Genomic DNA, 56,502 nt, shown 5'->3' with positions numbered 1-56,502 from the left:
CGGCGCGGGTCATCCGGGTGTAGGCGGTCTTGACCGCGTAAACGATGAGTCCCTCCAGCAGGGCCGTGGCCACACCGGTCAGCACGGTCGCCAGGAAGTTCGACATGATGAGCGCTTTCTGCCGTCGTAGCGTTCTCGTGCGGTTCGGCCCGATCGTGTCGTCCCGGGGTGAGTGCGAAGTGGGGCTCGAGTGACCAGCAGGTAACGGTACCGGGAACATGTCCCGTCAGGGCGCCGCCGCGCGGTCGCCGGTCAGCTCCGCGCCGGCGCGTGCTCGACGGTACCCGGCACGACAGCAGGCGCGCTCGGCCCGGAAAGCTCATCGCGCGGACCGGGAAGCGCCTTGTGCTCGGGCGCGCCGTGGTTCTGCAGCAGCAGCACGACCACAGTGGTGGCCACCGCCGAGCCCAGTGCGATCCCCCACTGGTGCGGCAGCAGCGGACTGCTGCCGAAGAAGTGACTGAGACCGGGGATCTGCACGACGCCGAACAGCATCGCGAACGACACGGCTCCCGAGGCCAGCACGAGCGGCGTGCGTCCGCGCACCGCGAGGGTCTGCACGAGCTGGGCCGAGACGAGGGCCACCAGCCCGGTCGTCCGCGCCTGTCCCGCCAGGGACACCGGGCGTGCCAGTGCCCAGGCCAAGCCGGCGGCGCTGGCCGTCGCCCCGGCGCGCACGTACACGCTCCGGGTCAGCGCCGCCCCCAGCGACGCTTCCGGACCTTCCGTCAACAGCTTCTCCGGTGTCGCCCGGGCCGGTGGGCGCACCGCGATCGCGATCGCCGGCAGCACGTCGGTGAGCATGTTGACCACGAGCAGCTGGCGCGCGTTGAGGGCGGCGCCGCTGCTGAAGACTCCGGCACCGACCGCGTAGCCGATCTCACCCAGGTTGCCGCCGAGCAGCATCGACAGCGCGTCGTGCACCGAGGCCCACATCCCGCGGCCCTCCACGATGCCGTGCGTGATCGTCTCGATGCGGTCGTCGATGACGACGAGGTCGGCGGATTCCCGGGCGGCCGGGGTGGCGCGCGAGCCGAGCGCGATGCCGACGTGGGCGAGCGTGATCGCCGGAACGTCGTTGGCCCCGTCGCCGGTCATCGCCACGGTGCGGCCCGCAGCACGCAACAACCGCACGATGCGGGCCTTCTGCGTCGGACTGACGCGGGCGAACACCGAGACCTTCGGCATTTCCGCGGCGAGCTGCTCGTCGTCGAGCTCCTCGAGCTCTCCGCCGTGCAACACGCGGCGGCCGCCGAGCATCCCGAGTTCGGCGGCGATGGCCTGGGCGGTGCTGGGGTGATCGCCGGTGATCATGACCACGTCCACGCCGGCCCGCTGCAGCTTGCCCACCGCGTCGGCCGCCGTCGGCTGGACCGGATCGCTCAGACCGATCAGGCCCACCAGCGCCATGTCGTCCACATCGGAATCATCCAGATCGGACCCCGTCGCGTCCGGTGTGGACTTCTCGGCCACTGCGAGCAACCGGTAACCGCGCAGGGCCATGCGCTCGATCTCGGCCTCGATCTCGGCCCGCGCGTCCCCGTCGAACGGGCGATCGCCGTCGGGGTGGCGCCACAGCGCGCAGCGGTCCAACACGACTTCGGGGGAACCCTTGACATGCAAGGAAATTCCGCGCGGACCGCGAGTGCGCGTCGCGTGGAAGCTGCGTGCGGGCTCGAAGGGCAGGTCGGCGAGCACCTCCTGGGAGTTCGGGTCGGCACCCGCGCGCAGCGCCCCGTCCAGCACCGCGCGGTCGGTCGGATGCGGCAACGGCTGCTCCTCATCGGCCTGCGGATTGGCGCGGGCAGCGACCTCGACCACCCGCCGCTGGGTGTCCTCGAGCACGTCCGGCCCGGCGCTGCGGCGGCCGTCGGAGACCTGGCCGAGCGTGAGACGCCCCCGGGTGAGCGTGCCCGTCTTGTCGAAGCACAGCACGTCCACGCGCCCCAGCGCCTCCACCGTCTCCGGGCTGCGGACGAGCACTCCGCGCCGCGACAGCCGGCGTGCGGAGGCGAGTTCCGCCAACGTCGCCACGAACGGCAGCCCCTCGGGCACGGCGGCCACGGCCAGCCCGACCGCACGCCCCACGGTCTGCCCGAGCGGGACTCCCCGCAGCAGGTCCACCAAGAACAAAGCCCCGCCCGCACCGACCGACAGCGGAAGGATCTGCCGTGTCAGCTCGGTCAATCGGGCCTGCACACCTCCCGATGCGCCACCACCGCCCTCGTGCTCGTGGGTGGTGCGCCCGAGCTCGGTGGCAGTTCCGGTCGCGACGACGACGGTCGCGGCCGTGCCGGTGGCGACCGTCGTGCCCTGGTACACCATGCTCGTGCGGTCGCCCAGGGCGCTGGCGGCGGTCGGTTCCGGCGTTTTGACGACCAGATCGGATTCCCCCGTCAGGCTGGACTCGTCGACCTCCAGGAACTCGGACGTCAGCACGCGGCAGTCGGCGGGAACGCCGTCACCCGAACGCAGCTCGACCACGTCGCCGGCGACGAGTTCATCGGCGGGCACGGTCGTGCCCTCGCCGTCGCGGCGCACGTGCGCCGGCAGCTTCCCGGCGTCCAGCAGCTGCGCGAGTTCCCGGTCGGTGGCCGCGCGCTGCACACCGTCGATCGCCGCGCTGATGCCGAGGGCACCCACGATCAGCAGGGCATCGACCACCGAACCGAGTCCGGCCGAGAGCACCGCCCCCGTGACCAGCACCGGCGACATCGGATTGACGAGCCCCTCCAGAGTCGCTGCCAGTGCTCCGGAACCGTCCGAGCGGGTCTGGTCCGGTTGGATGCGCTGGAGACGCCGCGCCGTTGCCGCGCTGAGCCCGTCCATCGAACTGGACAGCATCCTCAGCACGGCCCTGCCGGGCAGTGCGTGCCACGGTGTGTGCTCGCGCGGAGCGGGAGGGGGCCGGTTCCCGGCCTGCAATCCGGCGAGCGTGCCGGTGCCGAGCGCGAACAGCGTGGCCGCCTGCATCGGCATCGCCGCACGCGCCGGTGCACCGAACGACGGGCCGAGGGCGCTGAACAGGACACCGAGGCACGATCCGCCGATGGAGAGTGCGGCCGCCTGCCGACTGGCCGTGCGGGCCGGCGGCACCGCCGAGAGCAGCGTGTGCGCCTCCGCCTGGTTCGGGCACAGCACGTCGGCGCCCCACGGCACCGCCTGCTCGGCCTCGGTGATGCCGAGCCCGACGTCGGCTGCGGCCAGAGCCGCGGAAGCGCGGTGCGAGACCACCGCCACCACGCGGCCGTCCTGCTGCAACCGGTGCACCGACTCCACCAACCGGTCCCCGCCGGGCACCGCTTCGCCGATCGGGAGTCGCCGATCGAGCCCGCTACCGTCGTCGGCGAGCACCAGTGATCCCACCCCGCCGGCGGCGCCCACGAGGGCCTCGGCGAGCGGATCGAGCTCGGGCACGATCACGGCGATCCCCACGGGTTCGGCGTCGCGGCTGAGCACGAGCAGCTCCGCACCGCGTTCCCGCTGGGCGCGCGCCGCGTCGCGAAGGCTCTCGGGCAGATTCGCGTCGTGCTCGTGCGGCGCGAGAGACCACCGCCCGCGCGTGCGGGGTGTTCGTGGCGCGTCCGGATCGACCAGTTCCCCGGCGTGCGCGAACAGCCGCGCCGGGTCGAAGCCGGTGTCCAGGACGAGCATGTCCTCGACGATGTGCCGGCCGCTCAGCAGTGCCGCGGCGTCGAGCACCACGGTGCCGATCCGGTCGAGGCGGCGCAGCGCGCGGGGTTCGAGCACGAGCCCGCCGCGGGCGCAGGCGGATGCGGTGAGTTGGGTGGCGAACGCTTCGCGGCCGCTCTTGGCCGGACGCGGCACTCCGGCCTGCATCGTCGCGAGCGCCCGCCGCGGGTCCCGGGTCGCGGCGAGTACGGTGCCGTAGCCGCTGAGCGCGAAGGTGCCGGAGACGTTCGCGACGCGTTCGACGATCCCGTCGGGCAGTGCCGCCGGGCGGGGACCGATGGCCAGCGGCGGCGCCTCGTGCACGCCGGGAACTTCGGCGTGTTCCCGCTCCCAGCGGTGCCACGCCTGGTGGCGGGCGATCGCGTCACGGGAGGTGTTGGTCCGGCCGACGAGGTCGGTGAACAGCGACAGCGGGTTCTGCGAGAGCCCCTGGGCGACCGCGCCGCCGAGGCTGAGCGTGAACTCGGTGCGGGTCCGGCCGAGGGCGGACTCGGTGCGCGAACGCAGCCAGGGCACGGAATCGGTCAGCGCCACGGCAACGGTCACCAGCGGGGTCAGCGGGCGCACCGGCAGCAGCGGAGCCACCGCGGCATAACCGAATCCCAGAACGCTGATGCCCAGCGCCCCCACGTCGCGCAGCAGCGCGTCGGGGTTGCCGGGGTGCACCGCGTCTCCCGGCGCCTGCCCGCGCGCGGCGAGGCCGTGCTCGGCTTCGACCCGCGAGACCACGTCGGCCAGCTCACCGCGGTCCGCACCGCCCGGCGCGTGCCGCGCGGCCACGCGCCCGAGCACCGCGTTCACCTCGACGTCGGAAACTCCGTTCACCGCGGACAGACGTGTGCGCAGGTCCTCGCCGGCCTGTTCGGCACCGGGAAGGTGCAGGCCACGCACCTGCAGATGGATCCGGTCGGGCCCGGAGTGGCTCCGTCGGGTGACCGGCGCACCGCCGAGGGCGCGAACGGCGTCGACGACGTCGGTGGCGACGTTCGAAACCCGCGACAACAGCGTGCCCAACGGCATGGGTCCTTCCGCACACGAGGCATCGGGGGCAGGCGCGCGGCGTTGACGCGACGGGGCGCCCGAGGGGAGGAGACCAGCGCGGGGTGCGAACTGCCATCGCACCCCGCGCGGAGTCAGCGGTGCATCAGGCCTGCTGCTCGCCGCGCTCGCTGCTCACGACAGCCGTGCCCACGCCGATGGCGAGCGCGACCGGCCATTCGATGAGGCTCAGCGCGGTGCCGGCGGCCAGACCGCCGTAGAACAGGGTCTGCTTGGTCGAGGGCAACTGCGCGCGGACCGTCTCGGCGGCGGAGGTGAAATCCTGGCGATCGGGCAGGCGCATCTCGGGCCGGTGGAACTCGGCGGTGACGAACGGCAGGTGCACGGTCGTGCCGTACGACGTGTCGGTGCGCCCCACGTCGCCGCCGGTAGCGGTCTGCGTCCCCGTGGAGGAGTCGCGGGAGCCGCTGCTGCGGCCCGACGAACCGGAACGCTGTCCCTGCGCGCTCTCGCGGGAGCTGCCACCACGGGACGTGGAACGTCCTCCGGAACTGCTTTCCCTGGCCATGAGACCTCCCGAGCGCAGATGCCGACAGCGGAACGTAGTGCAAAGATACGACGAACTCCGGGTGAACCGAAAGCTGAGCGGGGAGGAACCCGGCGGGCTTCCCCGTACCGGGGCAATCCCACCGGCAACGGACCGCCCCTTCCACCGCGTGTTCGGCGACCGGGTGAGGCGCGCTGCGCTTCCGTGGCATCGTGGCCGTGTGGCCCGGCCGGGCGCACGCGGCGCCCGGCGCAGTACACCGACCTGCGGGAGGAACGGCCAGTGAGCAGCCAATCGCCGGAGCGGGACCCGGAGCAGGACACCGCGCAGTGGCAGCGGGCCCGCGAGGTGTTCGCCGGGGCGCGGCGCGTGACCGCGCTGACCGGAGCCGGTCTGTCCACCGCCTCCGGCATCCCCGACTTCCGCGGCCCCAACGGCGTGTGGACGCAGAACCCGGCGGCTCAGCGGCTCACCGACATCGACAGCTACGTCGCCGACCCCCAGGTGCGCAAGGAAGCGTGGCTCGCCCGCGCGGAAAACCCCGCGTGGCAGGCCGAACCCAACGCGGCCCACGGCGCGTTCGTCGACCTCGACCGCACCGGACGGCTGCAGGCGGTGCTGACGCAGAACATCGACGAACTGCACCAGCGCGCCGGGCTCTCCCGCGACCGCGTGCTGGAACTGCACGGCACGATGTTCCGCGTGACATGCCTCGACTGCGGCGGCACCGGGCGCATGCGGGACACGCTGCGCCGCGTCGAAGGTGGTGAGGAGGACCCGGCCTGCGCCGACTGCGGCGGCATCCTCAAGTCCGCGACGATCTCCTTCGGCCAGGCCCTGGACCAGGACGTCATCCGGCGCGCCGAGCAGGCCACCGCCGACTGCGACGTGTTCCTCGCCGCGGGCACCTCGTTGACGGTGCACCCGGCGGCCGGGTTCGCGCAGCTGGCCTCCTACGCCGGGGCCGAACTGGTCATTTGCAACGCCGAACCGACGCCGTACGACGACCTCGCAGCGGCGGTGCTGCGTGCACCGCTGGTCGAGGTCCTGCCCGCGCTGGCCGCGGCCGTGCCCGCCGCCGAGACCGACGACCGCTGACCTGCCCGGGACCGGACGCCGGGGCAGGGCAGCGGTTGCACTCCGGTCGGTTCAGCTGGGCAGGGCGCACTGCCCGCGGTCGACCGCCGTCGGCCCGGCTGCCCCCGGCCGGATGTCGAAGTCGAAGATCTCCGTCGGCAGGTACAGCGAGCAGCAGGCGTTGGGGATGTCCACGATCCCGCTGACCCGGCCTTCGATCGGCGCGGCGCACAGGATCAGGTAGGCCTGCTCACCGGTGTATCCGAACTGGCGCAGGTACTCGATCGCCTGCAGGCACGCCCGCCGGTAAGCGATCGTCGCGTCCATGTAGTGCTGCCCGCCGGACTCGTCGACGGAGATGCCGACGAAGGAGACGAACTCGGTGTACTGCGGCTGCTGCCGCCCGGGTTGGAAGATCGGCGTCGTCGCCTGGTACCGGTTCATCCCGCCCTTGATGAGGTCCACGCCGACGTCGATGTAGCCGCCCATCTCCACCGCGCCGCAGAAGCTGATCTCGCCGTCGCCCTGGGCGAAGTGCAGATCGCCGATGGAGAACAGCGCCCCCGGCACGTACACCGGGTAGTACACGCGGGCGCCGATGCCCATGTTCTTGATGTCCATGTTGCCGCCGTGCTCGCGCGGCGGCACGGTCCGCGCACCCTCGGCCGCCGCCCGGTCGCGCGCCGCGCCGGTGAGCGAACCGAGCAGGGCGTGCGGTTCGTGCGGCGGCAGCGCCAGCGGCGGCACCCGGTCCGGTGCGGTGTCGATGAGCGCCCGCTCCCGCCGGTTCCACTCCGCCAGCAGCTCGTGCGACGGGGCGCAGCCGGCCAGTCCCGGGTGCACGTTGGACGCGATGCGCACCCCGGGAAGGTGCCGCGAGGTGGCGAAGCGGCCGTGGAAGTCCCACACGGCCTTGCCGGCCCGCGGGAAGTGCTCGGTGAGGAATCCGCCGCCGTTGGTCCGGTCGAAGATGCCGGTGTAGCCCCAGCCCTGGCCGGGCTCGCCGCCCGGGCCGTGTTCGACGGTGTGCGCCGGGCCGATGTCGAGGTAGTCGACGACGAGCAGGTCCCCCGGTTCCGCCCCGGCCACGGCGATCGGACCGCTGAGCATGTGGTTGTGGTCGAGCAGCACGTCGCGCACGTCGTTGGCCGAGTCTGTGTTGCGGATCTGGCCGTCGGTCCAGTCCTTGCACTCGATGCGGAACTCGCTGCCCGGCCGCACCTCCGCCGCGGGCGGGATGTCCGGGTGCCAGCGGTTGTGGCCCGGCACCGCGTGCTCGTGCATCGAGGTGTCCTGGTCCACGTGGAAGGCGGTCTCTGGCATGGTGTGCTCCTCACTTCTCCGCGGCACTCGTCGGCGCCCGTGCTCTCACTCGCAGTCCGGTTGTCAGCTCACGTTCGGGCGTGTCGGGACGCCGGGAACGGAGCTCCGCACGGCACGTGCCTTTCTTGTTACCGTGTGAACACGATCTGCGCACGGCGGGAGCCCGCCGTGCGCGGAAGCCGCCGGTCCCGATCGGCGGACAGCGGCGGTGAGCTGGGAACATGGGGTGATGGACGGGCAGTCGGCGATGGCCGCGATCGTGCTGGCGGGCGGGCAGGCGCGCCGCTTCGGCGGTTCCGACAAGTTGTCGTTGCCCGTCGCAGGTCGGCCGCTGCTGGACCGCGTGCTCGAGGCCGTGGCCGAGGCGGAGCCGCGCGTGGTCGTCGGCCCGGCCCGCGCGACGCGGCTGTCGGTGCGCTGGACCCGTGAGCAGCCGCCCGGTGGGGGACCGGTGGCGGCGATCGAGGCGGGGTTGCGGCTCGTTCCCGGACCGGTACCGCTGGTCGCGGTGCTCGCCGGGGATCACGCGCACCTTCGCCCGCGCACGCTCGCGCACCTGCGCGCGGTGCTGACGCGGCGGCCGGACGCGGCGGGTGCGGTGCTGACCGATCCGGGCGGGCGGGCGCAGTGGCTGCTGGGGCTCTGGCGCGTCGAGCGGCTGCGTGCGGCGATGCCGGTGGAGGGCGCCGGCGTGGCGGTGCGGTCGGTGCTGGGGGAGTTGGACCCGCTGCTCGTGCCGGCGGCGGAGCGCGAGGCCGCCGATGTGGACACCCCGGAGGATCTGCGGCGGGCGCGGGGCTGAGCTGACGCGTGCTCCGCTGCCGGTTCGCGAGCGCATCTGCTGAGGAGCCGGCGCAGCGGCAGGCAGCGGCAGCCCGAGTGGTGTGGGGCCTCGAGCGGCCGACGAGCCTTCTGTTAGTTAATTGAATTTGTGGTTTCAGTGTTAGATGAAATTAAACCCCACGTGAAACCTCACGACCGCCGTGCCACGATCAAAGCAGCGATCGCACGAGCGGAATCCGCTCATCGAACAGCAGGGAGGCGCGCGGATCGTGACGCAGCCGGACACGGGAGATCGTGACGACACCGCCCACCAGGGCACGACGTCGCAGGAGGCGTCCGCCGCGCCGCCCGCTGCGGACGCGCGGGCGTTGGAACGCGCCGTTTTCGAGGTCAAGAGGGTGATCGTCGGCCAGGACCGCCTCGTCGAACGCGTGCTGGTGGGGCTGCTCGCGCAGGGGCACATCCTGCTGGAAGGCGTGCCCGGCGTCGCCAAGACCCTCGCGGTGGAGACCTTCGCCCGCGTGGTCGGCGGCTCGTTCGCCCGTTTGCAGTTCACCCCGGACCTCGTGCCCTCGGACATCCTGGGCACGCGGATCTACCGGCAGGGCAGCGAACGCTTCGACGTGGAGCTCGGCCCGGTGGTGGCCAACTTCGTGCTCGCCGACGAGATCAATCGCGCGCCCGCCAAGGTGCAGTCGGCGCTGCTGGAGGTCATGGCCGAGCACCACCTGTCCATCGGCGGCGAGAGCTTCCCGATGCCCACCCCGTTCCTCGTGCTGGCCACGCAGAACCCCATCGAGAACGAAGGGGTGTATCCGCTGCCGGAAGCCCAGCGCGACCGGTTCCTGTTCAAACTTCCCGTGGAGTACCCCACCGCGGAGGAGGAGCGGGAGATCGTCTACCGCATGGGCGTGCAACCACCGGAACCGGCAGGGCTGCTGACCCCGGAGGAACTCGTGCGGCTGCAGCAGTCCGCCTCCCGCGTGTTCGTCCACCACGCTCTGGTCGACTACGTCGTGCGGCTCGTCGTGGCCACGCGCACTCCCAACGAGCACGGCCTGTCCGACATCGCAGGATGGGTCTCCTACGGTGCCTCCCCGCGCGCGAGCCTGGGCACCGTCGCCGCGGCGCGCGCGCTGGCGCTGGTGCGCGGGCGCGACTACGTGGTGCCGCAGGACGTCGTCGACGTCGTGCCGGACGTCTTCCGGCACCGGCTCGTGCTCTCCTACGACGCGCTGGCCGACGGCATCTCCCCGGAGCACGTCGTCAACCGGGTGCTGCAGACCGTGCCGCTGCCGCAGGTGGCCGCCCGGCCGCAAACCCCGGCGCAGCCGCCGCAGTCCGGACCACCGCCCACCCCCGGGCAGGCCCCGTTCGTCGGCCCCGCCCAGTAGCGCCGGTACCGGAGGAACGGTGTCAACACCCAGCAGCGCAGCCCGCCCCTCCTGGGCGCCGCCCCCGCTGGACGAGGGGCGGCTGACCGAATCGCTGCGGCAGCTCGAATGGACCGTGCGCATCCGGCTCGACGGATTGCTCCAGGGCAACCACCTCGGAATCATCCCCGGGCCGGGCACCGAGCCGGGGGAGGCACGTGCTTACGAACCCGGTGACGACGTCCGCCGGATGGACTGGGCGGTCACAGCCCGCACCGGTGAGCCGCACATCCGCCAGAGCGTGGCCGACCGCGAGCTCGAGACGTGGGTGGCCGTGGACCTGTCGGCCAGCCTCGACTTCGGGTCGGCGGCCTGCGACAAGCGGGAACTCGCCGTGGCCGCGCTCGCCGCGGTCACCCATCTGACCGCCGGCGGAGGCAACCGCATCGGTGCGGTCGCTGACACCGGCACTGGCGAGGTCCGCCTGCCCGCTCGCTCCGGTGGCCAGTACGCGCGGAGCCTGCTCAAAAGGGTCGCGATGCTGCCGCGCGCACCGGAGGGCACCCGCGGTGATCTGAACGCGCTCGTCACGTCCCTGCGCAGGCCGCCGCGGCGCCGCGGATTGGTCGTGGTCGTCTCCGACTTCCTCGGGGCGACCGACTGGCAGCGCGCGCTGCGCGCTCTCGGGCAGCGGCACTCGCTGCTGGCGGTCGAAGTGCTCGATCCGCGGGACGTGGAACTGCCCGACGTGGGCACCGTGGTGCTGTCCGATCCGGAAACGGGCAAGCAGCGCGAAGTGGAGACGACGCCGGTGCTGCGCCGCGAGTACGCGGCCGCCGCGGCGGCGCACCGCGACGAGGTGGCCACGGCGCTGCGGCGCGCGGGCTGCGCGCATCTGACCCTGCGCACCGACTCCGACTGGATCGCCGACCTCGTGCGGTTCGTCGTCGCGCGCAAACGCGGATGGTCCGGAGGGGGAGCGGGATGAGCCTGTCCGGGTTCGCCAACCCGTGGTGGTTTCTGCTGCTGCTCGTCGTGGGCGCGCTCGTCGCCGGTTACGTGTGGGCGCAGCGGCGGCGCCGCAGCGACAGCTTGCGGTTCGCCAACTTCGCCGCGCTCGAGCGTGCCGGTTCGGGACGGCGTGCCTGGCTGAAGCACGTGCCGCCGGCGCTGGTGGGGGTGGCGCTGATCCTGCTGACGGTGGCGCTGGCGGGGCCGACCGCGGAGCAGCGCATCCCGCGCAATCGGGCGACGGTGATGCTGGCCGTGGACGTGTCGTTGTCGATGAAGTCGGAGGACGTGGCGCCGAACCGGTTGCAGGCGGCGAAGCAGGCGGCCAAGGAGTTCGCCGATGAACTCACTCCGGGGGTGAACCTGGGGCTGGTGTCGTTCGCCGGTACCGCCACGGTGATGAGCATGCCGACGACGGACCGCGCGGCGGTGAAGCAGGCGATCGACTCGCTGCAGTTGTCCGAGGCCACGGCCACTGGTGACGGGATCAACGCGTCCATGTCGGCGATCGAGTCGTTCGGCAGGATGGTCAGCGGCCCGGCCGGGCCGCCGCCCGCGCGCATCGTGCTCATGGCTGACGGCGGGCAGACGATTCCCCGCGATCTCAACGCTCCGCGCGGGGCGTACACCAAGGCGCGCGAGGCGCAGCAGAAGGGTGTGCCGATCTCGTCGATCTCGTTCGGCACGCACCACGGCAGCGTCGAGATCGAGGGCCAGCGCGAGTGGGTCGAGGTCGACGACGCCGCCATGGCCGAGATCGCCCGGCTGTCCGGTGGCGAGTTCCACAAGGCGGCCAGCGCGCAGGAGTTGCGGCAGGTCTACGAAACGCTGGGCGAGCAGATCGGCTACGAAACCGAGCACACCGATGCCAGCCGTTCGTGGCTGGTGCTCGGCACGCTGGCGCTGATCGTCTCCGTCGGGGCGGCGCTGTGGCTCGGCCGGCGCGTGCCGTAGGCGGCTCGGGCTGGCCAGCGTGTGCTGGGCGGTGCGTGCTGGGGGCCGTGCCGGGCGGTGCGGCGACCGCGCGGCACCAGACCACCACAGGCGTGGTGGTCTGGTGCCGCCGCATCCTCCGAGTGGCTGCACGCCGTGTCCGATCTTTGGCATCGCCCTAGCTTTTCCATCATCGCAGCGCACGCCGCGTGCTTGGTCGCGTGCCGGCGACCCGCGAACTACCACATCTGTGATGGTGTTCTTGTTGTACCCAGCCACTACAGGTGTGGTGGTCGCTCCTATGGTCCCGTCCGTGCCATTCCCTGCCCGTGTCATTCCCCGCCCGGGCAAGTTCATGACCGCGCAGCTCCGTGCTCGCGCAGGCCCGTGCTCGTGCGATGTGGAGATACCACGATCCCGCCGGCGAAATTCTGTGCGGAGGCGACCACGGTCCACTCCGGACGGGTCGATAGTGTCCCGGCGGGCCTTGCAGCCCGGCAGTGACGACAGCGCGAAGGGAGAGCGACGTGGCACGGTCCGTCTTGGTGACCGGTGGGAACCGCGGGATCGGATTGGCCATCGCGCGGGCGTTCCAGGCCGCGGGCGACGCGGTCGCGGTGACCCACCGCGGTTCGGGAGTCCCCGAGGACCTGTTCGGCGTGCAGTGCGATGTCGGCGACCCCGACCAGGTGACCGCCGCCTTCGACGAGGTCGAAGCGCACCAGGGACGGGTCGAGGTGCTCGTCGCCAACGCGGGCACGAACGAGGACGGGTTGCTGCTGCGCATGGGTGAGGACCAGTTCAACCGCGTGCTCGACACCAACCTCAGCGGGGCCTACCGGGTGGCCAAGCGCGCAGCCAGCAGCATGCTGCGCAACCGCCGCGGACGCATGGTCTTCGTCTCCTCGGTGGTCGGGCTCTCCGGCGGGGCGGGGCAGGTCAACTACGCCGCCAGCAAGGCCGGGCTCGTGGGGGTCGCCCGTTCGATCGCCCGCGAACTCGGGTCCCGCTCGATCACCGCGAACGTCGTGGCGCCCGGCTTCGTCACCACCGACATGACCGACGAGCTGTCCGAGGAGCGCAAACAGCAAATCCTGGGGGAGATCCCGCTGGGGCGGTTCGCCGCCGCCGAGGAGGTCGCCGGCACCGTGCGGTGGCTGGCCTCCGAAGAAGCCGGCTACATCACCGGCGCGGTCGTCCCGGTCGACGGCGGCCTGGGCATGGGCCACTGAGCCGGCCAGCGCGCCGGAACGCCGAAGTTCGGCGTTGTCGCTGGTCAACGCGGCCTACGCGGCACAAGTATCCAGTCAACGACGCACACACGTGCACAGGAAAAAGGAAGCAGGACAGACGTGAGCGGACTGCTCGACGGCAAACGCATCCTGATCACCGGTGTGATCACCGAGACATCGATCGCCTTCCACACCGCGAAGGTCGCCCAGGAGCAGGGCGCCGACGTGGTGCTCACCGGGTTCGGGCGGATGCGGCTGGTGGAGCGCATCGCCGGCCGGCTGCCGAAACCCGCGCCCGTGGTGGAACTGGACGTCACCGACGACGAACACCTCGACACCCTCGCCAGCCGGGTCGGCGAGCACTGGGACTCCGTCGACGGGGTGCTGCACTCGATCGCGTTCGCGCCCCCGTCCTGCCTGGGCGGGGACTTCCTCGCCGCGCCGTGGGAGGACGTCTCCCAGGCTTTGCAAGTCTCGGCGTACTCGCTGAAATCGCTGACCACGGCGCTCATGCCGATGCTCAACGAGGGCGGATCGATCGTCGGGATGGACTTCGACGCGCGCGTGGCCTGGCCCGCCTACGACTGGATGGGCGTGTCCAAGGCCGCGTTGGAGTCGACCTCGCGCTACCTGGCCCGCGAGATGGGCTCGCGGCAGGTGCGGGTCAACCTCGTCTCGGCCGGCCCGGTCCGCACCATGGCCGCCAAGTCCATCCCCGGCTTCAGCGAGCTCGAGGAGAACTGGGGCGACCGCGCCCCGCTCGGCTGGGACGTCAACGATCCGACCCCGGTGGCCCGCACCGTGTGCGCAGCGCTGTCCGACTGGATGCCGAAGACCACCGGTTCGATGATCATGGCCGACGGCGGGGTGCACGCGCTGGGCAGCTGAGCCGGCAGCACCCGCAGCCGCGTGGCGGGGCGCCGCGGCGCCCCGCCACGCGGCGTGTCCGAGCTCATCCGCCCACCACCCCTCACACCCGGTGCGCGGGCACACCGGGCATCATGGTGGCGTGAGCTTCGACGCGCTGCTTTTCCTGTCGTTCGGCGGGCCGGAGGGCCCGGAGGATGTCCGCCCGTTCCTGGAGAACGTCACCCGCGGGCGAGGCGTGCCCCCGGAGCGGTTGGACGAGGTCGCGGAGCACTACCACCACTTCGGCGGCGTGTCGCCGATCAACCGGCTCAACCGCGATCTCATCGACAGGCTCGGCAAGGAGTTCGAACGGCAGGGGCGTGACCTGCCGATCTACTTCGGCAACCGCAACTGGCACCCGCTCGTCGAGGACTCGGTCGCGCGGCTGGCCGACGACGGGGTGCGCAGCGCACTCGTGTTCGCCACGTCCGCATGGGGCGGCTACTCCGGATGCCGCCAGTACCACGAGGACATCGCCCGGGCGCGCGCCGCGGTCGGCGACCGCGCGCCCGACCTGGTGAAACTGCGCCAGTTCTACGACCACCCGCTGTTCGTGGAAGCCAACGCCGACGCGGTCCGCCGCGCCTACGCTCAGCTGGACAGCGAGCGGCGCGCGGCCGCGCGGCTGGTGTTCACCGCGCACTCCATCCCCATCGCGGCCGACGAGAAGGTCGGTCCGGACGGCCAGTCGCACTGGTACTCGCGGCAGGTCGCCGAGTCCGCGCGGCTCGTGGCCGAGGCCTGCGGCGTCGCCGACTACGACGTCGTCTGGCAGTCCCGCTCGGGTCCGGAGCACGTGCCCTGGCTGGAACCCGACATCTGCGATCACCTCGCGGCGCTGCACCAGCAGGGCGTGCCCGCCGCGGTCACCAGCCCGATCGGGTTCGTCTCCGACCACCTCGAAGTGATCTGGGACCTGGACAACGAAGCCGCGGACAAGGCTGCCGAGCTCGGCATGGGCTACGTCCGCGCCGGCACGGCCGGTACCGACGCTCGCTTCCCGCAGCTGATCGCCGAGCTCGTCGCCGAGCAGCTCGACGCCGCCCCGGCGCGGAAACTGTCCGCACTGCCCGCGGCCGGTGCCACGCGCAACGGCGAGCCTTGCTCGCCGGAGTGCTGTTGAGGGGCCACCGCTGAGCGCGCGAGGAGGTCGGAACGTGTCCGTGGGCAACCGGCACACCTGGCTCGGCTTCGCCTCGGCGGCCCGTCGACGCAGCTGATCCGGCCGCGACGCGGCTTCAGCCGATGTGGCGTTCGATCAGGTCCGCGCCGCGGGTGGTGCCGCCGGCTTCGCGGATGGCTTGCTGCATCCGCGTCAGGTTGGCCCGCACGTGCGGATCGGAGGCGACGCGTGCGACCGCCGCGCGCAGGTCTTGCGGCCCGGCCGATTCCATGTCGAGCCGTTCGCCCAGACCGAGCTGCTGCAGCCGGTCGGCGTTGGCGACCTGTTCGGGCATCTGCGGCGCGGTCACCAGCGGGACACCGCGCTGCAGCGCCTCCATGACCGAGTTCATCCCCGCGTGCGAGAGGAACACCGCGGCGTGCCGCAGCACGGCCAGCTGGGGAAACCGCGAGCGGACCTCGACGTGGGGCGGCAGCGGTCCCAGGGTTTCCGCGGGCACGTCGCCGGTGCTCATCGCCACCTGCCAGGAACCATCGCCGAACGCCTCCAGGCAGCAGGTGTAGAACTCGGGGTGTTCGGTGAAGATCGTGCCCAGGGCGACGTAGAGCACCGGTGGGGTGGATGCCGGCGGTTGCCACGTCTCGGTGCGCTCCCGCGCGCCGGTCAGCGGTCCGAGGAAGCAGAACCGTTCGTCGAAGCTGTCCCCGGCGGGTTGGAAGGCGCGCGGCACGAAGACGAGGTTCAACGCTTCCGGCGCGTCCATGGTGGTGACGTCGAGCTGCACCCCGTGTTCGGCGGAGAAGGCGGCGCAGTCCTCGGCCAGCGCGAGCAGGACCGGGTCGTCGTCATCGATCCCGGCGGTGAGCTGCTCGTCCAGTGAGAACTGCTCGTTCGACGCGAGGTTCGGCACCAGCCGCACCGCCGGCGCGGCGAACTGCTCGGCTGCGAGCCGGGCCGGCCAGTTCGTCGCGTCGTAGCAGACCGCGTCCGGTGGGTTCGCGCGGCAGTGCTCGAGCAGCACCGGATAGGTCGCCCGCATCGCGGCGAAGAGATGCCGCAACCACAGGCCCACCATCTCCGGGCCCGCATCGTCCGGGGGTGCGAACGGCGGTAGCGGCGGCAGTGGAACCCACTGCGCGCCCGCAGCCGCAACCGCCTCGGAATGCGTCCGCTCGGTGGCGTAGTCGACGCGGTGGCCGCGGCGGACGAGTTCTTCCACCAGCGGCAGCGTCGGGTCCACGTGGCCGTGGCCGGCCAGTGCGACGAACAGCACGTGCTTGCCCACGCGTCGGATCCTACACAGCCTCACCCGCGGAGGGTGCGCCGCGAGCTGTGAGTCCGCGGCGGGTCGTCAGGACTGCGAGGCGCGTTGGGCCAGGGCGCGCACCATCGCCGCCACGGCCGCGCAGCGCGCGTCGCGCACCCGGTCGGACAGCGGCCGCAGCGCTTCGGCGCGTGCGTGCATCGCCGAGGAGGACAGCGCCCCGCCGGGGGTGTCGTCGCGGGCCGCGTGCAGGATCGCCTCCAGTTCGGCGGCGCGCTGCAGCACCCGCAGTGGCCGGGAGGGGATCCCGTCCGGCCACGGCGGTTCGGGCTGTTCGGCCACGCTGCGGGTGATCTCCTCGCGCACTCCGGGGCGCTGCCGGGCCACGTCGAGTTCGGCGAGCGCGGAGGCCGCCTCGCGCATCGCCGCGGTCATCCCGTGTTCGGCCTCGCCCAGCGGCAGGTCGGCCGGTGGTGGCAGCTCGCCGACGCGGTGCACGCTCCAACGCAGGATGCCTTCGGCGATCGGGTGGGGCACCAGGCCGAGGCCGGCCTCGCGCAGCACCACGCCTTGCTGCGCCTGCATCGCCGCGCGTGCGAACGCGCTGGCGCCGTCGAGTCCGCGCGCATCGCCCGGCACCGGCAGGACGAGGTCTGCGTTGCCGCCGCCGGCGCGGCGCAGCGCGGCGAGCAGCAGCGCGGGCCCCGCCGGGGTGTCCTCCGGTCCGGGCAGGTCGAGTTCGCGGGCCAGCTCGTCGTCACCGGCGCGGACTTCTTGCAGCTCGCCCCAGGTGGCGAGCGCGTCCAGCAGGTCGTCGGCCGCGGCCGCGCCGTGCAGCCACGCCGAAGTCCAGACCACCATCGTCGCACTCGTGCATGCCACGGGCGTCGAGGATACGCCGCGCACGCGTGAGAGCGGTCGAGTGCCGGTGTGGCGGGCGGCCGGCACCGGTGGCGGCGCGCTAGGCTCCGATCATGCGTTCGGTCGACTACGGCGAGGATGTGCTGGCGCCCGGGCGGCGGCGCCGACCGGTTCCCGAGGTGCCCGCGGAGCGCGGGCTGGTCGTGGAGACGGCCAAGGGCGATTTCTGCGGCGCGGTCGTCAGCGTGGAGGGCGACGCGGTCGAGTTGGCCGACCGGCACGGCGCTCGGCGCGTGTTCCGGATGCGGCCGGCCGCGTTCCTGCGCGACGGCGAGCCGGTGACGCTCGTGCCGTCGCGTGCCGCGCCGGAGCGGCCCGCGCGCTCGGCGTCCGGTTCGGTGCAGGTGAAGGGGCTCCGCGCCCGGCAGGCGCGGGCGAGCAGGATCTGGGTGGAGGGCGTGCACGACGCCGAGCTGCTCGAGCGGGTCTGGGGTCACGACCTGCGGGTGGAGGGGATCGTGGTGGAACCGCTGCACGGTCTGGACCACGTGGTCGAGGCCGTGGCCGACTTCGAACCCGGGCCGGCGCGGCGCCTCGGGGTGCTCGTGGACCACCTGGTGGCCGGCAGCAAGGAGTCCCGCCTGGTCGGCCGGCTCCACAGCCCGCACGTGACCGTCACCGGCCATCCCTTCGTGGACGTGTGGGCCGCGGTGCGACCCGAAGCGGTGGGCATCACCGCGTGGCCCGAGGTGCCGCGGGATCACGAGTGGAAGCAGGGCGTGTGCGCCGAGCTCGGATGGGGTGGTGTCGAGGACGGTTGGCGCCGCGTGCTCGCGTCCGTGGCCTCCTACCGCGACCTGAGCACACCGCTCATCTCCGCGGTGGAGCAGCTTATCGATTTCGTCTCCGATCCCGGCGGGTCCTGAACCCGGAACCGGCGGCGTGGCCGCGCCGTGACGCGCGGTGGATGCGCTGGCCCGATGGAGGAATCACGGCTTGATCACGGCGGTGCACCGCTGGCCCTGCGTGCGGTGGTGTCTGTCACCATGAAGACATGGGTGCCGCGCTGTTGTGGCTGATCGCCGGGGTGCTCCTGATCGGAGCGGAGGTGCTCTCCGGCGAGTTCGTCCTGGTGATGCTGGGGGTTGCTGCGCTGGGTGCGGCCGGTTCGGCGGCGCTGGGAGCGCCGTTGATCGTCGACGCCGTGATCTTCGCCGGCTTGTCGGTCGGCTTGTTGCTGGCCGCCCGTCCCGCGTTGAAGCGCCGGTTCCAGGTCTCCCGGGAGTTGCCGACGAACGTGGATGCGCTCGTGGGGCAGCGTGCGCTGGTGCAGGCGCGGGTGGACGCGCACGGCGGGCAGGTCAGCATCAACGGTGATGTGTGGTCGGCGCGGGCTTTCGACGAAACCCAGGTGTACGAGGCGGGGCAGACCGTGACGGTGATGGAGATTTCCGGCGCGAGCGCCGTCGTGTGGGACGGACCTTAAGGAGGCTGGTATGGGCCCGACCAGTGTCATTGTCGCCGCGGTCATCGTGTTGCTGGTGATCGTGGTGCTCGTGAAATCGGTGCTCGTGGTGCCGCAGGCGAAAGCCGCGGTCATCGAGCGGTTGGGACGGTTCAAAAGCGTGGCGCGACCGGGCTTGAACTTCCTGGTGCCGTTCCTGGACAGCGTGCGGGCGCGCATCGACCTGCGCGAGCAGGTGGTGTCGTTCCCACCGCAGTCGGTGATCACCCAGGACAACCTGACCGTGTCCATCGACACGGTGGTGTATTTCCAGGTCACCGAGCCGAAGTCGGCCGTCTACGAGATCGACAACTACATCGTCGGCGTGGAGCAGCTGACCACCACGACGCTGCGCAACGTGGTCGGCGGGATGAGCCTGGAGCAGACGCTCACCTCGCGGGACCAGATCAATTCGACGCTGCGGGGCGTGCTCGACACGGAGACCGGCCGGTGGGGCATCCGGGTCGCGCGCGTGGAGCTCAAGGCGATCGACCCGCCGCCGTCGGTGCAGGACTCGATGGAAAAGCAGATGCGCGCCGACCGGGAGAAGCGCGCGATGATCCTCAACGCCGAAGGCGAGCGGGAATCGGCGATCAAGACCGCGGAGGGGCAGAAGCAGTCGCAGATCCTTTCCGCCGAGGGCTCGAAGCAGGCGGCGATCCTCAACGCCGAGGCGGAACGGCAGTCCAGCATCCTGCGCGGCCAGGGCGAGCGGGCCAACCAGTACCTGCAGTCGCAGGGGCAGGCCAAGGCGATCGAGAAGGTCTTCGCCGCGGTCAAGCAGGGCAAGCCGACGCCGGAGTTGTTGGCCTACCAGTACCTGCAGACGTTGCCGCAGATGGCGCAGGGCGATGCCAACAAGGTGTGGGTCGTGCCAAGCGATTTCAACAAGGCGTTGGAGGGCTTCGCCAAGCAGTTCGGCGAGCAGGGCGCCGACGGCGCGTTCCGGTACGAGCCTCCGGAAGAGGAAGCGCCGAGCATGGCTCCCGAAGAGGAGGAGGAGTCGGTGCAGCCCTGGTTCGACGTGTCCACCAATCCGCAGGTGGCCGAAGCGGTTGCCGCTGCGGAAGCGGTGGCGCGCAAGGAAGTGCCGAAGCCGAACGAGCCGAGCAGCGGTGGGCAGGCGGCTCCGGCCGGCCAGGGCGAGCCCGGGGCGTTGGCGGCGCCGCCAGCGAGCGCCCCGCAGACGGCGCCTCCTGCCTCGCAGCAGCAGCCGGAGCAGCAGGACCAGGGCTGATCCTCCGGCCGGATCGAACCTCGGGCCGTCACCGATCCCTCGGTGACGGCCCTTTTGTCTTCCTGCGCGCGGGTGGGCGCCCGGTCGATCCGGGGCTGCAGCATGCTGCCCGGACCCGCGCCGACCGGACCGTCAGCGGTCCATCAGTGCAAAGACCCGGTCTGGGGCGTGTCCGCGTGGTGCTGGTGCGCTTGTGAGGGGCTTTCTTCTCGGCGGGCCTGATCGGCCAGGCTCGGGTAGTCGGTGGCGATTCCTTGCAGAAGCGTTTCCACCGCGGATTCGACCTCGGCGCGTGGGGACCAATAGGCGGAAATCCGGCGCTAAGGTCGGGTGCTCACGGGGACGTTGCCGGGTGCGCTCATGGTGCGGGTTCTTGCGGGGCAGCGCTGGCGGCGCGGAGATGGCTGTTTTCACGTCTGTTGTGTTGCTCGAGTGCGCATGGCGCGGGTGCTCCGTTCGATGGCCAGGTAGGTCAGGAAGGATGCGCCGAGCACGGGCAGCAGCACCATGAGGACCGCGAAGCTCAGCAGCAGTGGTAGCGGCACGGTGCGCAGCAACGGGCCCGCACGCGGGGGTGCGCCGAGGCCACCGGCGGGGCGGCGCAGCCACCACGTGCGGCACCCGGCGAGGACCAGCGCGATCACTCCGAGGGCCAGCAGGGTCAGTCCGACCTGGTTGGCCAGTCCGAACAGCTGGGCCTGGTGGAAGGCGATGCCCAGCGTGGTGGCCTGGGCCAGCAGCGGGTAGTCGCTCCACTCGACGCGGTCGACGATGCTTCCGGTGGCGGGATCGACGGCCACGCTGGTGGCGGTGATCGGCCAGCGGTTGTCCTCGACGGTGGCCGTCCACGCCTGCCCGGGCTCCTGCGCCGGTTCGAGCTGCACCGCCCCGTCCACCCCGGCGTTCTGCACCGCGGCCGCGACCCGGTCGATGTCCGCGGGGGACTGCTCTGGCGCTGTCGCACCGCCGGCGTGTTCGTGGTGCCAGTTCGCACTCCTCCCGCCGCCTGCGAGCTGGGTGGATACCGCGGGTTCCGTTGAGTTCAGCTGCGAGCGGGCGAGGTCGATCCACCCGCCGGCGTAGTTCGTCCAGGTCAACCCGGTGCCGACGAGCACCAGCAGCCCGACGAGGAGTCCCACCCCGAGCGTGCTGTGGACCGAGCGCCAGCGCACCCGACCTGGTCGGGAGAACCGGAACGCCCGCCGCAGCGCGCGGCGATTGCGCGGCCACCACAAGTACAACCCCGTCAGCACGGAAACGAGCACCCAGCTGGCGGCCAGCTCGGTCAACGGCTCGGCCACCGGGCCCAGCCGCCAGCTCGAGTGCAGGTTGCGCAGCCACTCGTCCGGACGCTGCGCTTCGACGATCTGGCCCGTGACCGTCGCCGAGGCCGGATCGACGTAGACCGTCGTGGCGCCGGCGGGCTGACCGAACCGGTCGGACTCGGCCCGGGGCGGAGTGAGCGTGACCCCGGTGGTCTCCTCCCCGTCCGGGACGCCCGGTGCAGGTGGGGTCACCGTGGACAGCTGCCAATCCGGGTGCTGCTCGCGCGCGGCTTGCACCTGCTCGCCCAGCGGACGCGGCGACCCGTCGACGACCGCGGTGAGCGCATCGCGGTGCAGCAGCTGCTCGATCTGCGGATTCCAAGCGTAGGCGATCCCGGTCACCGCCAACGACAGCACGATCGGCGCGGCCAGCAGCCCACCGAAGAAGTGCAACCGCCACAGCAGCGGCCGCAGCGCGGCACGCTTGTTCCGTTGCTGCGCACTCCGGTGTTCGCCATGTGCCGAGGTGATTTCGGCATGCGAACCGCGCTGCCAGACCGTCACGGGATTTCCTCCGGGGTCAGCGGTGATCCTGCTGACCACCAAGTCGTCCGGACGCCCCAGCAAGTTCCGCCACCGCGGGAGCAGTGAGGCACGGCATAAGAGCTTTGTTGCCGTTCGAGTTCCGCCCCGATGCGGAGACGACGAAGTAGAGGGTTTGGTAGCAGCGGTACAAGTACGCATGGTCGGCCGACTGCTCCAGCCGGAGCCGACCGTCTCAGAAACTTAGATCTGAGACGCCCGGATCTGGGCGGGAGCTGGGACAGCATGGGGAGCGTTGATCACGCTCAGTGGAGGGGCCTGGATCGCTGCTTCTCAACCCCCTTTTCGGGGGCTTCGGACATGAGGCCGGTGCGGTGGGGAGCTCGTCGTGGGCGCTCTTCTGCCCCTTTCCGTGCGGCAGTTTGCCGCTATGGTCGGTGCCATCGCCTCTGCGCGGTGTAGGGCGGTGTCGACCAGGATGGTGGCCGCCCGGCCGCGGGCCTTGGCTGGCATACCGCGCCGCGGGCCGGGCGCACTCCCTGTCAGAAGGAGCGAGTCCGATCGTACGCGTCAAGATCACGTTGTTGTCTCAGTCGTGGGCATGCTGGATCTGCTCCGGTTGTGGGCAGGAAAGTTCCCCACTGATCGACGGGCTGTGTGCCGACTGTCGACGCTCTCCCTTCGCGGCAGCATGCGAGTGCCTACCGCGGGATTGTCCTGCTGCCTTCAGCTGAGGGTGAGTGACCTCCCTCGAGGGTGTGGCTGCTATCTCGTGCCGTCGGACGCAGGGTTGCTGGGCCTTTCGGAGCGGCGCCCGATGCCTGCGTGTGCTTCGTGGCGCATGCGTTCGGTCATGTGCGGGTAGTGCAGTTCGAATGCGGGGCGTTCGGAGCGGATGCGGGGTAGTTCGGTGAAGTTGTGCCGGGGTGGGGGGCAGGTGGTGGCCCATTCCAGCGAGTTGCCGTGGCCCCGCGGGTCGTCGACCGAGGCCATCCATGCCTCCTTCGGCGCGAGCGCACGAACACGCGCGCGAGAACGATCCAAGGCCAAGGCACAACGCGTGAGCTGGTTACGAACCGCCTGTGCAGTCAGCTCACGCTCTCGGGGTGTGCGGGTACTGCTCGGGGCAGTTGAGCCGCAGCTGGGCCGGAGCTAAATCCGTGCCCAGCAGTGAGCAATGATGCTCACCCTGCGCGGTGCGCTGGTGGAAGTGGCAGGTCAGGCACGTCCGCGCCGTGGTGATGACACCGGCCTGCACAAAGCGTGCGACGATGCTCAGCAGCGCCTGCAGCGTGGCCGTCTGCTGCGTGCCCTCCAGGCCGGTGAGGGCCTCGCGCGCGGCGTCGTCACCGCGCTCGGCCTCGGCGACCACATGTGCCCCTTCAGGGGTCAGCCGCACCCGGTGGCCATGCCGGCCCGCCGCGGCCGGCTCGTACCGGACCAGGCCCTTGCGGTGCAGCGTCTGCAGCGAGTCGGTGGCCGTGGGCTGGGCCACGCCCACCTCGCGCGCGAGCGCGCTCACCGAGGGGTCAGCCGGCAGCCCGCTGGCCAGCGTGCTCAACAACTCGAGCTGCAGCGTGCTCAGGCCCTGCGCAGCGGCCACGGCCTGACGGTGCAGGCGGCGGGCTCGGCTGAGCCGGTCGAGCGCGGCCAGGATCGTGCCGGCCACGTCCGTGGCGGACTCGTCTCCTGCTGCCACGCCGCCCGGCGCGTTCTCCACGGTGGGGCTGCTCTGCCCGCTCACGGGCTGCTGACCGCGTCCGGGGGTCTCGGTGCTCACCACAGATCCGCCGCGTAGGGCCGCGTCCACAGCACCAGCGACACGGTCACGGCCTTGAACCACGCCTGCTGCATGGCGTCCACTGCGGCCGCATCCGACTCGCCCTGGGCGAGGAAGTCACGCACGGTCTGCGTGACCGGCACGAGCAGCGCCAGCATGTCGCTCATCGGCACGTGCGCAGCGGGAGAGTCCACCGCGTCGGTCTGGTTCTTCTTCGCGCTGTGGTGCCGCAGGGCGATCTCCTCCTGATAGGCCAACCACTGGGCATCGAACTCCCGGGTGCACAGGTCTGCAACCCACTGCTCGAACCGCTCGCGCACCCGGGCGAGGTAGTCCTGGTCGGGCTCGCCGTCCGGGCCCCGAAAGACCGTGACGAGATGCGGCGTGGAACCGATGAAGTCGTACCACACATCGAGGATCTCCGAGGCCCGCGGCGCCAGGATCTCCCCGGCACGGCGCAGCGCCGCCGCATCCTGCTCGGTCCACATCACATCCGTCAGCAGGCGGTTCAGGTCCTGCTCCGTCACCGGCGAGCGCACCGGAGGATCCTCGTAGCTGTAGCCAACCGGCGTCGTTGCCACCACGCACCCCTCTCATGGTCGAGATCTCCGTCACGCTCGGACCATAGGACTCCGATACACCCCCAGCAACCGGAGTGACGGCTGCTCTGGCGACTGGCCGAAACCGCGCTGTGCACGGGGTGCTTCGGGGTGTTCTCACCTATCCGAGCGGCGGTTGCCCGTGTTGCGGCCAGTAGTGGCTGTCCGGAACGCTGCGGGCACCGAAGAGGGCCTGCCCGACGCGGACGACGGTGGCGCCCTCCTCGATGGCCGTCTCGTAGTCGCCGGACATGCCCATCGACAGCTCCCCCGCCCCGACGAGGTCGGGATCGACCTCGCGGGCGCGATCCCGCAGCGTGCGCAGCAGCGTGAAACAGGGCCGCACCCGAGCGGCATCCGACGTGAACAACGCCAGCGTCATCAACCCCCGCACCCGCAGCGCGGTGTAGCGGGACAGCTGCGACAAGAACGGGACCAGGTCCGCAGGCGGCAGCCCGTACTTGGACTCCTCCGCCGAGGTGTTGACCTGCACGAACACATCCAGACTCCGGCCCGCGGCCTGCAGCCGGCGATCGAGCGCCTCGGCGACGCGCAGCCGGTCCAGTGCCTGGAACTCGTCGGCGAAAGCGGCGACGTCCTTCGCCTTGTTGGTCTGCAAGGGCCCGATCACGGACCAGGACACGTCCAGGTCGGCAAGATCGTGGTACTTGCGCCTGGCCTCCTGCACCTTGTTCTCACCGAGCACATCGCAACCGGCCTGCACTGCCAGGCGCAGACGCTCTCCCGGAACGGTCTTGCTGACCGGTAGCAACCGCACCTCCGCCCCGGACCGCCCGACCCGTGCAGCCGCACGCTCCATCCGCTTCCGGACCGAAGCAATGTTGCCGACGAACCCCTCGACGCTCTCCGCCACCGGATAGCCCGCCGGGCCGGCACCCCCAATTTCTTCCTCTTCCGACACGAAGCAACCCTAGCGCGCGAACGCGGCACACCCGGTAACCGAGCGCGCGTTCCCGCAACCGGTCGGCCGAGACTGGATTCCTGAGTGGTGCTGTCAGCGCCTCGCGCGATCACCCGCGACGGATGGGCCGAAGGGTCGAACATCGCCACAATGACCCCTGATGTCGCCACACGCGCGAACATGCAGGTCACATGACTAACGCGTGCGGTGTTCCCATCCGGCCGAGGCCCTGTTCGATTCCTGCCTGCACCCCGAGCGCGGTGAGCAGATCCATCACGGCGTCTTGGCGCGTGCGTGCCACCCGGCCGCGGCCGACGTGCCGCACCGGGGGCATGCCGGTGGTGGTGTAGGCCTGCCAGCCGCGCGGGCGCACGCTCCGGCGGACATAGCCGAGGACGTCGCCGCCGATCCACACGTCGTAGCGCACCGTCGTCTCCGACGGTGACAGGGCCAGTCTGGTGGCCAGCGATCACGGTCCATCCTTCCCGGTTCTTCAGGCTCCGGTCGCTTGGCCATCGCACATCTTCTGTGTAACTGTCCGTAGCGAGCGGAGAGTTTCGGACGCCGCCCGCTGCGGACACCACGGTACGATCTTTTCCTGGTAATAGATGTTCTATGCCGTACTGTGGAAGCCCCGGACATTGGTGAATCAACAGGGCAGGGATCAATACGCACCGTGTGCGCTGTGTTGGTGCCCCGACCTTCACGTGTGGCTTGCGGAGTCGGCCCGCGTCACCCGCGGGAGGCGGAGCGCGGTGGATCCGCACGGGCACGGCCAGGCACCATTTCCGATAGACTGGCAGGGGTTATGACGCAGGAGGAGCGTTCCGCGGCTGTTGACGGACTGTCGCGGTGGTAGGCGGCGTTACGGCGCTCTGGTGAGCACACGGTGGCCGTGTTCACCCTCGACGCCGACGGGAGGGTGGCCAGCTGGAATCCGGACGCCGAGCGGGTGAAGGGCTACCGACATCCGCGGGCGGCACTTCTCGGTGTTCTACCCGCCCGAGGACGTGGCCGCGGGCTATCCGGAGGCGGAGCTGGCCCGTGCGGCCGAGGTCGGGGTGCATCTCGACGAGGGTTGGCGCGTACGCCAGGACGGACACTGGATTTGGGCCTACATCGTCATCGCGGCCCGACGTTCCGAACATGGCCACGTTCAGGGCTTTACCAAAGTCGTCCGCGACGACACGGAGAACCATCTGCGTCACCAGCGCTCGGATCAGCGGTTTTCCGATCTGCTCACCCTCGCCCCGATGGGGGTGGGCCTGTTCGACAAGCACGATCGGATCCAGGAAGTCAACGCGGAACTGTGCCGACTCACCGACTACTCCCGGCAGCAGCTGCTGACCCTGGCGGCCAGCGACCTGTTGCCTGCCGACGAACGCAGCCACGGGATCCGCCCGCAGGCCAGATCCGTGCACGAGAGCCCCGAGCCGGACGGGCCGCAGCAGCGCACACTGCTGCGCCGCGACGGCCAGCCGGTGCCCTGCGAAATCCGCTACGCCCGCTCGGTACAAGACGACGGTCGCCACTTCTGGCTGGTGACCTTTCAGGACATCACCGCCTACCAGCACCAAGCCGAACTGCTGCAGCACCAGGCCCGCCACGACGCGCTGACCGGGCTGGCCAACCAACGCGGCCTCGCCGGGGCGTTGCAACAGGCCACCGCCGACACGGCGGTGCTGCTCTGCGATGTCGACAACTTCAAACGCGTCAACGACGCGCTGGGACATGCCGCCGGCGACGAACTCCTCGTGCACCTGGCCCGACGCCTGGACCAGGCCCAGCTGCCCGGCTGCACCCTGGCACGCCGCTCCGGCGACGAGTTCGTGCTCGTCTGCACCGAACTGGAAACCGCCGGAGGATTGCAGGCCCTGGCCGAGCGCGTGGCCGGGCTGTTGCGCACGACCGTGTCCCTGCACGGGCACGTGCTGCGCATCTTCGCCTCCGTAGGAGCGGCACGGCTCTCGACTGAGGCCGCCAGTGGTGAGCATCTGCTGCGGCAGGCCGACACGGCCATGTTCACCGCCAAACACCGCGGCCCCGGACAGGTGCACCTAGCCGAGCACGCCACGTTCGCCCAGGTCCGCGAGCAGATCGAGCTGGAAGAACAGCTGTCCCAAGCGTTGCGCAGCGACAAGCTCGCGGTGTATTACCAGCCGATCGTCGACAAGGCGCAGTCACTCGTCGCCGTGGAGACCCTGCTTCGCTGGCCCCACCCGCAACGAGGGTTGCTATCGCCGGCGAGCATCCTGCCCACCGCCGAACAAGCCGGCCTCATCCGCGAACTCGACCAGTGGGTACTGCGCACGGCTAAGGGCCTGACCACCGGCGAAATCTCGGCGCATTTGGCCGAGGTGTACGGCACCGAGGTGTCCAAAGGCACGATCTCGACGATCACCGACCTCGTCGGTACACCACCAATCACCTATCTCACCGAGTGGCGCATCGACCTGGCCGCCGACCTGTTCCTGGAATCCGACGCCACCATCGAATCCGTTGCCCATCAGATCGGCTTCGGCAGCGCGTTCGCGCTCAGCACCGCCTTTAAACGAGCCCGTGGGATCAGCCCACAACAGCACCGCGACCGCTCATAGCGAAGGCCATGCTGACCATGGCGCAAGCGCCGCACAAGCCAGCGTTCCCCACGAGCACCGCGGCGACCGTCCGCCTGCGTCCCGACGGCAGGGTTCTCCTCGAGTCATGCATCGGGAGGTAGTCTTCTCCGTCTCTGTCCTGGACACTACCTGCGTGGACGATGCCGTTTCTCGCTTCCGGAGCGCATCCGCAACGAACGACGTTGAAGGAATGATCGACACCCTCACTCCGGACGCGGAGCTCGTCTCGCCACTCTCTGGCCGCATGACCTTCCGAGGGACAGAGGACCTCCGCATCCTCCTCGCGGCGGTCTACGGCAATCTCGCGCGGCTGCGATGGCGTGAGGAGATGGGCGACGTCGGCCTGCGGGTGGTGATCGGTGAGGCGCAGATCGGACCGCTCAGGCTTGACGACGCGATGGTGCTGACACTGGCTTCGGACGGTCGAATCCAGTCGATCAAGCCCCATCTCCGCCCCTGGCTGGCAGTGACGTTCCTCGCGCTCAAGCTGGCACCGACGATCGCCCGCCATCCTGGCGTTGTGCGGCGCGCACTTCAGCATCGCTGAAGTGCGCGGTCTCCAGCCCATACGCGTCGGGGATGCATAGCCTCGGACGGTTCAAAACGGGATCCCTTTCGGACAGGCTGACGCCGTGGGCCGTGGGGCGGGGCGTTCAGGTCGGGAAGGTGTGTCCGAAGCGCGGGTTTTGGCGTTTTCCTGCCACTTCGAGCGCGAGGTGGCAGAGTTCGATGCCATGGACATTCCCACCAGCGTGCGGCGAGCGGCGATCATCTGGGCGGCCGCGGTGGCGGCTGGCATCATCGAATCGATCCTCGCCGTCATCCAGGCTGTGAACGCAGGAGCACTGGGCCCGAATATGTGGGTCGGGGTAGCCGTGCGCCTCGTCGTCTACGCGCTAGCCACGGCCCTGATCACGAACCTCTGGAACGGACGGCGATGGGCACGTGCTGCGCTGACCATCCTGCTCTCCTTCATCGGTCTCGCTTCGCTCATCGGGCCGGCGGTCATCGCCATGGTCAGCGGGCAAACTTTCGCGCAGGCGTTCGGCGGTGGCGGCACGTGGGGCTGGGCTTTCCTCGCCGTACGTCTGACCCACATCGCATGTGTGGTTACCGCAACGGTGCTGATGTTCACGCGGAGCGCGAACCGCTACTTCGCCGCGGCCAGGCACCTCTCAGCGAAAGCCACATCCAGCGCGAGTTCGTCACCTTAAACGACCCCCTGCCGTATGCATGCAAGTGGATCGACAACCGGACAAGTCGGGTGCTTCCCAGTGGATCACAACTGTGCTGAGTTCAGCCTCCAGGCACAGTCTCAACGACCGACGGACCTTGCCGATCCGCGGGAGGTCCAGAACGTGAGGAGATGACATGAGCATGGTCGTGATGCACAACGTGGTATCGGTGGATGGATTCATCGCCGACGACAACGACGACCCGGGTCCGCTGTTCGAGTGGTACTTCAACGGGGAGCACGCACTTCGAAGTCAGCGGGCAGATCGGTCTCCGGGGTGCGCCACTTGTCCGCCCCCTCAACCCAGATTTCCTTGCAGCGCACCTGTTCCCGCAACGCGGTGAACAGGCACAGCTCGTAGACGCTGCGCTGCACCCGGCTGGAGGCCACCTCACCCCGGTAGAGCAGTTCCAGCCAGTCCCCACCCACCACACCCCGGATAGGCACCTGCTTGCCGCGGCCGTAGGTCTGCGCAGCCGAGTCGGCGTAGCGTCGCACCAGTTCGATGCCGTCGATGATCGGTGCGTGCGCGGCCTCCGCGACCCGGTGGAGCATGTGCTGTTTGTTGCGGACCCGTTTGAATGAGCTCACCATCTCCTCGGTCACCCGCCGATCGGCGCGGGCACCGATCGTGTGCACCGTCGACATCAGCAGTTCGACCAGGTTGTCGGTGATCTCCTGCTGCCGCAGCACCAGCAACGCCGCCAACAACGTCCAGCGCGCCTGGCCGCCCAGTTCGCGCAGGTGACTTGGAGCCTGCACCGCCGCCCGCGCTCGCCAGGCCGCGACCACCTTGCCGGCGACATAATGCCACACCGGCGCGACACCGGGTCGTGCAGCCGGTGCAGCAAAACTCCATACCTTCACGCTTGGTGATCAACACAGGTCTTCCGGTCTGCACTTTCAGACACCAAGATCACACCAAGTGACGATCAGACCTTAAAACTCAAGCTCAGCCTGCGTCACGTTCGCGACCAACCAGTCGATGAGCTTGTCAGCATCGGCGACCGAACACTCACGGAAACCCAACGCTTCACGAACCTCCGCACGGTGGCGCTTGATGCTGCGCCCGGACCACTCGTAAAACCCCAGATCAGCAGCCGAAACCTGCAGCTGCTTGGCCACGAACTCCACCGCCGCCGGCGGCAGCTCACTGCGCCCACGGGGAAACCGGCCACGGGCAGCGAAGAACTTCAGCAACAGCGCGAAGCCCAGCTTCGCCGCGACACATTTGCTCGCCACCCGGTCCAGGTCGTCACCGATCAGCGTCCAGTGCTCGACCAGCTCGTCCTGATCCAACTCCCGCGTCATGCGCGAACGCTACCGATCACCCGGACCGAAACGAATGGCGGCTGGCGACACGTTCCTTGCCGGCACCCCGGCTACGTCGGAAAGGGATCGTCCGGGACTTGTATGCTCCGTCGCGAGAGACGGTGAAGTGCGAACCGGTTCTGTTCTGCTGTCCTTGACCCGAGCAGGGCCACATGTTCTGCCGCAGAATCAACCATGTGCGCAGCAGAAATATCGTTCACGGCCTGCTTCTGTCGCATTCCGTTGCCATCCCTGGGTAGGCCACCCGCTCAGACCGACGTCCGTACCGGCACCCCGGGATGCGCAAGTGAGGCCTGGAGGAGTCGCCGGGATGGACTGTGCTCCCGCTTGGGCTGGGGCTCCGGCAACGCCGCAGCCCCAGCCCTGCCGCAGGCAGACGACTCCGCGGCTGTGGGCGTCGCTGCCGCTGCATGTCGACCGCGGAGTTGATTCTTGTTGTCGACGAACAAGGCGAAAACCTCTCCGGCATCCTCGTTGTCCTCGTCGATGCCAGCACGTTTGCGATCGACCGCTGTGGCGACGAAAGCAATAAGAAGGACCGCGAAAACCGGGAGAACCTCAATCAACACGGCCATCAGTGATCATTTCCTTATCACGTCGGACTCGCCGCTGGCTGTTGGCTCTGCGGAATTCTCGTCCGAAGCTCAACCTGTAGTTTGCCAAAAAATTTTTGTTTTGGCTAGCCGAGACGTGCGGCGGCCACCCGCGGCGCCGAGGCCGTGGTCAGCGCATGCCGAAAACGCGGCACCGGAGGGGCTTGTGCGTCTGCTAATCCGAGTTCCCTTCCGGTTCCGCCCACGCGGAATCCATGCCAGTCGGGGTGATCACCACAGGGCACTGGGCCTTGTGGATACAGCGCAACGCGGTACTGCCGAGCAGCACTTGGGAAGCACGGCCCTGCCCGTGATCACCCAAGACCAGCATGACGGCGTGCGCTGACTTGTCCGCCAGCACATCCGCCGCCTTTCCCTCAATCAACTCCATTCGAGGCTCGGGTGCCGACGCGCCTGCCGTGCAGGTGCGCACGGCATGAACCAGGTCGCGCCAATGGCGCTTGCGGGCCTGATGCGGCGCCAGCTCCGATTGCCGCAGCAGCTGTGAGGGTCCGGACAGCACCGCTTGCGGCTCCCACGCCATGATCACTTCCGCCAGGCGGGCCCACTGCTGCCCCTCTTCCCGTACCCACCGCAGCGCGCGCATGCTGCCCTGCGAGCCGTCCATTCCCACCACGAGCGAGTCGCCTTCGGCCATATGTGACCCTTCTACTCTCCGACGCGACCCTGCGTGCAGCACTTCTCCTCCCAGGGCGGACAGGAGCCCGTCGTGGGCGAGCTTGCTCAGACCATCCCAGAAGAGCCGTTAGAACCGGGTCATTAAACCTGATGCGCTCTTTGATCCCGCTCAGCACGGACGATCGCCACGGACGTACCCACCACCCAAGGCCCTACACAGGAGAGACACCAAAGAGTCATCAGGGGCCGCGCTGATCGCCTCGCTGGTCAACAGTTCGATCGATGAGGCTAGACGTCGTGGCCTGGTGCTTTCAAAACTGACCCGAGCCGCACGCTAGCGGGTTTGCACAGTGCATCGAACTTCCACCCCGACGATCGTGATCATGACCGCTGGATCAGCAGCTGCCGACTTCCGCGTAGTCACCAACAATGACGCCATATCGTTCCCCCGGGGACGCGTTCAGACGAGCACCGCGGCGCGTCGCGCGCGAGCAGCGCGCTTTCGCAGGTCACACCGCTGCAAGCGGGTAGACTGGTGGTAACCTCGAATCCCCGGGCGTCTCACTGCGAAGGCCCGCGCTCCGGGGTGACGAGGGTGCGCTTCTCCGGGCTCGGCGAGGCAGCGCACCCTTGCTGGGACGGGGCCCGGAGTCCGTGCGGCACCGCGGGCCTGCGTTTTCTGGGGTCTGGGGAGATCCCGCTCCCGAACTGGGGGTTCGCGGGAGCGGGATCTGTGCTCGAACGCGGAAGCATGCGAGTTGGCACGACGGTAATGATGGTGATGCTTCGCGTGGCTCGTGCTGGGTGCTGGTGTCGCAGTACTGCTCGGCGAGCGCGGTAAACGCCGGTGCTGGTCTGCTCGCGATGCTGCGCGCCGGTCACGCCGGTAGCTGCCGCTGGATGTCAGCGGCGGGCCGGGGGTAATGGGGCGATCCTGCGTCGGTGTCTGCATCGGTATGTGCAGGCCCGGGCGGTGGACACCCCTCGGAGGGGTTTCGGTAGCACACGCCGAAAAACCAACGGTTAGCTCGTGGGCTTGAGGTGGACCGTTCCCGCTTTGGCGGACAGCCGAGGGTAGTGATCGACTGTCTGTGAAAGAGGTGGATGATGGCGGCGTCGCGCCGGAGGTACGCCGCCGAGTATCGCAATCATGCGGTAGCGTTGGTCCGTGCATCGGGCAAGCCGATTGCGGAAGTAGCACGCGATCTCGGGATCAACGAGGGAACGTTGGCGAACTGGACCAACAAGGCCCGTCAGAGTGAGGCCGACGAGGACACACCGTTGACGACATCGGAACGCGCCGAATTGGAGCAACTCCGCAACGACTACCACACGGTGCGCATGGAGCGCGATTTTTTACGGCGTGCGGCGGAGTACTTCGCGAGTCACCCGAAGTGAAGTACGCATGCATCGCTGCCGAACGCGAGAAAGATCCGCCGCAGTATACGGTGACGTTCATGTGTCGCATGCTGAATGTGCGTCGTCAGGGCTATGACGAATGGCTCGACAAAGAGTCCACACAGCAGCAACGCCGCGATGAGACCTTAACGGGCAAGATCACCGCCATCATGCAGCGCCATCGGCACCGGTTGGGTACCCGGCGCGTGCGTGACCAGCTTGCCCGGCTGGGCGAGGCGGTCTCGCGACCAGCGGGTGCACCGGCTCATGCAGGCTGCTGGCCTGCGGTGTCGGCACCCGCGCCGCCGACGTGCCAGCGCCGGCCAGGACGGCGAGCAGTCGACGCTGGCCGACCTTGTCGGCCGCGACTTCACCGCCACTGCCCCCGATGAGAAATGGGTGGGCGATATCACCTATCTTGCCACGGACGAAGGGTGGGCGTATTTGGCGACCGTGCTGGACTGCTACTCCCGCAAAATCGTCGGCTGGCGTCTGGACACCCATCTGCGTGCCGAATTGGCAACTGACGCACTCGGCGACGCGATCGCACGACGCAACCCCGATAACACCATTTTCCACTCGGACCGCGGGTGTCAATACACAAGCCACGTCTTTCGGGGCTTCTGTCGCTTCCACGGTATCCGCCCATCCGTGGGAGCCACCGGTGTCTGTTTCGACAACAGCGTCGCCGAGTCCTTTTTCGCAACCCTGAAAAAGGAACTTATCCACGGGCATCACTGGGCCAGCGTCAACGACCTGCGGATCGCCGTGTTCCAGTTCATCGAGGGCTACTACAACCGCCATCGACCGCACTCGGCGATGAACTACCGAACCCCCGAGGAACAGGAAGACGAATTTGCCAAGCTCACCCTGACTGCGGCATAATCAAGTGTCCGCTCAAGCGGGAACACTTCACGATCCCATCCTTCCGGATAGACCAACCATGCTTGGTCGGCCTCGCGCAACGCTGGCACGAACTGGGGCACGTTGTGTTCTGTCATCGCACTCTCGCTGAGTGGTTCCCAGCTGAGACGGCTGCGTGCCCGGTTCAGCTGGTAACCGTGGTCAGGTCGAGTTGGGTGTCCATGTTGAGTCGGAATCGCCCGTAGGGGTTGATGTTGGACCAGAACAGAGGGCTCAGCGCCCGGTGGTCATGTTCTCCGAGCAGTTCGGCCCAACCGGGAGTATCGAGGACGTTCTGCAGCAGCAGCGTGTTGACGTGCACCAACGCCGACTGGAGTAGGTGCAAGGCGAGCATGGAGACTTCGGCGGACTCGCGGTCGGGCCCGGTCAGGTCACCGTCCTTGCCGTAGAAGATGACGCCGTTGCCGGAGTTCCAGTTCTCTACGACCTGCAGCCCACCGTGGACCTCGCGGCGCAGCTCAGGGTCGGTGAGGTAGTCGCAGGCGAAGATCGTGCGCACCGCCCGGCCGAGTTCTTCCAGGGCTTGGTAGGTGGGGTGTTTCGGGCCTCCGCGGGTGAACCGGCGCAGGATCGACTCTGACTCGGCGGTGCCCAGCCTCAGGGCGGTGGCGTACTTGACCATCTGGTCGTATTGCTGGGCGATGAGATCCCACTTGATCGGGCGGGTGGTCACCGCTCCGAGATGGGCGTACGCGGCGTCCTCGTCGGGCCGGTAGAGCCGGATCGAGCCGATGTTCTTCAGGCGCGGCAGTAGCCGGAAGCCGAGCAGTTCGGTGAAGGCGAACCCGACCACGCTGGCGCCGTGGGTATCGACGTAGTTGGCCTCGATCTCGGCGTCGGTGCAGTGCCGCAACAAGCCCTCGATCATCGCCGCGACCTCCGACGACGAGCAGGACTTGAGCTGGGAGTAGATGCAGGTGTGTTTGCGCTCGACGTGCCAGTAGATCATCACGCCTGGGCCGCCGTAGCGCTGGTGCCACTCGGTCATCAGGTTCGACTGCCACGAACCGAACTTCTTCGAATCGCTGGCACAGGCGGTGCCCTGTCCCCACCACTGCGGATCGCGGGCTTCGAAGGTCGCGTTGACCAGCTTGCCCACCGCCGCGCGGAGGTTTCGCGGGTGATGAACTGCTGGCGCACGTAGCGCAGTGCGGCCTCGGTAGCCGGGCGGAAACCCCACGCCGTGCGGATCTGGCGACGATGATACTCCATCGTGCGAGAGGTGAACGAGTACTTGGCGAACTCGGACGGACCGACCTGCACCTGCGTGGCGACGTAATCCACCGCCTGGGCCGGAATCTCTTCCGGATACGCCGGAAACCGAGCCTCGATCTCGAAGAACTTCAACACCAGCGCGAACCCCAGCCGCGTGGCGCCGGTCTTGTTACCCACCAGCCGCCAGTCCTCACCGACCAGCGTCCACGACCCGATCAGCTCTTCAGAATCCCAGCTCTGCCGCACGCGCGAAGGCTATCGCCGCAGCAAGAGACGACGATCACATGGTCTGGCTACTTTGCGGCTGGCCGTAGCAACCGGAGAACTGGGCCCAGACCGAGCACATACACCGCTAGCGGCACACCACACTCCTTCCCGGGGGCTGGGGAAGAACCGGGACAGAACGCTAAACCCTTATCGGTCGTCTTCGCGTGGCGCAAGGCCTGACCGAGCGCTGCCTCCACTGTGGATTCTCAGCGCGGCGCCCGAACACCGAGCACCGGCACTTTCAGGAGCAGACCGCGCCTTCGGCAGCCGAACCGACCAGACGCGCGTACTTGCCCAGCACGCCCTTCCGATAACGGGGTTCCCGCGGCGTCCACGCCTGCTTGCGCCGCGCGAGCTCGTCATCGTCCACCAGCAGGTCCAGCGTGCGCTGCTGCAAGTCGAGCCGGATGCGGTCACCGTCCTCGACCAGCGCGATCGGCCCCGCATCCGTCGCCTCCGGCGCGACGTGGCCGATGCACAGCCCGGTGGTGCCTCCGGAGAAGCGGCCGTCGGTCAGCAGCAGGACGTCCTTGCCGAGACCCGCACCCTTGATCGCCCCAGTCACCGCGAGCATCTCGCGCATTCCCGGACCACCCCGCGGGCCCTCGTAGCGGATCACCACGACGTCGTTCGGTTGCAACGAGCCCGCCTCGACGGCGTCCATCGCTCCCTGTTCCCCGTCGAAGACGCGGGCGCGCCCGTCGAACTCCGCGGAATCGAACCCGGCGCTCTTGACCACCGCGCCCTCGGGAGCCAACGAGCCGCGCAGGATCGTCAGGCCGCCCGTGGGGTGCAACGGGTTCGACAGCTCGTGGATCACGTCCCCGTCGAGCTCCGGCGGCTCCAGCCGGTCCAGGTTCTGCGCAACGGTCCGCCCGGTCGCCGTCAGGCAGTCACCGTGCAGCATCCCCGCGTCCAGCAACGCCTTCATCACCACCGGAACACCGCCGATGCGATCCACGGTGGACATGACGTGCTGGCCGAACGGCTTCACGTCCGCCAAGTGCGGAACCCGGTCGCCGACCCGGTTGAAGTCCTCCAGCGTCAGGTCGACATCGGCTTCCCGCGCGATCGCGAGCAGGTGCAGGACCGCGTTCGTCGAGCCGCCGAACGCCATCACCACGGCGATCGCGTTCTCGAACGCTTCCTTCGTCATGACGTCTCGCGCCGTGATCCCCTGATCGATCATGCCCACGACGGCCTGGCCGGCTTCGCGCGCCCCCGTGTCCCGGCGCCGGTCCACCGACGGCGGGCTCGCCGAACCGGGCAACGACATCCCGAGCGCTTCGGCCGCGCACGCCATCGTGTTGGCCGTGTACATGCCGCCGCACGCGCCCTCTCCCGGGCAGATCGCGCGCTCGATGCGGCCGACTTCCTCCTCGGAGATCAGTCCCCGCGAGCAGGCCCCCACGGCCTCGAACGCGTCGATGATGGTCACTTCCCGGCCGTCGACCTTGCCGGGCAGGATCGAACCCGCGTACACGAAGACCGAGGCCAGGTCCAGGCGCGCCGCGGCCATGAGCATCCCAGGCAAGCTCTTGTCGCAGCCGGCGAGCAGCACGGAGCCGTCGAGGCGTTCGGCTTCCATCACGGTTTCCACCGAGTCGGTGATCATTTCGCGGGACACCAGGGAGTAGTGCATCCCGACGTGTCCCATCGATATCCCGTCGGAGACCGAGATCGTGCCGAACTCCATCGGAAAACCGTTCGCCTCGTGCACGCCCTGCTTGCTGGACTGCGCCAGCCGCTGCAGGGAGAGGTTGCACGGCGTGATCTCGTTCCAGGATGAAGCCACGCCGATCTGCGGCTTTCCGAAGTCCCCGTCGCGCATCCCCACGGCCCGCAACATGCCTCGGGCCGCGGTGCGCTCGATCCCTTCGGTCACCTCGCTGCTGCGAGGCTTCATCCTGTTCGACAGCTCATTCGTCTTCTCGCTCGCGTCCACACCGCGACTCTAAACCAGGGCAGCGTACCCCTTGGGTTCTAGTGGTCGTCGCAACACCCCGGGGTGCTCTCACTCGTGTGCCTGCTATCCCGGTGTTGATCATCTGGGGTGTACTGGCCGGCGAGGTGATCTTGTGGCAGACCACGACCACACCGACCGCCGCGCCGAGATCCACGCGATCGCTCGGGAACTGGCTCAGCACCACGGCCGGTTCGCCGAACCGGTCACCGACGTGACGCACTGGCTGCAGACCCACACGCACCGGCAGACCGGCGCGCTGCTGGTGGTTTGGGACCGCGCAGACGCGGCCGTGCTCGAACGCGAACACCCGGACGCGGAGGTGTTTCAGGCAGCACCGCGGATCCGCTACCGCGACTCTGGCGCGGACCCACCTGATGAGCTGCCCCGCAGCCGCCCACCCCGTGACTAGCGCACCGACCGGCGGTCACAGCGTGGTGCCCTCCGCGGGAAACAGCACGGTTTGGTTCGGGCCGGAGTCGTCGAGTTCGGGGCGCAGCCGGCGGCACCGGCGGCAGGTCACCACCCGTTCGGTGGGCAGCAGTTCGGCGTGCGTGCCGTGCCCGGCGAAACCTTGCCGGCAGGCCGGGCCGGGCAGCTCGTGCCCGTCGATCCAGTCGAACCACGCGGTGGCGTGCGCGACCGCGGAGCGGCCGACCATGAGCCGGCGGCCGGAGAACGCGCGCGCCATGCTCGCGGCGATCGCGGCGGGACTGCCCCGGTGCGGGTGCGACTGCACCCGCGCGTGCTCGGTCATGGCCCTATTCTCGCCGCCGAGCCCCGGCGACACACTCCTCCGCCCGACGCACCCGCACTTCCCGCGGCAGGTCGGCCGAGATCGAGTCTCTGAGTGGGCCTGGTGTTCCTGAACGTGTCCCAGAGGCAAAGTATGGCGTTATGGCTGGGAAAGACGCTGATATCGACAGCTGCTGGCTCGGTGGCCGTGGTCGCGTTCGTCTGTGTGGTAGTTCGGTGAACTGCGAAAATCCGCTATCTTGCAGCTCAGGTCAGTTTCGGGAGGAACCAGGTCGGGGCCTGGTTCCGTGAGAACGCTAGCGCTTATCGTTGCCGGTCACAGCGTTGGAGACGAGCACGTGGCCGGTAGCTGAAGCTGGCTGAGCCAGTCTGCTGACCAGAGGTACCGTTCACTCCTTCCCGAGTCTTCTCCAGGCCCCTTCAGTGGTCGGCAGCGTGGTGCGCGCCGCACACAGTGCAGACAAACCGCCCATCAGAACTCGCGGCAGTATCCGCGGTGGGCTGCAGAGCGCGCCAGCCACAGACAGCGCAAGCCACAGCCGAGGGCACGGTCGGCGGGCCCATCGGACAGGGGAGTGTCGATCTAACGGTGTAACTGCGGTGCCTGGAAGGCTCAGCCCGAACGCTGAGCCAGGAAGGGACCGTCAATGACGACCACGGAACAACAACCGCAGGAGCCGGAACAGTCGGCGGGGTCGCAACCGCGGGTGGATCCGGAGCTGGTGCGTCAGCTGGCGCAGCGGGCTGCCGACGAGGGGGTGGACCTGGCCGGCCCGGGCGGCTTGCTGCAGCAGATGGCCAAGCAGGTTCTCGAGACCGGTCTCGAGGTCGAGATGAGCGAGCACCTGGGCTATGACAAGCACGAAGTCACTGGTCGCGACGGCGAGAACTCCCGTAACGGCACTCGTGCGAAGACGGTGACGACCGAGGTCGGACCGGTCGAGCTCGAGGTGCCGCGTGACCGGGAGGGTTCGTTCGAACCGAAGACCGTGCGCAAGCGGCAACGTCGACGGCACGGGGTCGATGAGATGGTGCTCTCGCTAGCTGTTCTGCATCTGGAGGTTGGTGACGCGGTGCGGGGCAGCTGAAGCGGGTGGCTTGTTCCCGATAGCGGTGTGTGCCCGATGGTAGTTGTAGTGGATGTTCCGGCGGTGTAGCCAGTGGCTGCGTTCGGCCTCACTGTTCCAGGCTCGTGCGTAGGCGAACTCGGCGGCCAGGATGCGCTGGTAGCGCTCGACCTTGCCGTTGGTTTGCGGCCGGTGCGGGCGAGTTCGGCGGTGTTCGACGGTCGCAGGTAGGGACCGGGCGAAGGCGCGCGAGCGGTAGCACGACCCATTGTCAGTGATCACTCGTTGGATGGTGTGGATACCGTGTGCGGCGAAGAACGCGCGTGCTCGCGTGAGAAACGCGGCGGCGGTGCGGCCCTGTTCGTCGTCCAGGGCTTCGGTGTAGCCAGGCGGGTGTAGCCATCCACGGCGGTATGCCACTAGCGATAGCCGACCTTCTGGCGCCGAGCACGGTGGTCGGCTTCGGTGCCACGGCCGTGCACGCGCCATCCCCCGCCGTCGGGGATCGCGCCGATCTTTGTGACGTCCACATGGATCATGTGGCCGGGTTCGCGGGCCTGGATCCGGCGGACCTGCCGGTTACTGTTGCCGGTGACATCCCGGTCACGCAGCCGCGAGATCCCGAGCCGGACCAGCCACCGATGCACCGTGGCCAGACCGATCTCGCGCCCCTCGCCGGCCAGCTCCCGCACGATCAACCGCGGGGACAGCTTGTGTTCGCGCCGCAGGTCGGCGATGCGCGTCACCGTGGCAGCCGACGTGTGGCTCGGGCTCGACCACGGTGTGCTGCGGCGGTCCACCAGGCCCTGCTCGCCCTGGTCACGGTAGCGGCCCACCCATTTGCTCAGCGTCTGCCGAGCGATACCGGCCTCGGCGGCCACGTGCCCGATCGGACGGTCGTCCTCGGTGACGCGCACAACGAGGCGACGACATCCCTCCGGCGTCAACGGCGCGTTACTGTGCATGATGCGGGTCTTCCTCCGCTGACGGGTGCATGAGTTCGCGCTACACACCCTGCGGGGAAGACCCGCCCATCGTCAGCAACTCAACGCTGTCAGCAACCTCATCGAACACAACACTTAGGTCTCCGCAATACGGTGGGCGCCGCAGACGAGACAGATCAGCCGGCCGCTGCAGGTGGTGGGGCCCGCGGTGCCATCAGCTGCGCGCAGGGCGTGCCAGCCGCAGACGTGGCAGGGCCAGAGGAACGGCCGGACCGGCACGGGACCATCGGATAACGCGCTGATGGAGACACCGTCCTACGCCAACGCATTCCCCAGCCGTGCGCAGTTGCAACACTGGGGCACGGACCTCGCCGAGGCGGTCGACGATCGGCAGGTCGATGCGGCCGCGCTGGTTGAGCTGCTGGCCCTGCTGCGGCGTCTCGGACGCGATGCCGGCTGGCTGGCCGATGTCGTGCTGTTGCTCGCGCGGGAACAGGGGGCGGCCCTGCCCGGACTGGCCCGTGCGTGGTCGCGCACCGGCCAAAGCACCTACACCCACGCCCCTGATGCACGGATCCACAAGCTCGTCGACGGCTACGGCTCGGCGGCGGGCGTGCTGCAGGCGTATCTGGCTCTGCCCTCCAGCCCGGCCTTCCGGTAGCACACGCCGAAAAACCAACGGTTACTGCCCGTAAGGGGCGGGTACGCGTCGAGCTGGGTTGAGACGGACGGGTGCAGGTGTGGGGCTTGCTGTAGGCGCAAGAACCGGTTCGGTACTGGTCAGCGGCATCGCGACGGGCGCACGAGTCCGGAGGGCCTTTACCGGCGCAACCGGCTCCACCCCGCTTGATTGGATTGCAAAAATCACAGGAATTATCAGGGTGTCACCAGTTTCTACCCCACATAGGGGTGGTCTTTTGTGATGTGCTGCATACGTCGCAAGCCACGCGCCGTCACGGTGTTCTACTGCAGTTGGATGATCATTCAGCCATCGTGATGTCATGATCAACAAAACCCTGTTTCGGAGCATGGCATGCATGTAGCGTCCGAAGACGTCATCGCAACCGCGCAATTGGAGTTTTCAAATGGCGCACGTGTACGAGGACGCGCTCGTGCTTAATCGACTCACCGGTGGCCGGCTGTCAGTCCGCGATGGGGCCCTCGTGGACGGAAAGCACATCATCGTCACTCGCTACTCAACCTACGACAAGACCTATCCACAACGGTGGAACACGGTTAAGGTCGGCGAAGACGAATACGGAAACGACATCATTCACATCGAGCAGTCCAACGAAAACGGGACCTTCCGCGTAGACGTTGGCAGTGACGACCCCGAGGCCGATGCCAACCCCGTGCTGCTCAAGCAGGCCAACGACTCAGATCGGCAGAAGTGGCGCGTGTGGAAGGACGTCGCCGGCGAAGGTCATCTGGTGAAGCTCTGTTCGCACGTGGACACGTCCGTCGTGATGTGCGTCTACGACTACGGCGGATACTGGACTCTTGTTGTCCGGAACAGGGAGATCTCCTCGGTTGATCGCCTCTGGTACTTCAACGACCAGGCACACAAGGACATCATCCCGAACTGATCAGGAACTGCTGCTGAGGGAATGATACTTTTCCACTTGGGTTGAGTGCCCGCGTGGATGATGGTTCGGACGACGTTGGCGATCCTGTTCACGCGATCCGGGATTTGAGCAGATTGTGCGGAGGATCTTTCCGCGTGTGCATTCCGCATCCGCTCGTTTCCGGAACTACTGATATGGGCGTGGACGGAGTTGGCGACTTGCTGGTTCGCCGAAAGTCGAGAGCGCTGACCGGCCTCCGGTTACGGGATTGGCGATAGTGCGGCACGCCAACATACGCATCTGGTTGTGCGCTTCTGGGCATGCCCAGAAGCGCACAACCCTGCGGACGGGTTCGTCGACGGTGTTGTTCGCCGACGTCGACATGCCGGACCGAGCACAGCCCCGAGAGGTACGGACACCGACTTGGCAGGGTGATCGCCACCCCCTCGGGCTGTTGGTAAGGCGGTTGCTAGCAACCGCCTTACCAACAGCCCGACTCCGGGGGTTAGGGGTTCATCTTGCAGATGCGGTATCCGTCTTGGTATTCGCGCACGGCGACGTGTTGCGTCCCGGTTTGCCTGCCCTGCGGGGTGTGCGCGGAGGCCACGAGTGTCACGTCGAAGTGGAAGTCCTCCGCGTGCTCGACGGTGACGTTGTCGACGTCTGCGGGGTGCTGGCGCATCGCGGTGATCACGGCGCTGCGCCGTTCCTCGGGAAGGTGCAGCAGGTTCCGCGCCGAGATGTAGAGATCCTCGCAGGACAGGGACAGCAGCCCCTGCAAGTCTCCCTGGTTGCGCGCGTCGATGTAGCGCCGGACGGCCTGGTCGACCTCGTGCTGCGCGGAGGTGCTCGGGCTTGCCCCGGCGTCGCAGGCGAGTAGCGTCGCGGCGCCGAGGGCAGCCAGGCACAGGGACAGGGCGCGCCTCATCCCACGACCGCCCGCAGCGAGTCCGTGGGCAGCACGGTTGCGGAGCTCGGCGCCATTAGTACTGCAGCCGGACTTTGGTGATCGTGGCTGGTGAGGGCCGGTGCAGACGAGGACGGCCACCACGTGATCATGATCAGGTGTGTCGACTCATCAAGATCGTGTGGTGGCCGCAAGCCACAGCATAGACCCTGCCGGGTGGCAGGCGGAACTGGACATGTTGATGCAGCGAGTGGCCGACCGGTTCGCCCGTATCGAGACCCGCAAGCGCGCGCGGGCGCTGGTGCAGGGCCTGATGGCGGACTTGCCCACCAAGAACTGCTGGTCGTTGGCCGAGCACGCCGGGGACGCCTCGCCGGATGGGATGCAGCACCTGCTGCGCAAAGCCGTCTGGGACGCCGACGTAGTCCGCGATGACGTGCGTGACCTCGCTGTGCAGCATCTCGGCGATCGGCAGGCGGTGCTGGTGCTGGACGAGACCGGCGACCTGAAGAAAGGCCGGCACACCGTCGGGGTGCAGCGCCAATACACCGGCACCGCTGGCAGGATCGAGAATGCCCAGGTCGCGGTGTTTGCCACCTACGCCACCGAGGCTGGGCACACGTTGATCGATCGGGAGTTGTATCTGCCCCGCTGCTGGGCCGACGACCTGGACCGGCGTCAGGCGGCCGGGGTGCCCGAGGACGTGGAGTTCGCGACGAAACCGCAGCTGGCCGCCCAGATGATCACCCGAGCGGTGCAGGCTGAGGTTCCGGTCCGGTGGGTGGCCGCCGACGAGGTCTATGGGGGTAACACGACCCTGCGCAGGCAGCTGGAAACCCAGCAGCTGGGCTATGTGCTGGCCGTATCGTGCGATCACCGGGTACGCACCAGTGCGGGGACTACTCGGGCCGACACCGTGGTCGCGAGCCTGCCGAGACGGGCCTGGCAACGTGTCTCGGCCGGAGCCGGGGCGCACGGGCAGCGCTACTATGACTGGGCCCTGGTCGAGCTGGACGAGCCCGACACAGTCGGGAGGCGGTGGCTGCTGGCCCGACGCAACCGCCGCACCAGGGAGCTGGCCTACTACCGTTGTCACAGCCCTTCCCCGGTGCCGCTGTCCACACTGGCCCACGTGGCCGGACGACGGTGGACCGTCGAAGAGTCCTTCCAAACCGCCAAAGGACACACCGGGCTCGACCAGCACCAAGTACGCCGGTGGCACTCCTGGTATCGCTGGACAACGCTGGTGATGCTGGCCCACACCTTCCTGGCCATCACCACCGCCGCCGCCCGCGCACGACCCGCGCCAGCCGAACAGATCCCGCTGACCCTGCCCGAGATCACCCACCTGCTGCACGCCATGACGGGCGCCTCACCCGAACAGGCCGCCCACATCCTGACCTGGTCCACCTGGCGACGGCGCCACCAACACCGCGCCCGAAGAGCCCACTACCAGCGACAACGCAACCGCGAACCATGAACTACGGCTGCAGTACATAGAGCAACGGTAGCGCGGGGCACCGACGCCGGCGGCGATTTTTTCGGCTCGCTCGCGAGGCGGCTCGGGCCGGATCGTCGAACGACATTGTCGCGGTTTTCCTCAGATCCCGAGCACTGCTGTTTCGACCAGGCCAAAGTACAGGGCTGGGAGCGCACCCACCAGCAGCCACGGGGTGAGAAGCGTGTAGTGGAGTACTCGTCGGGCGCTGGCAATGCCCAGCGCGCCGACGAATACCGAAAGCGGTAATGCGAATGGGGATTCGAGGAGGCGGTGTGGGCCTCGTGGGCTGAAGCTCCATCCCAGAAAGCCGGCAATGAACATCGAGCAGTACATGAAGAACACGACCAGTACGAGGGCTACAGCCCAGCGCACTGCGATGTTGATCAAGCGTCGGTCCACCCGAGGTCACCTCACAGAAAGGTCCGCTTGCCGCGATCATCTCACCGGACGTACTGGGGATGAGAACCGAATACGCCGGACACGGGCTGCGTTGAGCGTGTCGTCACTCCCGGTTCCATCCCAACTCCCGCCCAGGTCCGTTCGTCTCAGAACCACGCTTGTGATACGAGGACGCGACGGAGGTTCCGCGGGCCGTTTCCCCAGGATCGACCGTCTCAGGTATCCGTCGCGCAACTGAGGTCGCGGAACCTTGTTTATCATCAAGTTCTGAGACATGATCGCGGGATGGAGATCGGCTACGCCCGCGTGAGCACGTCCTCGCAGACCTACGACCGCCAAGTCGACGAACTCACCGCCGCCGGGGTGGACCGGAACTACATCTACGCGGACAAGAAGACCGGTAAGGATTTCGACCGGTCCGGACTCGACGCCGCTCTGGCCTACGCCCGCGCCGGCGACACCCTCGTCGTCACCAGCCTCGACCGACTCGGCCGCTCCCTGCCCGGCGTGTTCAGTGTGATCGGCGAACTCGACAGCCGCGGCATCAACCTGAAGTCGCTGAAGGAGTCCATCGACCTGTCCACCAGCGTGGGGCGCATGCTCGCCGGCATCTTCGCCTCCCTCGCGCAGTACGAAGTCGACCTCATGCACGAGCGCGCCGCCGATGCCCGTGCTGCCCGCGAAGCCCGCGGCGGCACCTCCGGCAGGCCGCGCAAGCTCACCGATGCGCAGGTTCGGCACATCCGGTTCCTGAAGAACCAGAAAGCTCGGTCTGCGCAGGAGATCGCGGCCGACGTGGGCGTGTCCCGCGCAACCGTGTACCGCGCACTCGACCTGGGCGAGACGTCCCCTGCCACTACTAAGGGGGCCACTTGAGGACGTCGACCGCGTGTGGTCGAACTCCGCCGCAGCCCGGTGGTCGGTAACCGCGGCCGAGTGGTCGCAGGACGGGGCGACAACATCACTCCGCGCTCTCGGGTGGTTCGAGGTAAGCCCCACCGGTGATGCCGAGGGCGCGGAGCGTGCCGAGCAGGTGCTCGCGCAGGACGTTCTTGGCGCGTTCGGGGTCGTTGTCGCGGACCGCGGTGGCGAGCGCGGTGTGCTGCTGGGTCAGCCGGGCGCGGTCGGTGTGCGTGCGGGCGGTGGCGGTGATGCGCATCTGCTTGTCGCGCAGGGTGGTGTAGAGCTCGGTGACGACGGGGTTGCCGGCGGCCGCGACGAGTTGGGCGTGGAAGTCGCGATCGGTGCTGTGCAGCGCCGCGTCGGTGGGGTCTTCGGCGGTGCAGGCCGGGTGCGCGGTGAGTTCGGTCCCGACGGTGGCCATGGTCTCGGGGCCTTCGGCGGCGAGTTTGTCGATGGCGAAGGTTTCCAGCGAGAGGCGCGCTTCGAGCACCGAGCGCGCTTCGGCGGGGGAGACGGGGACGACGAAGGCGCCGCGCTTGGGGTACAGCCGCAGGAAGCCTTCGGTTTGCAGGCGCAGGAACGCCTCCCGCACGGGGGTGCGGGACATGGTCAGGGCGCTGGCGATCTCGCCTTCGGACAGCAGGTGGCCGTCGGGCAGGCTGCCGTCCAGCAGGCCTGCTTTGAGGTGCTGGTAGGCGCGGTCGGCTGCCGGCACGTCGCTGTTCGGCGTGGCGCCGTTGTCCGTCCCCGCGTTGTTCGTTTCCGATGTTGCGCTCGACACGGTGCCATCGTACTGCCCCGCTTCTTGTATCTAAGATGGATACAAGATTTGGGGAGGTAGTCGTGTCAGCACCCGCGGGCAGTGTGCGCAGGAGCGCGCGCCCGACATCGCGTTTCGCCCTCGATGGTGCGGGGGCCTGGATCGTCTGGGGCATCGGGGCCGTGTGCTACATGGTGGCGCTGTTCCACCGCGCCAGTCTCGGTGTGGCCGCGCCGCAGGCGCTGGAGCGGTTCTCGGCGGGCCCGGCGCTGCTGTCGGTGTTCTCCGCGCTGCAGCTGGGGGTGTATCTGGCGTTGCAGATCCCCGCAGGTGTGCTGGCCGACCGCCTCGGCCCGCGGCGGGTGATCTCCGTCGGGATGCTGTGCCTGGCTGTCGGCTCGGCCGTGTTCGGCTTCGGCGCCTCAGCAGTGGGCGGCATCGTCGGCCGCATGCTCATCGGCTTCGGCGACGCGTTCATGTTCACCAACGTGCTGCGGCTGGCGGCGCACTGGTTCACGCCGCGCCGCTTCGGGCGGATCGCGGCGCTGACCGGCCTGGCAGGCGGGTTGGGGCAGGTGGTGGCGACCCTGCCGCTGAGCCTGGCGCTGGACTCAGCCGGCTGGGTGGCCACGTTCGTCGTCGCGGCGGTGGCCACGGCCGCCCTGGCCGCGGTGGCTGCGGCGTTCCTGCGCAACCAGCCGCCGGAGGCTGCTCCCGCCGCGCCGCGCGAGGAACGCGCTCCGGCGGAGCGCGTGGTGGATTCGCTGCGCACGGTCGTGCGTCAGCGCGGCACGCGGTATTCGTTCTGGGTGCACTTCGTGCTCATGGCCCAGTTCGTGGCGATCACGACGCTGTGGGGCGGGCCGTGGTTGACGGAGGCGCAGGGGCACGGCGCGGCCGAGGTCGGTTCGCTGCTGCTGTTGTGCGTGGCCGGGTTCTTGGTGGGAACGTGGTTCAGCGGCCAGTTCATCGCCGGGTGGCACCGGCGACGCGAGGGGTTCACCCTGGGCATGTCGCTGCTGGTGGTGCTGTGCTGGGCTGTGCTCGTGTTCTGGCCGACGGTGTTGCCCTCGGCGGTGCTGTTGGTGGTGCTGCTGGCGATCGGTTTCGCCGGCGGGGCGGCCATGCTGGCCTTCGACGGTGCGCGTGCGGCCAACACCGCTGAGCGGTCGGGCACCGCGTCGGGTGTGGTGAACATGGGCGGGTTCACCGCTGCGGTGCTCGTGCAGTTGCTGGTGGGCGCGGTGCTGCAGTGGGTGGCGGACATGCCGGCCGCGGCGGCTTACCGGTGGGCGTTCGCGCCGGTGCTCGCGTTGCTGGTCGTGGGCACGGTGGCGCAGGGCGCGTCGTCGTCGCTGCGGCGCCGCGGGGCTCGCGCGCTTCGGCGCTCGCGAGCTGTCAACACTTGACACGTCATGTGTAGTGTATGTGTCTGTTTGTTGACAGCTCGTTCGTCGTTTGTTTGTATGAGGTCCGCACCCGGCGAGCGGTCGGTCCGTTCCAGTGTGCGGTGGTGACGCCCTTCCCTGGGGGTAGGGGCGTCCCCGCGCCACCTTCGTCGTTGCGGGCCGCGCCCGTGTTGAGCCGGTGCGAGTCACGCGCGAGCGGTGTGGGCGCGCCCGTCTCGCTCATGGGAACGGCCGGTGCTGCGGCCGTGCGGCTCGTCGGCGAGCCGGTCGAGGAAGGCTGAAGCGGTGGCGGGTGTGCCGGCGGCCGTGCACGCCTTCGCGTGATCGACTGCGATGTCGCCGGTTTCGCCTGCCGGGTTCTTCGACGGTGCATCCTCGTTGTGCCCGGATGTTGGCGCCGTGACCGGGGTGGTCAGCGGTGGGGGCCGGGCGCGTCGGCCGGCTGTGTTTCGCGTTGCTGCGGAGCTCGTGCGCCGTGGTTGTCAGCCGGGGCCGGTGTGGTGGATGGCCTCGCGTGGTGTGCCACGGTTGTGATGGCCGCCGTGTTCGCGGGGCGGGGTGTGGTCGTGGAGATCGCCGCGCCGCTCGATGAGGTAGCATTGTCGACAATTGACCGGTGCCGGCGGAGGAAGGGTGCGGCGGCGTGTTCGTGACCGCCCCGCGGCCGTTGAACGTGCGCGGTGCAGCGCGGTCGGTGCGTGGCGCGGGCGCCGAGAGGGGCAGTTGTCGCCTGATGCGAGGAGATGATGTGCGTGTTCGACAACGGTCGGTGGGGCGCCGAGGATCCCGCTCCGGGCGAGTTGGAACCGGTTCAGCGGCGGTCGACGGCGGCGATCGTGGCCGACCAGTTGCGGTCGGCCATCATGTACGGCTCGTTGGCGCCGGGCAGCCAGTTGGGCGAAGCCGAGTTGGCGCAGCGGCTGGGTGTGAGCCGCGGACCGTTGCGGGAGGCGATGCAGCGGCTGGTCGCCGAAGGATTGTTGCACAGCGAACCGCACCGCGGGCTGTTCGTGATGACTCTGGACGCCGAGGACGTGCGTGATATCTACCTGGGCCGGTTCGCGGTGGAGCGGGCGGCCTGTGAGCAGATCGTGCGCACGCGGAGCGCGGCGGCGGTGACGGAGCTGGCCGAGGTGCACGCGCGGATGGTCGCCGCGGCCGAGCAGCCCGACCCGGTGGCCATTTCGGATGCGGACCAGGAGTTCCACGAGGCCCTGGTGCGGGCCTCGGGCAGTGCCCGTCTGCAGCGGATGGCGGCCACGCTGCTGGTGGAGAAGCGGATGTGCCTGACCGCGTTGCAGGACAAGTACCAGGCCGACGAGCAGGCGCTGGTGGACGAGCACCAAGGGCTGATCGACGCGATCGAGGTGGGCGACGAAGGCCTGGTGCTCTCGCGGCTGCGGGCGCACATGCGGGATGCGCTGCGCCGGTTGAACGCCTCGTGGACCGACGAGGACGAGCTGTAGCGGCGCCGGCGGGCCGTGGCCGGCGCCGCCGGCGGGTCACATGCCGCCGATGTTGACGTATTTCGTCTCGAGGTATTCGTCGATGCCGAGTCGGCCGCCTTCGCGGCCGATGCCGGAGTGCTTGACCCCGCCGAACGGCGCGGCCGCGTTGGAGACCACGCCCTGGTTGAGGCCGACCATGCCGGCTTCGAGGTGTTCGGACACGCGCAGCCCGCGCGTGAGGTCGCGCGTGTACAGGTAGCTGACCAGGCCGTACTCGGTGTTGTTGGCCAGCTGCAGCGCCTCGTCCTCGTCGGTGAAGGTGGTGATCGGCGCGACGGGGCCGAAGATCTCCTCGCGGTTCATGCGCGCGGCGGCGGGCACGTCGGTGAGCACGGTGGGGGTGTAGAAGTAGCCGGCGTCGCCGGTGGCGTTGCCGCCGGTGCGCACCTGGGCGCCGCGTTCGAGGGCGTCGCTGACGAGTTCGCTGACCTTGTCGCGCTGGTCGGCGTCGATGAGCGGGCCGACCTCGACCTCGTCGGAGACGCCGCGGCCGAGCCGCAGCCGGCTCATGCGTTCGGCCATGCGCGCGGCGAAGTCGTCGGCCACGTCGGCGTGCACGTAGAACCGGTTGGCTGCGGTGCAGGCTTCGCCGATGTTGCGCATTTTGGCCTGCATGGCTCCGTCGACGGCGACGTCGAGGTCGGCGTCGTCGAAGACGAGGAACGGGGCGTTGCCGCCGAGTTCCATGCTCGTGTTGAGGATCTGGTCGGCGGATTGGCGCAGCAGTGTGCGGCCGACTTCGGTGGAGCCGGTGAAGGAGACTTTGCGGGTGCGCGGGTCGGCCAGCAGCGGTTCGATCAACTGCCCGGAGTGCCGGGTGGGGACGAGGTTGAGCACGCCGTCGGGCAGGCCGGCTTCGCGGAGGATGTCGGCCAGGGCGAGCATGGACAGCGGTGTTTGGTGGGCGGGTTTGACCACCATGGTGCAGCCGGCGGCGATGGCCGGTCCGATTTTGCGGGTGCCCATGGCGGCGGGGAAGTTCCACGGGGTGACGAGCACGCACGGGCCGACCGGCTGCCGGTGGGTGAGGATGCGGCCGCTGCCGCTGGGGGAGATGGCGTAGTCGCCGGAGATGCGGACGGCTTCTTCGGAGAACCAGCGGAAGAACTCGGCGGCGTAGGTGATCTCGCCGCGCGATTCGGCCAGTGGTTTGCCCATTTCCAGCGTCATGAGCAGGGCGAGGTCCTCGTGGCGCTGGTGCATGGTTTCGTGGGCGCGGCGCAGGATCTCGCCGCGTGCGCGGGGGGAGTAGTGCGCCCAGGCGGTGTGGGCTTCGGCTGCGGCGGCCAGCGCGGCGCGGCCGTCTGCGGGGGAGGCGTCGGCGACGTGGCAGAGTTCCTTGCCGGTGGCGGGGTCTTCGACGGCGAAGGTGGTTTCGGCGGCGCGCCACGAACCGTTGATGAGCAGCTGTTTCGGTGCGGCGTCGAGCACGGTCGTTTCCCGCGGGTGCTCGTGCGCGGTGAGCTGGGGCATGCGGGGTCTCCTGTCGCAGCGTGCGGTGGTTGTGTTTCTCGGCGTGCCGTCGAGGGCTCGCGGGTCGATCGTAGGGCGGTTGCGCGGGATCGTTCGACCGCGCGCGGTTCGGGCGAGTCGGTGTGATGTGGCGCCCATCCCCGGTGCGTTCTTGTGCCCTGCGGTGATGGTGATGATCTGGGGGTTGTGCGGCGGTGGATGCCGTCCCCGGCGGGGGTGTCTGGGATGCTTCTGCGCGATGGACCGCCCGCGGGCGCGGGAGGGAAACCGACGAGCCGGGTGTGGTGCGCATGAGTGACTGGTCGGCGAGACCGCCATCGAGGGGCCGCGGGGCGCGCGGCGGGGGCAGCTACGACTACTACGCCGGTCGCCAGCAGCAGCGCCGGCCGCAGTCGCCGCCGCAGGACCAGCGGCGTCCGTCCTCGCCTCCGCCGCAGGGGCGGCAGCCGCGCGGTGGGCGCAAGCGGCGGTGGCCGCGGCGGTTGGGCGTCGTGGTGCTGGTGCTGCTGCTGGCGCTGGGCGGGTTGTTGGTCTACGTGGACAGTCAGCTGCAGCGCACCGAGGCGTTGGACTTCTCGGGAAACGCTGCTGACAGCGCGGGGACGAATTGGCTGCTGGTCGGTTCGGACAGCCGCGAGGGGTTGGACGAGTCGCAGCGCGATGAGCTCTCGGCCGGTGACGCCGGCGGGCGCCGCACGGACACGATGATGCTGCTGCACGTGCCGGCCGGTGGTGGCCAGCCGGCGTTGATCAGCCTGCCGCGGGATTCGTACGTGCAGGTGCCGGGGCACGGGTGGGACAAGTTGAACGCGTCGTTCTCCTACGGCGGACCGCAGCTGCTGTCGCAGACGGTGGAGGGGGCCACCGGGGTGCACATCGACCGGTACGCCGAGATCGGGTTCGGCGGATTCGCCGATCTGGTCGACGCGGTCGGCGGGGTGAACATGCACCTGGACGAACCGTTGAACGACGACAGGGCGAACGTGCACCTGCCGGCCGGACAGGTGCACCTGGACGGGCCGACGGCGTTGGGGTTCGTCCGTGCCCGCTACGGCCTGGAAGGCGGGGACATGGAGCGCGCCGAGAACCAGCGCAAGCTGCTGGGGGCGCTGGTGGACAAGGCCACGAGCCCGGCGGTGCTGCTCAACCCGTACCGCGCGTGGCAGCTGGCTTCGAAAGGGCCGCAGACGTTCTTGGTGGACAACGGTGCGCACGTGTGGCACTTGATGTTCTTGGCGCGGTCGATGGGCCAGGTCAGCAGCGGCGACGGGGTGACCACGAGCGTGCCGTTCGGCGAGTTCGAAACCACTCCGGAGGGGCAGTCGGTGGTGCGCTGGGACAGCGCGGACGCCAAGCGGATGTTCCAGGCCGTGGCGAACGACGAGCCGATCCCGCAGGATCTGCTGGGGCAGTGAGCGTGCCGTGGGCCACCCGCCCGCCGGGGTGGCCCACGCGTTCGGCAGCGACGTCGGTGCGCGCTGCGGACCTGGTCATCCTCGGGCGAGGGCGGCGAGGTCGTCGAGGGTGCCGTGGAACTCGTCCTGGCCGCCCGGGAAGGCGCCGCGGGTGCCGTGCTGCCAGATCGTGTGGCTGTCCCAGCCTGCGGGCAATTCGCCCACTTCGGGCCCGTAGCGCGCGATCCACAGGGGGCTGTTGCCGGCGAAGCCGGGGTTGGCGCCGGTGCATTCGTTCCACCACGCGGCGTTGGTGTAGATGATCGGGTGGCGGCCGGTGCGGGCGTTGTAGGTGTCGCTGAACTCCTGCAGCCACCGGGACATCTCGTGGCCGGAGAGCCCGTAGCAGTTCTGCCCGTAGGGGTTGTTCTCGATGTCGAGCACGCCGGGCAGGGTGCGCCCGTCGGGGCTCCACGCGCCGCCGTGGTCTGCGAAGTAGTGCGCCTGCTCCGCACCGGAAGACACGTGGGGCAGGGCGAAGTGGTAGGCGCCGGTGAACAGCCCGGCCGCGCGGGCACCGTGCCACTGCGCGGTGTAGGCGTCGCTGCGGAAGCCGGTGCCTTCGGTGGCTTTGACGAAGGCGAACCGCGTGCCGGCCGCGTGGGCCTGGTGCCAGTTGATCGGCGGCTGGTGGCCGGACACGTCGAGGCCGGCCACGGTCCCGGCGGGTTGTTCGCTCGGGGCTGCGGCCTCGGCGGTGGCCGCGGGGGTGGTGGCCAGGGCGGACAGCGCGGCCAGCGCCAGCGCGGGCAGCAGCCCGGCGCGGCGGGGGCTTCGGGGGCCTCGGATCGGCTCGGGGGTGTTCGGCGATGTCACGGGCGGTGCCTCCCTGCGGTCGGGCCTGGTCGTCGCGGCTGTGCGGGGCGCCTCCGCAGCAGTCCGGTCGGTGCGTGATCGGAGGCTAACCGCGTGTGACGATCTGTGCTCGTTGTGCACGGGCGTGTCCTGTGGTGCGGATGGTGATGTGCCTCTCCCGATTGGAGTTTCACGCTTGCGTCCGGTACGCCTCGGGGATATGGCACAGAGATACGAGGGGGGCGCCCGGTCGGGGCGTCCCGACAAGGGCCGTAGCCGCGGTGGAGACCAGCGCCGCGAGGAGGCGCGCGGCGGTTCGAAGTCGTCCGGCGGGCCGCGCAACGAGCGCACCGAGCAGGGCTTGCGGCGCGAGTTGAAGTCGATGCACGGCTCCAGCTACGGCCGGTACAAGTCGCTGATGGGGCAGTGGGCCTTCGACGGGTTCACGTTGGACGTGCAGAAGGTGCAGCCCGACCCGTACGCACCGGCCAGCCGGTGCCAGGTGCGGGTGGATCCGGCCACGGCGGGTTTTCCCGAGGAGTTGTGGGCCAACCCGGTGCGGGCGCGCGCGTTGGCGAACTTCCTGGTGCGCGGGGCGCATCGGCGGTTGAAGGACAGCCGTCTGCGCGTGGACGCGGGGTATCAGCAGGTGCTGGACCGCAGCGCCTGCCAGATCGTCGAGGGCGCGGTGGTGCTGCGGTTGGGCATCGACATGCCGGGCCGGGGCCGCACCATCGACGGGCGCGCGGCCGAGCGGGCGTTGTGCGATGACGTGCCTGCGATGGTGCAGCAGGCGCTGCGGTGGGACACCGCCGACCAGGATGCCGCGCGCGCGTTCGTGGAGTCGGTGGAGGACACCGACGCGTTGCGGCAGCAGCTGCCGGAGCGGGATCTGGTGGCGTTCGTCGCCGACGGGGCGGTGCTGCCGCGGCGCAGCGGGGTGGACGACCGCCCGTTGACGGGTGCGGTGCCGTTCTCCTCGCCGGAGTCGATGCGCGTGTCGGTGACGTTGCCGAACCGGGGTGAGGTGACGGGCATGGGTGTGCCCGAGGGGATCACCCTCATCGTCGGCGGCGGGTTCCACGGCAAGTCGACGCTGCTGCGGGCGTTGGAGTTCGGTGTGTACGACCACGTGCCCGGCGACGGGCGGGAGCTGGTGGTTTGCCGCGACGAGACGGTCAAGGTGCGCGCCGAGGACGGTCGGCGGGTGCACCGGGTGGACGTGTCGCCGTTCGTGGATCACCTGCCGACCGGGGCGGACACGAGCGATTTCTCCACCGACAACGCTTCCGGTTCGACGTCGCAGGCGGCGACGATCGTGGAGTCGGTCGAGGCCGGTGCGCGGCTGCTGCTGGTCGACGAGGACACCGCGGCGACGAACCTGATGATCCGCGATGCGCGAATGCAGACGCTGGTGGCCAAGGAGTCGGAGCCGCTGACGCCGTTCGTGGACGTCATCCGCCCGCTGCACGAACAGCGGGGCGTGTCGACGATGCTGGTCATGGGTGGTTCGGGCGACTACATGGATGTGGCCGACCAGGTGGTGATGATGGATGCCTACCAGGCGTTCGACGTGACCGATCGGGCGCGTGCGTTGGCGGCCAATCCGACCGGTCGGGCCTCGGAGGCCGAGGAGTTCCCCGCGGTGCGCGAGCGGGTGGTGGCTCCGAAGTCGATCGCCACCGACCGGCCGAAGGTGCGTTCGCGCGGGGTGGACGCGTTGACGCTGGCCGATTCGACGATCGAGTTGCGCGGGGTGGAGCAGCTGGTCGATCCCAGTCAGGTCACGGGCATCGGGTTGGCGCTGGTGACGCTGGCGCGGCGCGGTGTCGTCGACGGGCGGCGCACGGTGGCCGAGGTGTTGCAGGCCTACCGCGACGAGGTCGACCGGCGGGGGGTTGCCGCGGTGGATGACCAGTACGTGGGGGATTTCGCCGTGCCGCGCCGGTTCGAACTGGCCGCGGCGTTGAACCGGCTGCGGGCGCTGCGCGTGTCCGGGTTCGGCTGAGACCCGGGGCGCGTTGATGTTCGGATGAGGTTTGCCGCTTCGGCCGCGGCGGGCATCTGGTGAGGGGACGACGCGGCGGCACGGTGAACGGAGACGTCGATGACGCAGTGGTCGACGGCCCGACACGGGGTGCAGGGCTATGCCGATCGGCAGCACGCGGGTGGTGTGCTGGCCGAGCGCGTGCGGCATCTGGGGCTGTCGGACCCGTTGGTGCTGGGGCTGGTGCGGGGAGGTGTTCCCGTGGCGGCCGAGGTGGCGCGTGCGGTGGGGGCGCCGTTGCGCGTGTGCGTGGCCCGCAAGGTCGGCGCCCCCGGCCAGCCGGAGTTGGCGCTGGGGGCGGTGACCGCGCACGGGCCGGGCACCTACGACGAGCGCCTGGTGGAGGCGTTCAGCGTGGACGAGCAGTGGTGGCGGCAGGCGTGCGAGCGGGAGCAGGCCGAGGCCGCGCGGCGCGAGCGGGAGTTCGGGCAGGATCCGGCTGAGCGGTGGTCGGGTCACGACGTGGTGCTCGTCGACGACGGGTTGGCCACCGGGGCCACGGCGCGGGCGGCGGTGCGCATGGTGCGGCAGGCCGGTCCGACGCGTGTGGTGCTGGCCGTACCGGTGGGGGCGCCGGAGGCGGTGCGTCGGCTGGGGCAGGAGGCCGACGAGGTGGTGTGCGTGTTGCAGCCGACGTCGTTTTCGGCGGTGGGCCAGTGGTATCGGGCGTTTCCGGCGACGTCGGACGAGGAGATCCACCGCCTGTTGGCCCCGCCCCAGTGACGGGCGGGCCAGCGACGGGCGGGGCAGCGACGGGCGCACCGGCTGTTTCCGCCGAGCGCGTGCGGCCACGAGCACGACCGCACCGGGCTGGCGCGGCCGAGGGCGCGTAGCGCTGCGCAACTGCCGTGTACGTTTTGATCCGTTTTCCGGGGGTGCTTTGTCGCATGCGCCCGGGCCTGGTGCGGTGCGGCGCGTTTCCCGCATCACCTGCCGGGGCGAGTCCTGGTCCGGTACCGCTACTGTCGACCGCATCGCGGCACCGGTGCGGTGTGTTACAGCCCGGTGCGGCGCGGTTCGGTCGGAGTGGACGCGAGGATCGGGTAAATGAGGCAGTGATGACGAACGGTGATGCATCCGCGGAGGAGCCGCACGGGCGGTCTTCCGCGGCGCGGCGGTCGGGGACGCGCCGCAGCGCCGAGGAGGCGGCTGCGGAGCAGAAGGGCTATTCGGCCGAGGTGTCGCAGCAGGTGGCCGAAGCGGTGACGGCGTTGGCGCAGCGGCTGGCCGACCCGTCGGTGGCGCATTCGGTCGAGGAGATCGAACGGGTCATGCGGGGGTTTTCCACGACGGTGGAGGGCATGGCCGAGGGGTTGGACGGGTTGACCGAGTGGTTGCGCGCGGCCGGGCACGCGGGGGCGTTGTCCGGGCACGCCTCGGTGGTGTCCGAACGGATGGTGCATCTCGGGCGGGAGTTGACGCGGTTGGCCGAGGCGGTGCAGCAGGCCCAGCGCGGCGAGTCCGCATAGGCGTTCGGCGCGCCGCCCGCGCGGCCTGTTCGGATTCGGTCCGCAGTGGACAGCGCGGGGCTCGTGCGTGCTGTCGCCACGGCGGGGGTTGTTATGCTGCTCGCGCGGGGTGCTCGGACGTGTCCGGTTGTGCGCCGGTGGGCTGCGGGCGCGGTGTGCGCGTGGATCGGAGGTGTGCGTGGATCGCGGCAGTGTCGGCGAGTCCTCGGCCGCGTTCGACTCGGCGGTGCGTCGCTGGTGGGACAGCGCTGCCGCCGAGGTCGGTGCGGCGCAGGCCGACTGGTCGGCGCTGTTGGACGAGCCGGTGCGGCAGGTGCTCACCGTCGCGTTGCGTGCCGCGGTGGAGTCCGCGGCGCCGCAGTTGGACACCGCGCACCTGTTGTG

Annotated in this window: 49 protein-coding genes and 7 pseudogenes (1 of these 56 cut by a window edge); 32 read left to right on the top strand and 24 right to left on the bottom strand. The window is 69.4% G+C overall.

Features of this window, described 5'->3' with window-relative positions; all coding sequences use genetic code 11:
* Positions 1-252: 252 nt before the first annotated feature.
* On the bottom strand, positions 253-4,713 hold the full coding sequence (locus tag ACVGV2_RS10360; protein WP_459162162.1) for a cation-translocating P-type ATPase: 4,461 nt from the start codon (positions 4,711-4,713) through the stop codon (positions 253-255).
* A 124-nt stretch (positions 4,714-4,837) separates the two neighbouring features.
* Positions 4,838-5,260: a hypothetical protein gene (locus tag ACVGV2_RS10355; RefSeq protein WP_459162161.1), complete on the bottom strand. Its 423-nt coding sequence runs from the start codon at positions 5,258-5,260 to the stop codon at positions 4,838-4,840.
* A 261-nt stretch (positions 5,261-5,521) separates the two neighbouring features.
* On the opposite strand from ACVGV2_RS10355, the gene ACVGV2_RS10350 reads away from it, so the two are divergent.
* Entirely contained in the window at positions 5,522-6,337 is an 816-nt protein-coding gene (locus ACVGV2_RS10350) for an SIR2 family NAD-dependent protein deacylase (protein ID WP_459162160.1), read from the top strand.
* Positions 6,338-6,388: 51 nt separating this feature from the next.
* Here ACVGV2_RS10350 and fmdA read toward each other — a convergent pair whose 3' ends face one another.
* Entirely contained in the window at positions 6,389-7,639 is a 1,251-nt protein-coding gene (gene fmdA / locus ACVGV2_RS10345) for a formamidase (protein WP_459162159.1), read from the bottom strand.
* A 229-nt stretch (positions 7,640-7,868) separates the two neighbouring features.
* Between fmdA and mobA the strand changes: the two genes are divergently transcribed.
* The 7 genes from mobA (at position 7,869) to ACVGV2_RS10310 (ending at position 15,003) form a co-directional block, all read left to right on the top strand.
* Positions 7,869-8,441, top strand: coding sequence for a molybdenum cofactor guanylyltransferase (gene mobA, locus ACVGV2_RS10340; protein ID WP_459162158.1), 573 nt, complete (start codon positions 7,869-7,871; stop codon positions 8,439-8,441).
* Positions 8,442-8,790: 349 nt separating this feature from the next.
* Complete coding sequence (locus ACVGV2_RS10335; protein ID WP_459165949.1) at positions 8,791-9,816, top strand: AAA family ATPase; 1,026 nt, start codon at positions 8,791-8,793, stop codon at positions 9,814-9,816.
* 19 nt (positions 9,817-9,835) lie between these two features.
* Positions 9,836-10,783, top strand: a complete 948-nt coding sequence (locus tag ACVGV2_RS10330) for a DUF58 domain-containing protein (protein WP_459162157.1) — start codon at positions 9,836-9,838, stop codon at positions 10,781-10,783.
* Complete coding sequence (locus tag ACVGV2_RS10325) at positions 10,780-11,760, top strand: VWA domain-containing protein (protein ID WP_459162156.1); 981 nt, start codon at positions 10,780-10,782, stop codon at positions 11,758-11,760. Before ACVGV2_RS10330 ends, ACVGV2_RS10325 begins: the two co-directional genes overlap by 4 nt.
* Before the next feature lie 506 nt (positions 11,761-12,266).
* Positions 12,267-12,971: a 3-oxoacyl-ACP reductase FabG gene (fabG, locus tag ACVGV2_RS10320; RefSeq protein ID WP_459162155.1), complete on the top strand. Its 705-nt coding sequence runs from the start codon at positions 12,267-12,269 to the stop codon at positions 12,969-12,971.
* 120 nt (positions 12,972-13,091) lie between these two features.
* Positions 13,092-13,859: an enoyl-ACP reductase FabI gene (gene fabI, locus ACVGV2_RS10315; RefSeq protein ID WP_459162154.1), complete on the top strand. Its 768-nt coding sequence runs from the start codon at positions 13,092-13,094 to the stop codon at positions 13,857-13,859.
* Between the two features lie 121 nt (positions 13,860-13,980).
* Positions 13,981-15,003, top strand: a complete 1,023-nt coding sequence (locus ACVGV2_RS10310; protein ID WP_459162153.1) for a ferrochelatase — start codon at positions 13,981-13,983, stop codon at positions 15,001-15,003.
* A gap of 115 nt (positions 15,004-15,118) precedes the next feature.
* Here the strand turns inward: ACVGV2_RS10310 and ACVGV2_RS10305 are convergent, their stop codons facing one another.
* Together ACVGV2_RS10305 and ACVGV2_RS10300 are read right to left on the bottom strand one after the other, a co-directional pair.
* On the bottom strand, positions 15,119-16,288 hold the full coding sequence (locus ACVGV2_RS10305) for a macrolide family glycosyltransferase (RefSeq protein ID WP_459162152.1): 1,170 nt from the start codon (positions 16,286-16,288) through the stop codon (positions 15,119-15,121).
* Positions 16,289-16,354: 66 nt separating this feature from the next.
* Positions 16,355-17,128: a hypothetical protein gene (locus tag ACVGV2_RS10300; RefSeq protein WP_459165948.1), complete on the bottom strand. Its 774-nt coding sequence runs from the start codon at positions 17,126-17,128 to the stop codon at positions 16,355-16,357.
* 113 nt (positions 17,129-17,241) lie between these two features.
* On the opposite strand from ACVGV2_RS10300, the gene ACVGV2_RS10295 reads away from it, so the two are divergent.
* The 3 genes from ACVGV2_RS10295 to ACVGV2_RS10285 all read left to right on the top strand — a co-directional run bounded on the left by ACVGV2_RS10295 (position 17,242) and on the right by ACVGV2_RS10285 (position 19,869).
* On the top strand, positions 17,242-18,054 hold the full coding sequence (locus ACVGV2_RS10295) for a DUF3097 domain-containing protein (protein ID WP_459162151.1): 813 nt from the start codon (positions 17,242-17,244) through the stop codon (positions 18,052-18,054).
* Positions 18,055-18,182: 128 nt separating this feature from the next.
* Positions 18,183-18,614, top strand: coding sequence for an NfeD family protein (locus ACVGV2_RS10290; protein ID WP_459162150.1), 432 nt, complete (start codon positions 18,183-18,185; stop codon positions 18,612-18,614).
* Positions 18,615-18,624: 10 nt separating this feature from the next.
* The gene (locus ACVGV2_RS10285; RefSeq protein WP_459162149.1) at positions 18,625-19,869 is read left to right on the top strand and encodes an SPFH domain-containing protein; all 1,245 of its coding nucleotides are present in this window, start codon (positions 18,625-18,627) and stop codon (positions 19,867-19,869) included.
* Between the two features lie 410 nt (positions 19,870-20,279).
* Here the strand turns inward: ACVGV2_RS10285 and ACVGV2_RS10280 are convergent, their stop codons facing one another.
* The 6 genes and pseudogenes from ACVGV2_RS10280 to ACVGV2_RS10255 all read right to left on the bottom strand — a co-directional run bounded on the left by ACVGV2_RS10280 (position 20,280) and on the right by ACVGV2_RS10255 (position 25,405).
* The gene (locus tag ACVGV2_RS10280; RefSeq protein WP_459165818.1) at positions 20,280-21,698 is read right to left on the bottom strand and encodes a PepSY-associated TM helix domain-containing protein; all 1,419 of its coding nucleotides are present in this window, start codon (positions 21,696-21,698) and stop codon (positions 20,280-20,282) included.
* 744 nt (positions 21,699-22,442) lie between these two features.
* Positions 22,443-22,670: pseudogene (locus ACVGV2_RS10275) on the bottom strand (cytochrome ubiquinol oxidase subunit I); the annotation flags it as partial.
* A 100-nt stretch (positions 22,671-22,770) separates the two neighbouring features.
* On the bottom strand, positions 22,771-23,457 hold the full coding sequence (locus ACVGV2_RS10270; protein WP_459165817.1) for a MarR family winged helix-turn-helix transcriptional regulator: 687 nt from the start codon (positions 23,455-23,457) through the stop codon (positions 22,771-22,773).
* The gene (locus ACVGV2_RS10265; protein WP_459165816.1) at positions 23,454-24,038 is read right to left on the bottom strand and encodes a protoglobin domain-containing protein; all 585 of its coding nucleotides are present in this window, start codon (positions 24,036-24,038) and stop codon (positions 23,454-23,456) included. Before ACVGV2_RS10265 ends, ACVGV2_RS10270 begins: the two co-directional genes overlap by 4 nt.
* A gap of 139 nt (positions 24,039-24,177) precedes the next feature.
* Positions 24,178-24,978 carry a YggS family pyridoxal phosphate-dependent enzyme gene (locus tag ACVGV2_RS10260; protein WP_459165815.1) on the bottom strand — a complete coding sequence of 267 codons (801 nt, stop codon included), beginning with the start codon at positions 24,976-24,978 and terminating at the stop codon, positions 24,178-24,180.
* 187 nt (positions 24,979-25,165) lie between these two features.
* Entirely contained in the window at positions 25,166-25,405 is a 240-nt protein-coding gene (locus ACVGV2_RS10255; protein WP_459165814.1) for a hypothetical protein, read from the bottom strand.
* Between the two features lie 562 nt (positions 25,406-25,967).
* Between ACVGV2_RS10255 and ACVGV2_RS10250 the strand changes: the two are divergent.
* The 5 genes and pseudogenes from ACVGV2_RS10250 to ACVGV2_RS10230 all read left to right on the top strand — a co-directional run.
* Positions 25,968-27,026 (top strand): annotated as a pseudogene (locus tag ACVGV2_RS10250) (diguanylate cyclase domain-containing protein); the annotation flags it as partial.
* Between the two features lie 3 nt (positions 27,027-27,029).
* Positions 27,030-27,389, top strand: a pseudogene (locus tag ACVGV2_RS10245) (EAL domain-containing protein); the annotation flags it as partial.
* The gene (locus tag ACVGV2_RS10240) at positions 27,366-27,575 is read left to right on the top strand and encodes a helix-turn-helix domain-containing protein (protein ID WP_459165947.1); all 210 of its coding nucleotides are present in this window, start codon (positions 27,366-27,368) and stop codon (positions 27,573-27,575) included. The pseudogene ACVGV2_RS10245 and the gene ACVGV2_RS10240, both read left to right, overlap by 24 nt.
* A gap of 154 nt (positions 27,576-27,729) precedes the next feature.
* Complete coding sequence (locus tag ACVGV2_RS10235) at positions 27,730-28,143, top strand: nuclear transport factor 2-like protein (RefSeq protein WP_459165813.1); 414 nt, start codon at positions 27,730-27,732, stop codon at positions 28,141-28,143.
* Between the two features lie 121 nt (positions 28,144-28,264).
* Entirely contained in the window at positions 28,265-28,810 is a 546-nt protein-coding gene (locus ACVGV2_RS10230) for a hypothetical protein (protein WP_459165812.1), read from the top strand.
* Positions 28,811-29,058: 248 nt separating this feature from the next.
* Here ACVGV2_RS10230 and ACVGV2_RS10225 read toward each other — a convergent pair whose 3' ends face one another.
* Together ACVGV2_RS10225 and ACVGV2_RS10220 are read right to left on the bottom strand one after the other, a co-directional pair.
* Positions 29,059-29,646, bottom strand: coding sequence for a hypothetical protein (locus ACVGV2_RS10225; RefSeq protein WP_459165811.1), 588 nt, complete (start codon positions 29,644-29,646; stop codon positions 29,059-29,061).
* 123 nt (positions 29,647-29,769) lie between these two features.
* A complete protein-coding gene (locus ACVGV2_RS10220; protein WP_459165810.1) occupies positions 29,770-30,141 on the bottom strand; it encodes a DUF4158 domain-containing protein in 372 nt (123 codons plus the stop codon).
* A 431-nt stretch (positions 30,142-30,572) separates the two neighbouring features.
* Between ACVGV2_RS10220 and ACVGV2_RS10215 the strand changes: the two genes are divergently transcribed.
* Entirely contained in the window at positions 30,573-30,743 is a 171-nt protein-coding gene (locus ACVGV2_RS10215; RefSeq protein WP_459165809.1) for a hypothetical protein, read from the top strand.
* 187 nt (positions 30,744-30,930) lie between these two features.
* Here the strand turns inward: ACVGV2_RS10215 and ACVGV2_RS10210 are convergent, their stop codons facing one another.
* A complete protein-coding gene (locus tag ACVGV2_RS10210; RefSeq protein WP_459165808.1) occupies positions 30,931-31,413 on the bottom strand; it encodes a universal stress protein in 483 nt (160 codons plus the stop codon).
* A gap of 1,085 nt (positions 31,414-32,498) precedes the next feature.
* Between ACVGV2_RS10210 and ACVGV2_RS10205 the strand changes: the two genes are divergently transcribed.
* Together ACVGV2_RS10205 and ACVGV2_RS10200 are read left to right on the top strand one after the other, a co-directional pair.
* On the top strand, positions 32,499-32,792 hold the full coding sequence (locus tag ACVGV2_RS10205; protein WP_459165807.1) for a transposase: 294 nt from the start codon (positions 32,499-32,501) through the stop codon (positions 32,790-32,792).
* A gap of 210 nt (positions 32,793-33,002) precedes the next feature.
* Entirely contained in the window at positions 33,003-33,677 is a 675-nt protein-coding gene (locus ACVGV2_RS10200; protein ID WP_459165806.1) for an IS3 family transposase, read from the top strand.
* 163 nt (positions 33,678-33,840) lie between these two features.
* Here ACVGV2_RS10200 and ACVGV2_RS10195 read toward each other — a convergent pair.
* The 3 genes and pseudogenes from ACVGV2_RS10195 to ilvD all read right to left on the bottom strand — a co-directional run.
* Positions 33,841-34,865: pseudogene (locus tag ACVGV2_RS10195) on the bottom strand (transposase); the annotation flags it as partial.
* A 33-nt stretch (positions 34,866-34,898) separates the two neighbouring features.
* Positions 34,899-35,177, bottom strand: a pseudogene (locus ACVGV2_RS10190) (DUF4158 domain-containing protein); the annotation flags it as partial.
* Positions 35,178-35,439: 262 nt separating this feature from the next.
* The gene (gene ilvD, locus ACVGV2_RS10185) at positions 35,440-37,104 is read right to left on the bottom strand and encodes a dihydroxy-acid dehydratase (RefSeq protein ID WP_459165946.1); all 1,665 of its coding nucleotides are present in this window, start codon (positions 37,102-37,104) and stop codon (positions 35,440-35,442) included.
* Between the two features lie 172 nt (positions 37,105-37,276).
* On the opposite strand from ilvD, the gene ACVGV2_RS10180 reads away from it, so the two are divergent.
* Entirely contained in the window at positions 37,277-37,573 is a 297-nt protein-coding gene (locus ACVGV2_RS10180; protein WP_459165805.1) for a hypothetical protein, read from the top strand.
* Between the two features lie 15 nt (positions 37,574-37,588).
* On the opposite strand, the gene ACVGV2_RS10175 is transcribed toward ACVGV2_RS10180, so the two are convergent.
* Positions 37,589-37,918 carry a hypothetical protein gene (locus ACVGV2_RS10175; RefSeq protein WP_459165804.1) on the bottom strand — a complete coding sequence of 110 codons (330 nt, stop codon included), beginning with the start codon at positions 37,916-37,918 and terminating at the stop codon, positions 37,589-37,591.
* A 646-nt stretch (positions 37,919-38,564) separates the two neighbouring features.
* On the opposite strand from ACVGV2_RS10175, the pseudogene ACVGV2_RS10170 reads away from it, so the two are divergent.
* Positions 38,565-38,987 (top strand): annotated as a pseudogene (locus ACVGV2_RS10170) (transposase); the annotation flags it as partial.
* Here the strand turns inward: ACVGV2_RS10170 and ACVGV2_RS10165 are convergent.
* Positions 38,958-39,952 (bottom strand): annotated as a pseudogene (locus tag ACVGV2_RS10165) (IS481 family transposase). The pseudogenes ACVGV2_RS10170 and ACVGV2_RS10165 overlap by 30 nt on opposite strands.
* A 277-nt stretch (positions 39,953-40,229) precedes the next feature.
* Between ACVGV2_RS10165 and ACVGV2_RS10160 the strand changes: the two are divergent.
* Positions 40,230-40,589 carry a hypothetical protein gene (locus ACVGV2_RS10160; RefSeq protein WP_459165803.1) on the top strand — a complete coding sequence of 120 codons (360 nt, stop codon included), beginning with the start codon at positions 40,230-40,232 and terminating at the stop codon, positions 40,587-40,589.
* A 433-nt stretch (positions 40,590-41,022) separates the two neighbouring features.
* Positions 41,023-41,514, top strand: a complete 492-nt coding sequence (locus ACVGV2_RS10155; RefSeq protein WP_459165802.1) for an RICIN domain-containing protein — start codon at positions 41,023-41,025, stop codon at positions 41,512-41,514.
* A gap of 484 nt (positions 41,515-41,998) precedes the next feature.
* On the opposite strand, the gene ACVGV2_RS10150 is transcribed toward ACVGV2_RS10155, so the two are convergent.
* Entirely contained in the window at positions 41,999-42,421 is a 423-nt protein-coding gene (locus ACVGV2_RS10150) for a hypothetical protein (protein ID WP_459165801.1), read from the bottom strand.
* Between the two features lie 220 nt (positions 42,422-42,641).
* On the opposite strand from ACVGV2_RS10150, the gene ACVGV2_RS10145 reads away from it, so the two are divergent.
* Positions 42,642-43,880: an IS701 family transposase gene (locus ACVGV2_RS10145; protein WP_459165823.1), complete on the top strand. Its 1,239-nt coding sequence runs from the start codon at positions 42,642-42,644 to the stop codon at positions 43,878-43,880.
* A 120-nt stretch (positions 43,881-44,000) separates the two neighbouring features.
* On the opposite strand, the gene ACVGV2_RS10140 is transcribed toward ACVGV2_RS10145, so the two are convergent.
* Entirely contained in the window at positions 44,001-44,288 is a 288-nt protein-coding gene (locus tag ACVGV2_RS10140; protein WP_459165800.1) for a hypothetical protein, read from the bottom strand.
* A gap of 297 nt (positions 44,289-44,585) precedes the next feature.
* Here ACVGV2_RS10140 and ACVGV2_RS10135 point away from each other — a divergent pair, with 297 nt between their 5' ends.
* The gene (locus ACVGV2_RS10135; RefSeq protein ID WP_459165799.1) at positions 44,586-45,176 is read left to right on the top strand and encodes a recombinase family protein; all 591 of its coding nucleotides are present in this window, start codon (positions 44,586-44,588) and stop codon (positions 45,174-45,176) included.
* 85 nt (positions 45,177-45,261) lie between these two features.
* Here the strand turns inward: ACVGV2_RS10135 and ACVGV2_RS10130 are convergent, their stop codons facing one another.
* Positions 45,262-45,984 (bottom strand): GntR family transcriptional regulator, encoded by a 723-nt coding sequence (locus tag ACVGV2_RS10130; RefSeq protein WP_459165798.1) that lies wholly within the window; start codon positions 45,982-45,984, stop codon positions 45,262-45,264.
* A 62-nt stretch (positions 45,985-46,046) separates the two neighbouring features.
* On the opposite strand from ACVGV2_RS10130, the gene ACVGV2_RS10125 reads away from it, so the two are divergent.
* Both ACVGV2_RS10125 and ACVGV2_RS10120 read left to right on the top strand, forming a co-directional pair.
* Entirely contained in the window at positions 46,047-47,372 is a 1,326-nt protein-coding gene (locus ACVGV2_RS10125) for an MFS transporter (protein WP_459165797.1), read from the top strand.
* Positions 47,373-48,124: 752 nt separating this feature from the next.
* On the top strand, positions 48,125-48,838 hold the full coding sequence (locus tag ACVGV2_RS10120; protein WP_459165796.1) for a GntR family transcriptional regulator: 714 nt from the start codon (positions 48,125-48,127) through the stop codon (positions 48,836-48,838).
* Between the two features lie 36 nt (positions 48,839-48,874).
* Here the strand turns inward: ACVGV2_RS10120 and ACVGV2_RS10115 are convergent, their stop codons facing one another.
* Positions 48,875-50,353, bottom strand: coding sequence for an NAD-dependent succinate-semialdehyde dehydrogenase (locus ACVGV2_RS10115; protein ID WP_459165795.1), 1,479 nt, complete (start codon positions 50,351-50,353; stop codon positions 48,875-48,877).
* A gap of 290 nt (positions 50,354-50,643) precedes the next feature.
* On the opposite strand from ACVGV2_RS10115, the gene ACVGV2_RS10110 reads away from it, so the two are divergent.
* Positions 50,644-51,768, top strand: coding sequence for an LCP family protein (locus ACVGV2_RS10110; RefSeq protein ID WP_459165794.1), 1,125 nt, complete (start codon positions 50,644-50,646; stop codon positions 51,766-51,768).
* 75 nt (positions 51,769-51,843) lie between these two features.
* Here the strand turns inward: ACVGV2_RS10110 and ACVGV2_RS10105 are convergent, their stop codons facing one another.
* A complete protein-coding gene (locus tag ACVGV2_RS10105; protein ID WP_459165793.1) occupies positions 51,844-52,623 on the bottom strand; it encodes a lysozyme in 780 nt (259 codons plus the stop codon).
* A gap of 199 nt (positions 52,624-52,822) precedes the next feature.
* Between ACVGV2_RS10105 and ACVGV2_RS10100 the strand changes: the two genes are divergently transcribed.
* The 4 genes from ACVGV2_RS10100 to ACVGV2_RS10085 form a co-directional block, all read left to right on the top strand.
* Positions 52,823-54,610 (top strand): ABC-ATPase domain-containing protein, encoded by a 1,788-nt coding sequence (locus tag ACVGV2_RS10100; protein WP_459165792.1) that lies wholly within the window; start codon positions 52,823-52,825, stop codon positions 54,608-54,610.
* Positions 54,611-54,709: 99 nt separating this feature from the next.
* Positions 54,710-55,372, top strand: coding sequence for a phosphoribosyltransferase (locus ACVGV2_RS10095; protein ID WP_459165791.1), 663 nt, complete (start codon positions 54,710-54,712; stop codon positions 55,370-55,372).
* Between the two features lie 335 nt (positions 55,373-55,707).
* Positions 55,708-56,118 (top strand): hypothetical protein, encoded by a 411-nt coding sequence (locus ACVGV2_RS10090; protein ID WP_459165790.1) that lies wholly within the window; start codon positions 55,708-55,710, stop codon positions 56,116-56,118.
* Positions 56,119-56,296: 178 nt separating this feature from the next.
* A protein-coding gene (locus ACVGV2_RS10085; protein ID WP_459165789.1) for an ATP-dependent Clp protease ATP-binding subunit crosses the window boundary here: on the top strand, positions 56,297-56,502 show its start. It continues 2,152 nt past the right edge of the window; 206 of the gene's 2,358 nt are visible here — the first part of the coding sequence; the start codon lies at positions 56,297-56,299; its stop codon lies beyond the right edge, outside the window.

This window comes from Bounagaea algeriensis (assembly GCF_054491375.1).
Note: the sequence above shows the minus strand (reverse complement) of the source record. Positions and strands in the feature narration are given on the sequence as shown.

What these genes read in the sequence shown, in the direction of transcription:
- fmdA (WP_459162159.1), bottom strand. Translation starts at nt 7,639, where the DNA reads ATGCCAGAGACCGCCTTCCACGTGGACCAGGACACCTCGATGCACGAG.
- mobA (WP_459162158.1), top strand. Translation starts at nt 7,869, where the DNA reads ATGGACGGGCAGTCGGCGATGGCCGCGATCGTGCTGGCGGGCGGGCAG.
- ACVGV2_RS10220 (WP_459165810.1), bottom strand. Translation starts at nt 30,141, where the DNA reads ATGACGCGGGAGTTGGATCAGGACGAGCTGGTCGAGCACTGGACGCTG.
- ACVGV2_RS10090 (WP_459165790.1), top strand. Translation starts at nt 55,708, where the DNA reads ATGACGAACGGTGATGCATCCGCGGAGGAGCCGCACGGGCGGTCTTCC.
- ACVGV2_RS10100 (WP_459165792.1), top strand. Translation starts at nt 52,823, where the DNA reads ATGGCACAGAGATACGAGGGGGGCGCCCGGTCGGGGCGTCCCGACAAG.
- ACVGV2_RS10115 (WP_459165795.1), bottom strand. Translation starts at nt 50,353, where the DNA reads ATGCCCCAGCTCACCGCGCACGAGCACCCGCGGGAAACGACCGTGCTC.
- ACVGV2_RS10355 (WP_459162161.1), bottom strand. Translation starts at nt 5,260, where the DNA reads ATGGCCAGGGAAAGCAGTTCCGGAGGACGTTCCACGTCCCGTGGTGGC.
- ACVGV2_RS10095 (WP_459165791.1), top strand. Translation starts at nt 54,710, where the DNA reads ATGACGCAGTGGTCGACGGCCCGACACGGGGTGCAGGGCTATGCCGAT.
- ACVGV2_RS10175 (WP_459165804.1), bottom strand. Translation starts at nt 37,918, where the DNA reads ATGACCGAGCACGCGCGGGTGCAGTCGCACCCGCACCGGGGCAGTCCC.
- ACVGV2_RS10205 (WP_459165807.1), top strand. Translation starts at nt 32,499, where the DNA reads ATGATGGCGGCGTCGCGCCGGAGGTACGCCGCCGAGTATCGCAATCAT.
- ACVGV2_RS10160 (WP_459165803.1), top strand. Translation starts at nt 40,230, where the DNA reads ATGGAGACACCGTCCTACGCCAACGCATTCCCCAGCCGTGCGCAGTTG.
- ilvD (WP_459165946.1), bottom strand. Translation starts at nt 37,104, where the DNA reads ATGAAGCCTCGCAGCAGCGAGGTGACCGAAGGGATCGAGCGCACCGCG.
- ACVGV2_RS10360 (WP_459162162.1), bottom strand. Translation starts at nt 4,713, where the DNA reads ATGCCGTTGGGCACGCTGTTGTCGCGGGTTTCGAACGTCGCCACCGAC.
- ACVGV2_RS10215 (WP_459165809.1), top strand. Translation starts at nt 30,573, where the DNA reads ATGTCGACCGCGGAGTTGATTCTTGTTGTCGACGAACAAGGCGAAAAC.
- ACVGV2_RS10145 (WP_459165823.1), top strand. Translation starts at nt 42,642, where the DNA reads ATGCAGCGAGTGGCCGACCGGTTCGCCCGTATCGAGACCCGCAAGCGC.
- ACVGV2_RS10295 (WP_459162151.1), top strand. Translation starts at nt 17,242, where the DNA reads ATGCGTTCGGTCGACTACGGCGAGGATGTGCTGGCGCCCGGGCGGCGG.
- ACVGV2_RS10210 (WP_459165808.1), bottom strand. Translation starts at nt 31,413, where the DNA reads ATGGCCGAAGGCGACTCGCTCGTGGTGGGAATGGACGGCTCGCAGGGC.
- ACVGV2_RS10110 (WP_459165794.1), top strand. Translation starts at nt 50,644, where the DNA reads ATGAGTGACTGGTCGGCGAGACCGCCATCGAGGGGCCGCGGGGCGCGC.
- ACVGV2_RS10150 (WP_459165801.1), bottom strand. Translation starts at nt 42,421, where the DNA reads ATGAGGCGCGCCCTGTCCCTGTGCCTGGCTGCCCTCGGCGCCGCGACG.
- ACVGV2_RS10135 (WP_459165799.1), top strand. Translation starts at nt 44,586, where the DNA reads ATGGAGATCGGCTACGCCCGCGTGAGCACGTCCTCGCAGACCTACGAC.
- ACVGV2_RS10300 (WP_459165948.1), bottom strand. Translation starts at nt 17,128, where the DNA reads ATGGTGGTCTGGACTTCGGCGTGGCTGCACGGCGCGGCCGCGGCCGAC.
- ACVGV2_RS10325 (WP_459162156.1), top strand. Translation starts at nt 10,780, where the DNA reads ATGAGCCTGTCCGGGTTCGCCAACCCGTGGTGGTTTCTGCTGCTGCTC.
- ACVGV2_RS10285 (WP_459162149.1), top strand. Translation starts at nt 18,625, where the DNA reads ATGGGCCCGACCAGTGTCATTGTCGCCGCGGTCATCGTGTTGCTGGTG.
- ACVGV2_RS10290 (WP_459162150.1), top strand. Translation starts at nt 18,183, where the DNA reads ATGGGTGCCGCGCTGTTGTGGCTGATCGCCGGGGTGCTCCTGATCGGA.